Below are 54,464 nucleotides of genomic sequence, written 5' to 3'. Positions count from 1 at the left end.
CTGGCGCTGGTACGGCCCGGTGGACAGGTTGCAGGAGGCGGCCTCTGCCGTTCCGCCTCCCGCGACCACCGCCCACGGCAGCGCCAGCGCCGCCGCCCCGCCCCACACCGCCGTGCGCCGTCCTGCCCGTCCGCGCGCCTTCCGCGTCCCCATCCGGTCCTCCCCTGCTCACCGCACTTCGTCCTCCGTGTTGAATGCCCGGAAAACGAGCAGGGGTTGCCTCCGGTGGAAGCGAAGTTCCCGTCAGCGCGCGCCTGCGGCGGAAGCCGGTATGCGCCGCTGCGCGCGGGCCGCGTGCGTCCCGTACAGGGTGATCGAGACGACGCCGAGCACCGCGAGCAGCGCGATGCCGACCGTGGCCGCCCAGCCGGCGTCGTGGTAGGCGAGGGCGCCGAGGGTGCCGCCCGCGCTGGAACCGAGGTAGTACGCCGACTGGTAGAGCGCGGAGGCCTGCGCGCGGCCCGTCTTCGCGGTCCGGCTCACCGCGGCCGAGGCCACCGCGTGCCCGGCGAAGAAGCCCGCCGTGATCAGGACCAGCCCCAGCACGACCGTCACCAGGGAGTCCGACAGCGACAGCAGCAGCCCCAGCGCCGTGGTGGTCACGGCCAGGTACAGCGCGCCGCGCCGCCCCGTACGGGCCACCAGCTTGCCGGCCGCGGCGGAGGACACCGTACCGACCAGGTAGATCAGGAAGATCGACCCGATCACGCCCTGGCCGAGCGAGAACGGCTCGTCCACCAGGCGGTAGCCGATCACCGTGTAGACCGCGCCGAAGACCGTCATGAACAGCGCGCCGATCCCGTACAGCCGCAGCAGCAGCGGATCGCGCAGGTGACCGGCGACGGTACGGCCCACCGCGCGCGGGTTCAGCGACGCCGGGCGGAAGAACCGCGCCCGCGGCAGCATCACCAGGAAGACCACGGCGCAGGCCAGCGCCATCACGGCGACGGCGGCCAGACCCGCCCGCCAGCCCCCCAGCTGCGCCGCCCAGCCCGTGACGAGGCGGCCGCTCATGCCGCCGATGGAGTTGCCCGCCACGAACAGGCCGATCGCGGCCACCAGCGCCCTGGGTTGGACCTCCTCCGCCAGGTACGCCATCGCGGAGGCCGGAATGCCGGCGATCGCCGCACCCTGCACGGCGCGCAGCACCACCAGCCACTCCAGGTTCGGCGCGAAGGGGATGAGGAGCGCGACGCCGACGGCGATCGCCATCGACCAGGTCATCACCCGGGTGCGGCCGAACCGCTCGGAGAGCGCGCTGAGCGGGAGCACGAACAGCGCGAGGGCGCCGGTGGCCGCGGACACCGTCCAGCTGGCCTGACCCGCCGTCACCCCGAGGTCGTCGGAGATCGCGGGCAGCAGCGCCTGGGTGGAGTAGAGGAGGGCGAAGGTCGCCAGTCCGGCGGCGAAGAGCGCGAAGCTCATCCGGCGGTAGCCGGGGCGGCCGGGGGAGTGGGGTGCCGGTGCGGGGGACGACGCGGTGGAGGCACCCGTGATGACGGGTGCCCCGGTATGAACGGGAGGCATGCCTTCGACGGTAGGCCTCTGCTTTTCATGCGTCCAATGCACAGAATCGCGATAATCGATCCACTGCTGCATCAGTAGAGGTCAGGAGCGTGGATGTCGACGAACCGTTACGTAGAAGACATGGCAGTGACAACCTCGCTGGCGCCCCGGCTGGCGTATTTCGTCGCGGTCGCCCGGCACGAGCACGTCACCCGCGCCGCCCAGGAGCTGGGCGTACCGCAGTCCACCCTGTCCCGGGCCATCGTCCGCCTCGAACAGGACCTGGGCGTCTCCCTGTTCGCCCGCAAGGGCCGCACCGTCGCCCTGACCACGGCGGGCCGCACCTTCCTCGCCTCCGCCGAACAGGCCCTGGACGGCATCGCCCACGCCGCCGAGTCCGTCCAGCAGGACGCCGACGCGGCCTACGGCAAGGTCGCCTTCGGCTTCCTGCACACCCTCGGCCCCGAGACCGTACCCGGCCTCATCCGCGCCTTCCGCGCCGACCACCCGCGCGTGCGCTTCTCCCTGGTCCAGAACTACGGCGAGGCCATGCTGGAGAAGCTGCGCTCCGGAGAACTCGACCTCTGCCTCACCTCGCCGCTCCCGGACGCCCCCGACCTCGTCGCCCGCCGCCTCGACGAACAGCGGCTGCGCCTGGTCGTCCCCGACGACCACCGCCTCGCGGGCCGCAAGCGCATCCGCCTCGCCGAGGCCGCGGAGGAAACCTTCGTCACCCTGGAGGCCGGCTACGGCCTGCGCCGCATCACCGACGACCTGTGCGCGGAAGCCGGGTTCACCCCCCGCGTCGCCTTCGAGGGCGAGGAGGCCGAGACCCTGCGCGGCCTGGTCGCCGCCGGCCTCGGCGTGGCCCTGTTGCCGCCTCCCGCCGTGGCCCGCCCCGGGGTGGTCGAGCTGAACGTGACCGCCCCGCGCGCCGTCCGCGAGATCGGCGTCGCCTGGCTGGACGGCCACCCCGACACCCCGCCGGTCGCCGCGTTCAAGCGCTTCCTCCTCTCCCGCCGAGGCCGCCTCATCCCGGAACTGGAACCGCTCGCGCCGCAGGAGGGCCACCAGAGCGAAAACTGATGGCCGCCGCCCGGAGCCGCGCGCGTACTACGACCGGCACAGCGGACCGGGGCCCTACTGGGCCGTGCCGCCCCCGCCGCCCGGGCCGGGGACGGTGGGGGCGGTGTGCGAGGACAGCAAGTAGCCCGCCTGGAAGCGGGACTTGGCGCCCACCGCCCGCATGATCTCCGCGATGTGGCGCTGGCACGTCCGCTCCGACATGCCGAGGCGGCGCGCGATCACCTTGTCCTCCAGCCCCTCCGACAGCAGCCGCACGATCGTCTGCCGCAGCTCGTCCGAGATCGACCGCGCCGCCTCCGGGCTCACCGACGTGGGGAAGGGCTCCGCCCCCAGCCACGACCGCTCGAAGGCCGAGGTCATGAAGTGCACGACACTCGGCTCCCGCACCACCAGCGCCGCCCCGCTGCGCTCCGGCACCGCCATCAGCCCCGTCCGCCCGTCGAACACGAGCATCCGCATCAGCCCGTCGCCCAGCGTCCGCACCTGCGCGCCCAGCGCCGTCACCCGCTCCACGTACGCGGCCGTGGGCCGCGAGTAGCGGGCCGTGTGCTGGTAGATCGTGCGCATCCGGACCCCGCGCGCCAGCAGCGACTCGTCCCGTCCGATCGACTCCTCCAGGGTCTCCAGCGGACGGCCGCCGCCCGGCTGCGAGGTCAGCAGCTCCTGCTCGCACGCCGCGGCCAGCTCCGCGATCAGCCCCCGTACGGCGCCGAGGTCCGTGACCAGCTCCAGGTGCCCCGCCCCGCTCAGGTCCCGGTGCGCGGTCCCCGCCTCGTACGCGGGCACGAGCGCCTCCAGGCGCCCGCGCAGCCGGTCCATCTCGTCGTGGGTCTCCCGTACGAGCAGGGCCAGCGGGGCCAGAGCCCGGGCCGCCGCCGCCCGCGGTGCCACGGCGCTCCACCGGTCCGCCCCGCCGCCGGGCGCCCGCTGGAGCAGGTGCGCGGCGGCCAGCTCGGTGATCGCGGCGGCCGCGCGCACGCCGAGGGCCCGCGTGGCCTCGTCCGCGTCAAAGGCGTGCCGCTCGACGGCGTACGCGTACAGGCGCCGGGCGGCGGGGGTCAGCTCCCCGGACGCACCGGCTGCCCCGGCCGTCGCCCCGGACGCTCCGGTTCCCTCGGCTGGCATGTGCGTATTCGTCCCGGTGTGGACCTGTTCGTAAACCCCTCGTGTTCCCGCAAGGCGGCAAGACGACGCCTGAGAAGACCCATTCGGCATATGCCGAAGCGGCACAGTGGTCACACGGCGTGAAGGGGGAACGCGATCGCGCCGGTCCATCCGTGCCATCCGACCGAGAGGGGGCGGAACGGCGGGTACGGACGGACCGGCGCGAAACGACCGGCCGCGGCCGCGGCCGCGGCCGGGCCCGGCCCGGCCCCGGCGCCGCGGGCCGTCAGGCGGAGGGCTTCGCGTAGTCGGAGAAGCCGGTCCAGTCCAGCGTCACGCAGGGCTCGTCGCCCACCACCCAGGCGTTGTGCCCGGGGTGCACCCGCATGTAGTCGCCGGGACCGAACTCGGCGCTCTCCCCGCCGTCCATGACGACCTTCATGCGGCCGCTCACGACGTACCCGGTGTGGTCGGCCCGGCAGCTGTCCGTCCCGGCCAGCGGCTGGACGTGCTCCGACCACTTCCAGCCCGGCAGGAACACGGCCCGCCCGACCGCCCCGTCCCCGGTGTCCACCAGGTCCAGCCTGCCCATGCCGCCGACGAACGGCCTGGTCTCGTCCGGCTGGTCGAAGTTCCTGCAGTCGATTGCGGTCATCGCCGATCGCCTCCGGGAGAGGAGCGAGCACCCCGAGTCCACTTCTCACGGTACGCCGGGGAGCCCGTTTCGCCGTCCGCGTCCCGGCCGGGCCCTCACCCCCGCAGCGACCTCCCGAAGCCTGAGGCCAGCGGCATCCTCAGGCCCAGCGGCGGCGGCGCGGCCAGGGCGTCCGTGACGGGGCGCGAGTACCGCCCCGAGAAGACCGCGCCCAGGACGAAGTCCACGCCCAGCGCCACCACTTCCGCCTGGTGCTCGCGCAGCCCGTGCCCGTCCGAGTGCACCTCGAACCGGCACGTCGAGCGGTTCGCCTTCTTCGCCCGCTCCGCCAGCCGGAAGGAGATCTCCGGATCGCTGCGCGCGTCGTTGGTGCCGTGCACGATCAACACTTGCCGCCCCGACAGCTGTTTCACCGGTTCTGGGGAGTCGGCGGGCACCCCCTCCGCCAAACAGGGGGCGAGTGCCAGAACCGAGTTGACGGCCCCGTGCCCCGCCGCCCGCAGCGCGGCCAGACCGCCCGCGTCGTAGCCGGCCAGGCACACCGGAACGTCCCCGTAGCGCCGCACCACCTCGTCCGCCGCCCACCGCGCCTGCTCCTCCCGCGCGGACTCCCCGCCGTGGATGACGGCGTGTGCGACCAGACCGTCCGTACCGCCCGCCCGGGCCAGCGCCCGCGCGAGCGGACGCAGGGGGCCGGGGGAGAATCTGGAAGCTCCGGGAAGCAGGAGCACCACCCCGTTGACCGGGCTTTCCGTCGGACCCGAGCCGGTTCTCGCGCCGGCCGCCCGCCCCAGGCGGGCCCCGCGCGCCGGCGGCGCATGCTGTGCCATGGCGGAACAGTCTCAGACCTTCGGGTGTACGCCATCCGTCCGCGCGGTCTCTGTTACATATCGACGCCTGCCGGGGACAAGACGCTCTACGCGCGTAGGAGTAGAGTGCGCAGATGACGAGCGAGACCCCCAACCTGCCGACCCCGGATCAGATCCGTCGTTCCCCGAAGGTGCTCCTGCACGATCACCTCGACGGTGGACTGCGTCCCGGGACCATCATCGAGCTGGCCCGCGAGGTCGGCTACGAGAACCTCCCCGAGACCGACGCCGACAAGCTCGGCATCTGGTTCCGCGAGGCCGCCGACTCCGGCTCCCTGCCGCGCTACCTGGAGACCTTCGCGCACACCTGCGCGGTCATGCAGACGAAGGCGGCCCTCTTCCGCGTCGCCGCCGAGTGCGCCGAGGACCTGGCCGAGGACGGCGTCGTGTACGCCGAGATCCGCTACGCCCCCGAGCAGCACCTGGAAGCCGGCCTGACCCTCGAAGAGGTCGTCGAGGCAGTGAACGACGGCTTCCGCGAGGGCGAGCGCCGCGCCAAGGCCAACGGCCACCGCATCCGCGTCGGCGCCCTGCTGACCGCGATGCGCCACGCGGCCCGCGCGCTGGAGATCGCGGAGCTGGCCAACCGCTACCGCGACAACGGCGTGGTCGGCTTCGACATCGCCGGTGCCGAGGCCGGGTTCCCTCCCACCCGTCACCTCGACGCCTTCGAGTACCTCAAGCGCGAGAACAACCACTTCACGATCCACGCGGGTGAGGCCTTCGGCCTGCCGTCGATCTGGCAGGCCCTGCAGTGGTGCGGCGCCGACCGCCTCGGGCACGGCGTGAAGATCATCGACGACATCGAGGTCGCCGAGGACGGCTCGGTCAAGCTGGGCCGCCTGGCCAGCTACGTCCGGGACAAGCGCATCCCCCTGGAGATGTGCCCGACCTCGAACCTGCAGACGGCCGCGGCCGCCTCGTACGCCGAGCACCCGATCGGCCTGCTGCGGAAGCTGCACTTCAGGCTCACGGTCAACACCGACAACCGCCTGATGAGCGGCACCAGCATGAGCCGCGAGTTCGAGCACCTCGTGGACACCTTCGGCTACACGCTGGACGACATGCAGTGGTTCACCGTCAATGCGATGAAGTCCGCGTTCATTCCTTTCGATGAACGACTGGCCATGATCAATGAGGTCATCAAGCCGGGTTACGCGGAGCTGAAGTCGGAGTGGCTGTTCCGTCAGACCGCCTCCACCAGCGGTTCTGTCTCGGCCTAGGCCATGGCATGACGTACTGAAAGCGCCCGGGAGAGGCAATTTCCGGGCGCTTTCTCGTATTAGCGGATGTTTGCGGGCGGGGGTTTGAAGTGACTAGTTTGCGGAGCCGCTCAATTCCCCGTCGCAAGGAATACCTTTCATGAAGCAGTCAGCTGCCAAGTTCCTCGGTGCCGCCGCCGTCGGTGCCGCCCTCGCCGCCGTCGCCGCCGGTACCGCCTCCGCCGCCGTTCCCGCCATCGGCATCACCGACGCGCTCGGCACCGCCACCGGCGCGCTCGAGGGTGTTACCAGCCAGCAGCAGATGAAGGCCGAAGAGGGACAGCCGAGCGACCCCACCGCCGCGGTCACCGGCCTGCTGGGCCCGGTCACCGGCGCCCTCAACGGCTGACGCCGACGCGAGACGGACGAACGCACGCACGGCGGTCGCACGCCTCTTCGACGAGGTGTGTGTGCCGCCGTGCGGTGTGCCACGATCACCACCAACTGCCCGCCGACGCACTGGGTATGAGGTTCTCGGTCATGCGCATGAAGGCACGAGCGACGCTGGTCGCACTGGTACCCGCCCTGCTGTTCGCCGCGGTGGGGTGCAGCAGTACGGACGCCCCCGCGACGGGAAGGTCCCCCGACCCCAAGGGGTCCGAGGGCAGCGCCGGCGGCGCGCCCGGCGCCCCCGCGGCGAGCCCGGACCCGGCCGGATCGGCCCCGCCGAAGGCCGGGGGCACCACGTTGGAACGGTCCGCGCTCGCCCAGGGCGACCTGCCCGGCTACCAGGTCTCCGCCCAGGGCAAGAACCCGGGCGCCCCGGACGGCCAGCCGCAGGCCGACAAGAAGGCCTGCCAGCCGCTCGCCGACATCATGGGCGACAAGCCGGACCCCGCCGCGCGCGAGACCGTCAACCGGGGCATCGGATCCCAGAAGCAGACGGGGCTCGCTGTCTCCGCCTCCGTCAGCTCCTACTCCGAGAGCGAAGCGAAGGCGCTGCTCGCCCGGCTCAAGGCCGCCGTCGCCGCCTGCGGCACGGGCTTCTCCGCCACGGTCGACAAGCAGACCGGCAGCTACCGCGAGGTCCGCACCGCCGACTACCGCACGAGCGGCGACGAGAGTGTCAGCTGGACCACGACCGCGGCCGGCCAGGGCGTCTCGGCGCCGGTCCACCTGGTCGTCGTACGCGAGGGCGACACCGTCGTGCGGCTGATGGCACTCAACGTGGCGGGCGGCCGGCAGAAGGTCCTGGTGCCGCAGGAAGTGACCGACAAGCAGCTGGAGAAGGTCCGGAAGGCCGGCTGAGCGGCCCCGCTACCAGGCGGTCGACGTGGACTTCTCGTTCGGCAGCAGCACCCACAGCGCGATGTAGATCAGGAACTGCGGGCCGGGCAGCAGGCACGAGACGGCGAATATGGCGCGCATCGCGTTCGCGGAAATTCCGAAACGCCGTGCGAGTCCGGCGCAGACTCCGCCGATCCAACGGCCGTCACGGGGGCGGACCAGGGCGCTCATGGGGTTCTCCTTCGTCGGGATCGCTTTCTTGCGATGACTCAATACTCCCGCTGGACCGCCGACAGAACGTCGGTCCAGGGGCCGAGCCCGACCCTGGAAATCTTCGGGGTGTCCCCCTGATAAACGGCATGTGAGCGGCGCATCCGTGCCCGCAGTGCCGGTACGACGGCCGCGTGCGCCAGCAGCACGCCGAGGGTGTTCAGCAGCACCGAGTCCACGTCGACGACCCGGCCCGGGACCCCGCTCTGGAGCATCTCGATGCTGAGCGAGACCAGCGCGCCCGCGGCGGTGGTCCGCACCAGGGAGGACCACTCGGCCAGCCTCGACAGCCAGAGCCGCCCGCTGACGAGCGGAATCAGCACCCCGAGCGGGGCCAGCAGCGCGATTCCCTCCCCGATCCGCCGGGTGGCCTCCAGCGGCCCGAGGGTGAGGTCGGCCCTGATCCCCTCCAGCGGGGTCAGATTGCCGGCGGCGGCCCAGGGGACGTCGAGGGGGCGCAGGGTCAGCCAGCCGACGACCAGGAGATGGGCGGCGAGAAGGACCCCGGACAGGAGTCGGAGACGGAGGGGGATCGCGGTGGCGCCGGCGGGAGCGCCGTCGGCCTCAATACGCTGCACACCTGCGAGGACGCATCACCTGGTAGCCCTGGTTCCGCCTCGGGGGTGTGGTGGCGCGCACGGTCCGTGCCGGCCGTCGGCCGCCGGCCCCGGTCAGCGGGTGGCGACCAGGACGATCAGCAGCAGCGCGCCGGCCACGGCGGGCGCGATGATCTCGTACGACCAGTGCACGCGCACGCCGCCCTGGGCGCCGGGCCGCTCGGCCCCGCGCTCGGCCAGCCTCTGGAGCTCGTCGACGATCCGGTCCGCACTGGCCCGCATCGGCTCGGCGGGGGCCCGGACCTTCCCGCCCGGCGACCGGTCCTCCCGGTCGCGGAGGCCCTCGTGGCGCAGGCGCTGGCGGTTGGCCTTCTTCCGCTCGCGCAGCGAGACGGGCACGGACCACAGCTGGTACTTCGACCCCTCGGCCAGCACCTCCGCCGAGTAGCCGGAGCGCACGGCGTCCACGGCGGCCCAGGGCAGCTCGATGATCCGGAAGGGGTTCCGTACGCGCATCCGGTCGTCGTTGGCGAAGACGGCCGGGCGGATCGTGAACGCCACGATCAGGGGTACCGCGCACAGCGCAGCCGCCAGCGCGATCCACGGGGTGTTCCCCGAGCCGCGCACCACGGCGTCCCCGCAGAGCCATGCCGTCAGCGCGAGCAGCAGCACCCCCGAGACGACGCCCATGGAGGAGCGGTAGACCCGGTCGTCGTAGACCGGCTCATCGGTCGGCTGCTGGCTGCTCATGGGGTCGATTCTGCCCCACGCCATCTCAGCCGACGAGATCGGCGTACACGGACCAGCCGATCTCGGCCCGTCGCGGGTAAGGCTCCGGCGTACGCGGTGGGCCGCGGGAACGGGGCCGGAGGGCGTGGGGCGTGTCAGCGCCGGGGGCGGGCGGCGCGGCGGCGAGTGAGGAAGGACGCGCCGAGGCCGGCGACGATGGCGGCGAGGCCGGCGCCCGCGTAGGCGGTCGTGGAGTCGTCGGCGTCCGCGGCGGCGGCTCCGTCGACCTCAGTGAGCCCGGTGTCCTCCGCGCCGGCGGCGACGCCGCCCTCTCGGACGACGGCCGTCCGGCCCGCGGTCTGCGCCTTCGGGCCCGCCGCGGCGGTGGCGGGCGACGGCTTCGCGGCCGGCGCGTTGGAGGGGGCGGTGGAGGCTCCGGCGGACGGCGTGCCCTCCGGCTCCGGGGCGGGGGCCTCGTCCTCGAAGGGGTAGGTGAACGCGCAGCCCGCGGGCAGCTCCGGGAAGCGCGCCGTCCCGAAGGGGTGCTCCCCGCCGGGGGTCTCGTACTCGAAGGAGGGCAGGGCCGCGCCCGGGTTCACGATGCGGGCGACGGTCAGGTCGCCCTTCGCCAGGGCGGGGCCGGTGCGCGTCAGCTTCTTGTAGGGCTCCTTGGTGATCCCGTCCACCAACTGCACCTGCGGCCCCTCGGGGGTCGTCGTCAGGTCGGCGACCAGCGTCCCGTGCAGGCCGAGCCGCTGCGTGGCGGAGACGCACCGGGCGCCGTGGGTCCGGCCCGCCTCGGACAGCGGCAGCGGGAAGGACCTGGTGGCGCCGGCCTTCGCGACGGTGAGGACGGGGGCGGCCGAGTTCACCTTGGTGATCTCCAGGTCCAGGCCGTTGACGGTGTCGCCGGGGTTCGCGCGGTCCAGCACGGTCAGCACGCGGAACATGTAGTTGTCGCCGGGCTTCCAGTCCGGTCCGACGGCGCGGATCCAGGCCTCCGGGCCCTCCGCCTCGTGGCGCAGCACCGCGACCAGGCCCTCGCCGATGTGGACCGGGATGCCCGAGAACCGGTCGGCGCCGCTCTGCGAGGTGACCGCGGCAGCCTGCCGGACGGTGGTGGCGGCGTGCGCGGCGCCCGCGGCGGGGGCGAGGAGCGCGCCGGTGAGGACGGCGGTGGCGAGGGAGGCACGGAGGGCGGTACGCATAACGACTCCCTGAAGCGTTGCCTGGGGAAGTGGAGGAGAGCCGCATGCCGCGTTCTTCTCTGCGGGTTTTCGTCCGGTGAGGTCTGGCGGGCTGCTGGGAAGAATCTATTGATCTTGTGCGTGTGGACGATCGCCCTCCTGTCATGGCCGGGTAACAGGAGGCGGAGGTGTCGATTCCGTAGCGGATCGCCCGGAATCGGGGGAGGGGGGTGACAGGTCGCTACGCGCGTAGATATGCTCATCTGGTGACCATGCCCACCACCCTCACCGCATTCGCTGACGTGACGACGTCCGACAGTGCGCTGCGCCGCTTCCTGCACGGGCTGCCCGGCGTCGACGCTGTCGGTCTGGAGGCCCGCGCGGCCTCCCTCGGCACCCGTTCGATCAAGACGACGGCCAAGGCGTACGCCATCGACCTGGCCATCTCGATGATCGACCTGACGACGCTGGAAGGCGCGGACACCCCGGGCAAGGTCCGGGCGCTCTCCGCCAAGGCCGTCAATCCCGATCCGACCGACCGTACGACCCCGATGACGGCCGCCGTCTGCGTCTACCCCGACATGGTGGCGACCGCCAAGGCCGCGCTGAACGGAGCCGACGTCAAGGTCGCCTCCGTCGCCACCGCCTTCCCGGCGGGCCGCGCCGCGCTGCCCGTCAAGCTCGCGGACACCCGTGACGCCGTCGCCGCCGGCGCCGACGAGATCGACATGGTCATCGACCGTGGCGCCTTCCTCGCCGGCCGCTACCTGGAGACGTACGAGCTGATCAAGGCCGTCAAGGAGGCCTGCGTCCGTCCCGACGGCAGCGCCGCCCGCCTGAAGGTCATCTTCGAGACCGGCGAGCTGTCGACCTACGACAACATCCGCCGCGCCTCCTGGATCGGCATGCTCGCGGGCGCCGACTTCATCAAGACGTCGACCGGCAAGGTGGGCGTCAACGCCACCCCCGCGAACACCCTGCTCATGCTCGAAGCCGTCCGCGACTTCAAGGCGCAGACTGGAATCCAGATCGGCGTGAAGCCGGCCGGCGGCATCCGCACCACCAAGGACGCGATCAAGTTCCTGGTCCTGGTCAACGAGACCGTGGGCGAGGACTGGCTGAGCAACACCTGGTTCCGCTTCGGCGCCTCCAGCCTGCTCAACGACCTGCTGATGCAGCGCCAGAAGCTGAGCACCGGCCGTTACTCCGGTCCCGACTACGTGACGGTGGACTGATCACCATGGCATCCCTCTTCGAGTACGCACCGGCTCCCGAATCCCGCTCGGTCGTCGACATCGCCCCCTCCTACGGGCTCTTCATCGACGGTGAGTTCACCGACGCCGCCGACGGCAAGGTCTTCAAGACCGTCTCGCCCAGCAGCGAGGAGGTCCTCTCCGAGGTCGCCCAGGCCGGCGCCGCCGACGTGGACCGTGCCGTGAAGGCCGCCCGCAAGGCCTTCGAGAAGTGGTCCGCGCTGCCCGGCTCCGAGCGCGCCAAGTACCTCTTCCGCATCGCCCGGATCATCCAGGAGCGCAGCCGCGAGCTCGCCGTCCTGGAGACCCTGGACAACGGCAAGCCGATCAAGGAGACCCGCGACGCGGACCTCCCGCTGGTCGCCGCGCACTTCTTCTACTACGCGGGCTGGGCCGACAAGCTCGACCACGCGGGCTACGGCGCGAACCCGCGCCCGCTCGGCGTCGCCGGCCAGGTCATCCCGTGGAACTTCCCGCTGCTCATGCTCGCGTGGAAGATCGCCCCGGCGCTCGCCACCGGCAACACGGTCGTCCTGAAGCCCGCCGAGACCACCCCGCTCTCCGCGCTCTTCTTCGCGGACATCTGCCGCCAGGCGGGCCTGCCCAAGGGTGTCGTCAACATCCTCACCGGGTACGGCGACGCGGGCGCGGCCCTCGTCGAGCACCCGGACGTCAACAAGGTCGCCTTCACCGGCTCGACCGCGGTCGGCAAGGCCATCGCCCGCTCGATCGCCGGCACCGACAAGAAGGTCACCCTGGAGCTGGGCGGCAAGGGCGCCAACATCGTCTTCGACGACGCCCCCATCGACCAGGCCGTCGAGGGCATCGTCAACGGCATCTTCTTCAACCAGGGCCAGGTCTGCTGCGCGGGCTCCCGCCTCCTGGTCCAGGAGTCGATCCACGACGAGCTGCTGGACAGCCTCAAGCGCCGCCTCTCCACGCTGCGCCTGGGCGACCCGCTCGACAAGAACACCGACATCGGCGCGATCAACTCCGCCGAGCAGCTCGCCCGGATCACCGCACTCGCGGACACCGGCGAGGCCGAGGGCGCCGAGCGCTGGTCCCCGGCGTGCGAGCTGCCGTCCGCCGGCTACTGGTTCGCCCCGACGCTCTTCAGCAACGTCACCCAGGCGCACACCGTCGCCCGCGACGAGATCTTCGGCCCGGTGCTGTCCGTGCTGACCTTCCGCACGCCCGACGAGGCCGTCGCCAAGGCCAACAACAGCCAGTACGGCCTGTCCGCCGGCATCTGGACGGAGAAGGGCTCGCGCATCCTCGCGGTCGCGGGCCACCTCCGTGCCGGTGTGGTGTGGGCCAACACGTTCAACAAGTTCGACCCGACCTCGCCCTTCGGCGGCTACAAGGAGTCGGGCTTCGGCCGCGAAGGCGGCCGCCACGGTCTGGAGGCCTACCTCGATGTCTGAGTCCTCTGTGCGTCTGAACGTCTTCAAGACCTACAAGCTGTACGTCGGGGGCAAGTTCCCCCGCTCCGAGAGCGGCCGGGTGTACGAGGTGACGGCGAAAACATCGTCGGGTGGCACGGGCAAGTGGCTGGCCAACGCCCCCCTGTCCTCCCGCAAGGACGCGCGTGACGCCGTCGTCGCCGCGCGCAAGGCCTTCGGCGGCTGGGCGGGCGCGACCGCCTACAACCGCGGCCAGATCCTCTACCGCATCGCCGAGATGCTGGAGGGCCGCCGCGAGCAGTTCGTCCGCGAGGTCGGCGAGGCCGAGGGCCTGTCCAAGTCGAAGGCCGCCGCCGTCGTCGACGCGGCCATCGACCGCTGGGTCTGGTACGCGGGCTGGACCGACAAGATCGGCCAGATCGTGGGCGGGGCCAACCCGGTCGCGGGCCCGTTCTTCAACCTCTCCACCCCGGAGCCGACCGGTGTCGTCACCGTCGTCGCCCCGCAGGACTCCTCGTTCCTGGGCCTGGTCTCCGTGATCGCCCCGGTCATCGCGACGGGCAACACCGTCGTCGTGATCGCCTCCGAGAAGTCCCCGCTGCCCGCTCTGTCGCTGGGCGAGGTGCTCGCCACCTCCGACCTGCCCGGCGGCGTGGTCAACATCCTGTCCGGCAAGGCCGGCGAGATGGGCCCGCACCTGGCGTCCCACCAGGACGTCAACGCGATCGACCTGGCCGGCGCCGACGCGGCGCTCGCCAAGGAGCTGGAGATCGCGGCGGCCGACAACCTCAAGCGCGTCCTGCGTCCACAGCCTGTGGGCGACTGGAGCGCGGACCCGGGCACCTCCCGCATGACGGCGTTCCTGGAGACCAAGACCGTCTGGCACCCCACCGGGTCGCTGGGCGCGGGCGGCTCGTCCTACTAGGACCGGCCCCCTACGAGACCGGCCCCGGCAGCGTCCCCCGCGCTGCCGGGGCCTCCTTCGTTTTCGGGCTCGGTTCGCCTCCGGCGGCGCTGTTGTCGGCTCCAGGCGTGCGTGCGTCCTCGAAGCCGCTCGCGCCTCGCGGCTACTCCGGGCGCTCGCCCGCCTTCGCCGACGCGCCGCCTTCGGCTCACTCGCCGGGGGCGGCGGGGGGTCAGCGGGGGGCCAGGGGGCCCAGGAGGGACGAGACCGCCGCAGCGGGGAGTTCACCCACCGACGGGCCCTGGGTGAGGATCCCCGTGACCGCCGTGGTGCCCACCGCGGGGAAGTCCGCGACCTTGGTGGCGACCCCGTTGTCCAGCGGGTCCACACCGGTGTGGGCCAGCGGGTTCACCTTGAGGTTCGCGATGGGGTCCGTGACCCCGGCAACGGCCGCCGGAACGTCCAGCTCACCGGCCTGCGCACCGCCCGCGGCCATCGCCAGTGCGGCGCCGGCCATCGAGAGGGTCAGGCCCGCGCTGCGGAGCCGGTTCGGTGCCGAAGGGGCTGCGTGACGTGCCATGGGGATCCCGCCTGTGGTCGTAGTCGCGTGCGCACGCAGCGTAGTGGAGGTGTGTTCCTGGACACCAACCGGTCACCGGGAGGATCCCCTACCCGGGGGAATGGTTCAGACTGGTGTCCCGTGAGCTCTTCCTCTCCTTCGCCGACCCGAGTCGTCCTGCTGACCGGTCCGTCGGGCTCCGGAAAATCTTCGTTGGCCGCCCGCTCCGGGCTGCCCGTGCTGCGTCTCGACGACTTCTACAAGGAAGCCGACGACCCCACCCTTCCGCTGGTGGAGGGCAGCTCCGACATCGACTGGGACTCCCCGCTCTCGTGGGACGCCGACACCGCCGTCGCCGCGATCGCCGAGCTGTGCGCGTCGGGACGCACGGACGTGCCGGTCTACGACATCGCCACCAGTTCCCGCACCGGCTGGGACACCCTCGACATCGCCCGCACCCCGCTGTTCATAGCGGAGGGCATCTTCGCCGCGGACGTGGCCGCCCGCTGCCAGGAACTCGGCCTCCTCGCGGACGCCATCTGCCTGCGCGGACGCCCCTCGACGACCTTCCGCCGCCGGCTCGCCCGCGATCTGCGCGAGGGCCGCAAGTCCGTGCCGTTCCTGCTCCGCAGGGGCCTGCGGCTGATGCGCGCCGAACGGGGCATCGTGGCCCGCCACGTCGCACTGGGCGCGCACGCCTGCGCCGGCGACGAGGCCCTCGGCCGCCTGGCCGCGGCCGCGGCGGGCCGCCACCGCACGACGACCCCGGCGTAGCCGACGCGAAGTGCGGTGTGCGGCCCCGGCCTCGGGGGCCGCTGGACCCGTACACACGAAAAGGCGGGATCAGGCGGACCCCCGGCCGCTCGATCCCGCCTTTTCCCCCCGCGGCCCCCGTCCCACCCCCGTAGGACGGTCCCCCTGGCCCGATGGTCTGTGTGCGCCGCGCCGCGTTACGCGACCAGCTCCTCGAAGGACTCCGCCTCGTCGCGGCCGAAGCTCAGCGACTCGTCCTCCCGCAGGCGCCGCAGCGAGCGCCAGATGCTCGACTTCACCGTGCCGACGCTGATCCCGAGGATCTCCGCGATCTCCGGGTCCGTACGGCCCTCGTAGTAGCGCAGCACCAGCATCGTGCGCTGCGGCTCCGGGATCCGGGTCAGCGCCTGCCACAGCACCGCGCGCAGCTCCGTACCGCGCATCGCGTCCGTGTCGGAGGCCGTCTCCGGCAGCTCCTCGGTCGGGTACTCGTTCAGCTTGCGCCGACGCCACGCGCTGATGTGCAGGTTCGTCATCGTGCGGCGCAGGTACCCGCCGACCGCGGCCTTGTCGCTGATCCGGTCCCAGGCGCGGTACGTGGAGAACAGCGCGCTCTGCAGCAGGTCCTCGGCCTCGTAACGGTCACCGGTGAGGTGGAAGGCCGTCGCGTACAGCGCGGCGCGCCGCTCCTGGACGTAGGCGGTGAACTCCGCCTCGGACGTCGAGGACGGGGTCGGCTGCTGGGCGGGAACCGCCTGGTACTGGTTTGCGTCAATGGCTACGACGTGGGCCGGCCGGGGCCGGGCGACCGCCACCGAACGGACACCCGCCCGGCGGTTCACATCGTGCAGCCGCGTGACAACCGCGCTGGTGCTGGTGCTGTGCAGCGTGTTCATCTCGCGCCCCCCGTCGTGGAGTGTCTCTGCTTCGGATCGCTGTGCGTTGAGTAGAAGATTGCCCGGCCGACTTAACCGGGGTGTCCGTCGACTGTCACAGCACTGTCACAGCGACCGTCGGAAGGACCCCGGCGGACTCACGCAGGATCTCGTCCCCCTGACGGTCGAACTCCCGACTGCCCATGAGACAGAATGAGCCCGTGCCTTTCCTGTTGCTGATCGAGGACGACGACGCCATCCGCACGGCCCTCGAACTCTCCCTGTCACGCCAGGGCCACCGTGTGGCCACCGCGGCGACGGGCGAGGACGGCCTGAAACTGCTGCGCGAGCAGCGGCCGGATCTGATCGTGCTGGACGTGATGCTGCCGGGGATCGACGGCTTCGAGGTGTGCCGGCGGATCCGCCGCACCGACCAGCTGCCGATCATCCTGCTCACCGCGCGCAGCGACGACATCGACGTGGTCGTCGGCCTGGAGTCCGGAGCCGACGACTACGTGGTCAAGCCCGTCCAGGGGCGGGTCCTCGACGCCCGCATCCGGGCCGTACTGCGCCGCGGCGAACGCGAGTCGAGCGACTCGGCGAGCTTCGGCTCCCTCGTCATCGACCGCGCCGCCATGACCGTGACGAAGAACGGCGAGGACCTCCAGCTCACGCCGACCGAGCTGCGACTCCTCCTCGAACTGAGCCGCCGGCCCGGCCAGGCGCTCTCCCGCCAGCAGCTGCTGCGCCTGGTGTGGGAGCACGACTACCTCGGCGACTCGCGGCTCGTCGACGCCTGCGTCCAGCGGCTGCGCGCCAAGGTCGAGGACGTGCCCTCCTCGCCCACCCTGATCCGTACGGTCCGGGGCGTCGGCTACCGCCTGGACTCCCCGCAGTGATCCGGTCGTTGCTCGCGGGCCGGCGCTGGACCAGCCTGCGGCTGCGGCTCCTCGTCGTCTTCGCACTGGTCGCCCTGACGGCCGCCGTGTCCGCGTCCGGGATCGCCTACTGGCTCAACCGCGAGGCCGTGCTCACCCGCGTCCAGGAGGCCGCCCTCGGCGACTTCCGGCAGGAGATGCAGAACCGTGCCGCCGCGCTGCCCGCCGACCCGACGCCCGAGGAGCTGCAGCGCACCGCCGAGCTGATGGCGGGCAGCAGCCCCGGCTACAGCGTGCTGCTCGTGCAGGAGGGCAAGGACAACCGCCAGATGTACGGCGCGGCCGGGCCCGACAACTTCCGGCTGACCGACGTCCCGAAGTCCCTGCAGAACGCGGTGAACGACCGTCAGAAGACGACGGCGGCCAACGACGCCGAGTACCACGTGTACTGGCAGCGCACGAAGCCGCGCGGCAACCCGTACCTGGTCGGCGGCACGCGGATCGTGGGCGGCGGGCCGACCGGCTACATGTACAAGTCCCTCGCCCAGGAGCGGGACGACCTCAACGCGCTCGCCTGGTCGCTGACCATCGCGACCATCCTCGCCCTGCTCGGCTCCGCGCTGCTCGCGCAGGCCGCGGCCCGCACCGTGCTCAAGCCCGTACAGCGGCTGGGAGACGCGGCGCGGCGGCTCGGCGAGGGCGAACTGGACCACCGCCTCGACGTGTCGGGCACCGACGAACTCGCCGACCTGTCGCGCACCTTCAACAAGACGGCCGAGGCGCTGGAGAAGAAGGTCGCCGACATGAGCGCGCGAGAGGAGTCGAGCCGGCGCTTCGTCGCGGACATGTCGCACGAACTGCGGACGCCGCTGACGGCGTTGACCGCGGTGGCCGAGGTGCTGGAGGAGGAGGTCGACGACCTCGATCCGATGATCGCACCGGCGGTGACCCTGGTCGTCAGCGAGACCCGGCGCCTGAACGACCTGGTGGAGAACCTGATGGAGGTCACCCGCTTCGACGCGGGTACGGCGAGGCTGGTGCTGGACGACGTCAACGTCGCCGACCAGGTCACGGCCTGCATCGACGCCCGGGCCTGGCTCGACGCGGTCGAACTCGACGCCGGGCGCGACATCGTGGCGCGCCTCGACCCGCGCCGCCTCGACGTCATCCTGGCCAACCTGATCGGCAACGCGCTCAAGCACGGCGGCTCGCCGGTGCGGGTGTCGGTGACCGTGGAGGGGGACTGGCTGGTGATCGCGGTCCAGGACAACGGGCCGGGCATCCCCGAGGAGGTCCTGCCGCACGTCTTCGACCGCTTCTACAAGGCGAGCGCGTCGCGGCCGAAGTCGGACGGGAGCGGGCTCGGACTGTCGATCGCCGTGGAGAACGCGCACATCCACGGCGGCGACATCACCGCGGCCAACGTGCCGGGCGGCGGGGCGCTGTTCACCCTGCGGCTGCCGGTGGACGTGGGAAAGGCGATCACTGGTGATTTGGATGCGTAGGGCCCTGCCGGCGGTGCCGGCCGTACTGGTCCCGCTCGTCGGGATCGCGCTGCTCGCGACCGCGGGCTGCGGGATCCGGGCGACGACCGTGCCCGTGGACGTGGGCGCGGCGCCGTCGCGCGTCTCGTGCGACACCCCGGCGCAGCCGGGCGGGCAGAGCGGGGGGCCGGGTTTCCAGGCCACGGTGGAACTGGTCTGCGGATCGCAGCTGGTGGGCGTGGAGCGGGTCGTTCCGATGGCGGAGAAGGGCACCGTACGGGATCCCGTCGCGCAGGCCGCGCAGGCGCTGCTGGAGGCGCTGGAGCGGACGCCGAGCGCGGAGGAGCGGGACGCCGGCTTCTCGACCGGGGTGCCGGCCGGGCTGACGGCGGGCGCGCCGAAGCCGGGCGACCCGGCGGGCACGGTGCGGCTCAGCCGCAAGCCGGAGGACCTGCCGCCGGTGGCGTTGTCGCAGATCGTGTGCACGCTGGCGGGCAGCGAGACGGTGTCGGCCGGCCCGGGGCCGGTGGTCCTGGGCGGACCGGACGCCGATCCGCCGCGGGCGTGGGAGTGCACGGACGCGGTCCGCTCCCGCCCGGAGTCTGTCCCCACCCTGGGCGAAATCGTCCGCCCGACGGCGTCCGCGTCTCCGTCCCCGGGCGCCTGACCGCACGGACGGGCGCGCCGCCGCTGGGGGCGGAGCCCGGGAAACGTCGACGGCCCCCTGAGCCGGGACTCAAGGGGCCATCGTGGCCGGGCTCGCCGGACGGGACGAGGCAGGCCGGTTCATGCCGAAGGGCTACAGGCCCATCGCCGCCGCGAGGTCCTTCTTGATCGCGTCCAGGACTTCCTGGCCGGTCGCGCGGGCCGACGTCAGGTCGGAGGCCTCGGCCACCGGGACGACGACCTCCAGGTAGCACTTCAGCTTGGGCTCCGTGCCCGACGGGCGGCAGATGACCCGGGCCTTGTACGCGCCGTCCAGGTAGTAGCGCAGGCCGTCCGTGGGCGGCAGCGACTCCGTGCCCTTGGTCAGGTCCTCCGCCGAGACGACCCGCAGGCCCGCGAGCGAGACCGGGGGCTCGGCGCGCAGCGCGGCCATCGCCGAGGCGATCACCGACAGGTCCGAGACGCGGACCGAAAGCTGGTCGGTGGCGTGCAGTCCGTGGGCCATCGCCAGGTCGTCCAGCAGGTCGGTCAGGGTGCGGCCCTGCTCCTTGAGCTCCGAGGCCAGTTCGGCGACCAGCAGGGCGGCGGTCACGCCGTCCTTGTCGCGGACGCCCTCGGGGTCCACGCAGTAGCCGAGCGCCTCCTCGTAGCCGTAGCGCAGGCCCTCGACGCGGGCGATCCACTTGAAGCCCGTCAGGGTCTCCTCGTAGCCGACGCCCGCCGCCTCCGCGATCCGGCCCAGCAGGCTGGAGGAGACGATGGACTCGGCGAAGACGCCGGTCGCGCCCTTGTGGACCAGGTGCGCCGCGAGCAGCGCGCCGACCTCGTCGCCGCGCAGCATCCGCCAGCCGTCCGCGGTGGGGACGGCCACCGCGCAGCGGTCCGCGTCGGGGTCGTTCGCGATCACGATGTCCGGCTGGACCTCGGCGGCCCTGGCGAAGGCCAGGTCCATCGCGCCCGGCTCCTCCGGGTTGGGGAACGCCACGGTGGGGAAGGCCGGGTCCGGTTCGGCCTGCTCGGCGACCAGGACCGGCTCCGGGAAGCCGTGCCGGGCGAAGGCCGCCATCACGACGTCCTTGCCGACGCCGTGCATGGCCGTGTAGACGGTCCGCACGCCGCGCGGGCCGCCGGGGGTCAGCACGGCGTCCGTACGGGCCAGGTAGGCCTCCAGGACCTCGTCGCCGAGGTCCTCCCAGCCGGATTCCGGGCGGGGGACCGAGGCGAGCGTGTCGATGCGGGCGATCTCCGCCGCGATCTCCGTGTCGGCCGGGGAGACGATCTGCGAGCCGTCGCCGAGGTAGACCTTGTAGCCGTTGTCCCGTGGCGGGTTGTGGCTCGCGGTCACCTCGACGCCGGCCACGGCGCCCAGGTGCCTTGTGGCGTACGCGAGGACGGGCGTGGGCAGCGGGCGGGGCAGGACGGCCGCGCGCAGCCCGGCGCCGGTCATGACGGCCGCGGTGTCGCGGGCGAAGTCCGCCGACTTGTAGCGGGCGTCGTAGCCGACGACGACCAGGCCGCCGGCGTGGCCCTGGGCCTTCAGGTAGGCCGCGAGGCCCGCCGCGGCCCGGATGACCACGCTGCGGTTCATCCGCATCGGGCCCGCGCCGATCTCACCGCGCAGTCCGGCGGTGCCGAACTGGAGGGTGCCGGAGAAACGGTCGGTCAGTTCCGCCGTGTCGCCCGCCCCGATGAGGGCGTCGAGCTCGGCCGCCGTCTCCGGGTCGGGGTCCTCCGCCAGCCAGGCCTGCGCCCGGGTGATCAGGTCGTCCTGTTCCTGCACTACTTCCGCCTTACCTCTCGTACGGTCCCGGGGCCTCAGATGCGGGCGAGGACCTGGGTCAGCAGCTTGCCCATGCGCGCGGCCGAGTCGCGGCCGGCCTGGAGGACCTCTTCGTGGTTCAGCGGCTCGCCGGAGATGCCCGCCGCCAGGTTGGTGACCAGGGAGATGCCGAGCACCTCGGCGCCGGCCTCACGGGCGGCGATGGCCTCCAGCACGGTGGACATGCCGACCAGGTCGGCGCCCATGACGCGGATCATGTTGATCTCGGCCGGGGTCTCGTAGTGCGGGCCGGGGAACTGGACGTAGACGCCCTCCTCCAGGGAGGGGTCGATCTCCTTGCACAGCGCGCGCAGCTGGGGCGAGTACAGGTTCGTCAGGTCCACGAAGTTCGCGCCGATGATCGGCGAGGTGGCCGTCATGTTGATGTGGTCGCTGATCAGGACCGGCTGGCCGGGCTGCATGCCCTCGCGCAGACCGCCGCAGCCGTTGGTCAGCACGACGGTCTTGCAGCCGGCGGCGACGGCGGTGCGGACACCGTGGGCGACGGCGGCGACGCCGCGGCCCTCGTAGTAGTGGGTGCGGCCCAGGAAGACCAGCGCGCGCTTGTCGCCGATCTTGTACGAGCGGACCTTGCCGCCGTGTCCTTCGACGGCGGCCGGGGGGAACCCGGGCAGCTCGGTGACGAGGAACTCGGCCTCGGGGGCGCCCAGGGCCTCGGCGGCGGGCGCCCAGCCGGAGCCCATGACGAGGGCGACATCGTGGGTCTCGGCGCCGGTGAGCTCCCGCAGGCGGGCGGCTGCGGCGTCGGCGGCGGCGGTGGGATCGGTAACAGATGCGTTCACGCAGACGAGCGTAGCCGCTCATTGCCTACGCGCGTAGATGGCACAGCTCACCATGCTCGGATCGTTGTCTTGTCGTTTCCGACCAAATGTCCGCGGCCACCCGCCGTGACCTGCGATGACCTTGGGTGACCGCCCTGGGCGGCCCGCCCCGGGCGGCCCCGCCGCGGGATCAGCAGGGGCGCTTGCGCAGCTCCATCACGTAGTCGTGCGGGGCGCCCGCGGACTCGGCCGCGTCGGCGATCTCGCCCAGGTAGCGCGCGGAGGGCAGACCGCCCTCGTAGCCGTTGAGCACGTAGCACCAGGCGGCGTCCTCGCCGTCCAGCGTGTGCACCCGGATCCGCATGCGCCGGTAGATGTCGAGCCCGACGCCCTCCCAGCGGTCCATGGAGTCCTCGTCGAGCGGGGCGATGTCATAGAGGGCGACGAAGACCTGGTGGCGGGGCGCCTCGACGATCGTGGCGAGGGAGCCCTCCCAGCCCATCTGCTCGCCGCCGAAGGTCAGCCGCCAGTCGTTGATCCAGCCCGTGCCGCGCAGCGGCGAATGGGGAGCGCGGCGCGTCATCAGCCGCGGGTCGAGGTTGCCGGCGTACGCGGCGTAGAGCGACATGAGGTCGAGGGTACGGGAGGGGTGGCCGTGGAGGCGTGCCCGGCCGGGCGTACCCCCGGACGGAGTCCTGCGGCGGGACCGGGCGCGAAGCACCTTGAAGCGTGCGGGACAATGGAGCACGGAATGCATCCCCCGGGGAGAACCCCCGGAACACCGGCCGGGGCGGCAGCCGGCCGGGTAGACGTGAGGCGGACTTTTCGTGACCCGGATCGTGATCATCGGCGGCGGACCCGGCGGGTATGAGGCGGCCCTCGTAGGGGCCCAGCTCGGCGCGGAGGTGACCGTCGTGGACTGCGACGGTCTGGGAGGGGCCTCGGTCCTGACCGACTGCGTACCTTCCAAGACTCTGATCGCGACCGCAGAGGTGATGACCACCTTCGACTCCTCCTACGAGGAGCTGGGGATCATCGTCGCGGACGACACACCGCACATCGAGCAGGCCGCGCGCGTCGTGGGCGTGGACCTCGGCAAGGTGAACCGGCGCGTCAAGCGCCTCGCGCTCGCCCAGTCGCACGACATCACCGCCTCCGTCACCCGCGCCGGCGCCAAGGTCATGCGCGGCCGCGGCAAGCTGGGCGGCCCGCAGGGCATCGACGGCACCCGGGACGTCATCGTCACCGCCGCGGACGGCACCGAGACGATCCTGACGGCGGACGCCGTCCTCATCGCCACCGGCGGCACCCCGCGCGAGATCCCGGACGCCCAGCCCGACGGCGAGCGCATCCTGAACTGGACCCAGGTCTACGACCTGGACGAGCTCCCCGAAGAGCTCATCGTGGTCGGTTCCGGTGTGACCGGCGCCGAGTTCGCCGGCGCGTACCAGGCGCTCGGCTCCCGGGTCACCCTGGTGTCCTCCCGCGACCGCGTGCTGCCGGGCGAGGACCCCGACGCGGCGGCCGTCCTGGAGGACGTCTTCCGGCGCCGCGGCATGAACGTCGTCGGGCGCTCGCGCGCCGAGTCCGCCAAGCGGGTCGGCGACCGGGTCGAGGTCACCCTCTCCGACGGCCGGGTGCTGACCGGCAGCCACTGCCTGATGGCGGTCGGCGCGATCCCGAACACCGCGAACATGAACCTGGAGGAGTCCGGCGTCCGGCTCAAGGACTCCGGGCACATCTGGACCGACAAGGTCTCGCGCACCTCCGCGCCGGGCGTGTACGCCGCCGGTGACGTCACGGGCGTCTTCGCGCTCGCGTCCGTCGCCGCCATGCAGGGGCGCATCGCGATGTACCACTTCCTCGGCGACGCGGTGGCCCCGCTGAACCTGAAGACGGTGTCCTCGAACGTCTTCACCGACCCGGAGATCGCCACCGTCGGCTACACGCAGGCGGACGTGGACGCCGGCAAGATCGACGCCCGTGTGGTGAAGCTGCCGCTGCTGCGCAACCCGCGCGCCAAGATGCAGGGCATCAGGGACGGCTTCGTGAAGATGTTCTGCCGCCCGGGCACCGGCATCGTGGTCGGCGGTGTGGTCGTCTCCCCGCGCGCGAGCGAGCTCATCCACCCGATCTCGATCGCCGTCGACAACAATCTGACGGTCGAGCAGATCGCAAACGCGTTCACCGTGTACCCCTCGCTGTCGGGGTCGATCGCCGAGGTGGCGCGCCAGCTGCACACGCGGAAGGCCGCCGGGGAGGCGTGACCGGCCCCAACCGCCCCACACCCCAAGGGTGTTGGGGCGGTGCGGCGCCGCGTGGCCGTACGTTCACCCAGACCTCGGGCCGCGTATACCACTAGTCGCCCTGCCATATGGACAACTTCGGTATTCCGGCGCAAAGAGCTGAAAGCAGACGGTCGCTGGGGTTACTGTCAGTTTCGTGTTCGCTGCAGAACGTCGCCAATTGATCCTCGAAATGGTGCGGGCCAACGGAGCGGTTTCGCTCCGGGAGCTCGCCCGCGTCGTCCAGACCTCCGAAGTGACCGTACGGCGGGACGTGCGGGCACTGGAGGCCGAAGGACTCCTCGACCGCCGACACGGCGGTGCGGTCTTGCCGGGCGGTTTCACGCGGGAGTCCGGCTTTCCGCAAAAGTCCCATCTCGCGACGGCGGAGAAGACCGCCATCGCCGATGTCGCGGCCGGCCTCGTCGAAGAGGGCGAGGCCGTCGTCGTCGGCGCGGGCACCACGACGCAGGAGCTGGCCCGCCGGCTCGCCCGCGTGCCCGGCCTGACCGTCGTCACCAACTCCCTCCTGGTCGCCCAGGCGCTGGCCCACGCCAACCGGGTCGAAGTCGTCATGACGGGCGGCACCCTGCGCGGGTCCAACTACGCCCTCGTCGGCAGCGGAGCCGAACAGTCCCTCCAGGGGCTCCGGGTCTCCCGCGCCTTCCTTTCGGGCAGCGGCCTGACGGCGGAGCGGGGACTGTCCACGTCCAACATGCTCAGCGCGAGCGTGGACCGCGCCCTCGTACAGGCCGCGGCGGAGGTGGTCGTCCTCGCGGACCACACGAAGCTCGGCACCGACACCATGTTCCAGACGGTGCCGACGGACGTCATGACCCGCCTGGTCACGGACGAGCCGCCGCCGCACGACGACCGGGCGGCCACCGAGCTCCAGGCGCTGGCGGACCAGGGTGTCCAGATCACCGTGGCCGGCGGCCCCGTCGCCTCCGGCGGCGTGGACGGCATGGGCACCCGCCGCCCCCGCCGGGAGTCCCCCCTCCCGGTGCAGCGCCGCGGCGGCCCGACGGGCCAGCTGCGCAGTGCACCCGGCGGGATGCTGGAGCAGCAGGCGGAGCGGGCACGGGTCGCCGACATGCGGCGTCGCTAGGTCCTGTCGGGCCGTCTTCCCGGAGGTGCGGCCCCGTTCGGACACAACACGCGAAGGCCCCGCCCGGTCGAACCGGGCGGGGCCTTCGCGTGTGGCCGAGGACGAGGACGTCAGTCCTTGATCTCGCAGATCGTGGCGCCGGAGGTGACCGAGGCGCCGACCTCGGCGGTGAGGCCGACGATGGTGCCGGAGCGGTGCGCGTTGAGCGGCTGCTCCATCTTCATCGCTTCCAGTACGACGATCAGCTCGCCCTCGGTGACCTGCTGGCCCTCCTCGACCGCGACCTTGACGATCGTGCCCTGCATCGGGGAGGCGAGCGTGTCGCCGGAGGCGGCCGGGCCGGACTTCTTGGCCGCGCGGCGCTTCGGCTTCGCGCCGCCCGCGGCGGCCGTGCGGGCCAGGGTCATGCCGAGGGAGGACGGCAGCGAGACCTCGAGGCGCTTGCCGCCGACCTCGACGACGACCGTCTCGCGGCCCGGCTCGTCCTCGGTCTCCTCGGCGGCGGGAGCCGTGAACGCCGGGATCTCGTTGACGAACTCGGTCTCGATCCAGCGCGTGTAGACGGTGAAGGGGCTGCCGTCGGTGGGGGCGAACGCCGGGTCGACGACGACCGCGCGGTGGAAGGGGATGGCCGTGGCCATGCCCTCGACCTCGAACTCGGCGAGTGCGCGGGCGGCGCGCTGCAGCGCCTGCTCGCGGGTGGCGCCGGTGACGATCAGCTTGGCCAGCAGGGAGTCCCAGGCCGGGCCGATGACGGAGCCGGACTCGACGCCCGCGTCGAGGCGGACGCCCGGGCCCGTGGGCGCGACGAACTTCGTCACCGTGCCGGGCGCCGGGAGGAAGCCGCGGCCCGGGTCCTCGCCGTTGATGCGGAACTCGATGGAGTGACCGCGCAGGACCGGGTCGCCGTAGCCGAGCTCCTCGCCGTCGGCGATGCGGAACATCTCGCGGACCAGGTCGATGCCGGAGACCTCTTCGGTGACCGGGTGCTCGACCTGGAGGCGGGTGTTGACCTCCAGGAAGGAGATCAGGCCGTCGGCGGAGACCAGGAACTCGACGGTGCCGGCGCCGACGTAGCCGGCCTCCTTCAGGATGGCCTTGGACGCGGCGTACAGCTCCGCGTTCTGAGCCTCGGTCAGGAACGGCGCGGGGGCCTCCTCCACCAGCTTCTGGTGGCGGCGCTGCAGGGAGCAGTCGCGGGTCGAGACGACGACGACGTTGCCGTGCGAGTCGGCCAGGCACTGGGTCTCGACGTGGCGCGGCTTGTCGAGGTAGCGCTCGACGAAGCACTCGCCGCGGCCGAAGGCGGCGACGGCCTCGCGGACGGCGGATTCGTAGAGCTCCGGCACCTCTTCGAGGGTGCGGGCGACCTTCAGGCCGCGGCCGCCGCCGCCGAAGGCCGCCTTGATGGCGATCGGCAGGCCGTGCTCCTTGGCGAAGGCGACGACCTCGTCGGCCCCGGAGACCGGGTCCGGCGTACCGGCGACCAGCGGCGCACCGGCGCGCTGGGCGATGTGGCGGGCGGCCACCTTGTCGCCGAGGTCGCGGATGGCCTGCGGCGGCGGGCCGATCCAGGTCAGGCCGGCGTCGAGCACGGCCTGGGCGAAGTCGGCGTTCTCGGACAGGAAGCCGTATCCGGGGTGGATGGCGTCCGCACCCGAGTCGGCGGCGGCCTGGAGGACCTTGGAGATGTCCAGGTAGCTGGTGGCCGGGGTGTCACCGCCCAACGCGAAAGCTTCGTCGGCCGCGCGGACGTGCAGAGCGTCCCGGTCCGGATCGGCGTAGACGGCTACGCTCGCGATCCCGGCGTCCCGGCAGGCCCGAGCAACGCGGACAGCGATTTCGCCACGGTTGGCGATGAGCACCTTGCGCACGATGGCTCCCTCCTTGAAACAAGCTGAGTTTAGGGACAGCCCACACGGCCTTTCGACCCTTCCCCGGTGGTGACCTTGCCCACACAGAGTGTGATGCGAGGCCCGCTCCGCCGGGGAACCCTTGTGGCGCCCCAGGTCAGGGGGATCCCCGACTGCACAGTAACCCCGTCATGTAGCCAAGGTCTCTGTCTCCCCGGTCAGCGGCCCCGGGTGATTCTTTGTCGAGTCCCTACGAACGGCCCACATTTTCTTTGCCGGCGAGCGAGGAGTTGTCCCCTTGTTTACTGATTGGTAGCTCCGTCGTCCCGCAGGGCGAACCGGGACAACACCGTACCCACAGCGAGGCGGCCGACCGTGGTCCCTACGGGCCGCAGCGCGCCGGGCGTGTACTCCGGACGGGCGATGCGGACGCATCTCTTGCCCGCGGGGCTACCCGTTAGTAGCCTCCAGGCGTCGAACGGGCGTATGGCGCTTGGGGGGTGGGTGCACGTGGTGCGAAGACTCGTGGCCGGACTGGCCGCGATCGTGCTGGTAGCGGAAGCCGCCGTGCTGGTGCTCGTCCACATCGTGCTGGGCCGGACCACGGCCAACCAGTCGATGTCCATCGCCGGCAGCGATCCGGACGTCATGTCCAAGGCCACCTACGCCATGGGCGCGGGCATGGGCGCCTTCCTCCTGCTGTGCGCCGCGCTCGCCGCCCTCGCCGCGCTGCGCGACCGCTCCCCGGGCCGCTTCGGGCGCGTCGTGCTCGTCAGCGCCGCCGTCACCCACGCGGTGCTCGGCATGCTCGCCGTCGGCCTGGTCGGCTGGGCGGCCTTCGCGGCGCTGATGCTGATCCTGTGCCTGCTCGTACTGATCCTGACGCTCTACCCCGCCGCCGCCCGGCAGGGTGACGGCGGCGGCCCGGTCGAGGACGCCCCGCCACCGCCGCCGTTCGGGGAGCTCAAGCCCACAAGTCCGTGATGGACACGTCCAGTTCGCCCAGCAGGGAGCGCAGCAGCGGCATGGACAGGCCGATCACGTTGCCGTGATCCCCGTCGATGCCGTCGATGAACGGCGCCGACAGCCCGTCGAGGGTGAACGCCCCCGCCACGTGCAGCGGCTCGCCGCTCGCCACGTACGCCGCCACCTCCGCGTCCGTCGGCTCGCCGAAGCGGACCGTCGTCGACGCCGTGGCCGAGACCTGCCGCCCGGTCGTCGTGTCGATCACGCAGTGCCCGGTGCGCAGCACGCCGGCGCGGCCGCGCATCGCCTTCCAGCGCGCGGTGGCCTCCTCGGCGTCCGCGGGCTTGCCCAGCGCCTCGCCGTCCAGCTCCAGCACCGAGTCGCAGCCGATCACCAGGGCGCCCGAGGCCTCGTCCAGGGCCGCCACGACGGCCGCCTTCGCCTCGGCCAGCGCCAGGGCCAGCTCCGCCGGCTCGTCGTGGTCCAGGGTGTCCTCGTCGAAGCCGCTGACGATCACGTGCGGGGCGAGACCGGCCTGCCGCAGCAGGTTCAGCCGGGCGGGGGAGGCGGAGGCGAGGACGAGCTTGCGCACGCTCGCGGGCTGGGATGTGGCAGTCATGCCCGCCATCGTAGGTGCGCCCGGGTACGGCTCAGAAGTGGCTCACACCGAGGACGTAGACCACCACGAGCATGGCGAGGGCGAGCACCACGGTGAGCCGCCGGATCATCGCCTGCGCGTCGCGCATGTCCTTGGGCGGCTCGTTCTTCGGGTCGGACCAGAGCATGTTCCGATCCTGGCCCCGGGAACGGGTGCGGCGCCTGAGTACGGGTACTCAGCCGCCGCCCCGCGTTCACGTCATCCCGGCTGCAGCCGGGGCCGGTCCCGACACCCGGGTCGGCCCGGCCATCCGGGTGGGCCCGCTAGCCGGGCCAGTACGTCCGGCCCCAGGCCCGCGGCCCCGGCTGCGGAAACCGCCGCCGGGCCACCCGGGCCGGCGTCGACCACTCGTCCGAGACCTGCGGGGGGCCCGACGGCGCCGACGAGGCCAGCAGCGCCGCGCGCGCCTGGACCACCGCCAGTGCGGCGGCCAGCTCCTCCGGGGTCGGATTGCCCTTGACGACCTTGATCACCACGGTGACCTCCTGGAGGGACTAGAGGGGGATGTTGCCGTGCTTCTTCGGCGGCAGGGACTCCCGCTTGGTGCGCAGCTGCCGCAGCCCCTTCACCACGTGCGCACGGGTCTCGGACGGCATGGTCACCGCGTCGATGTAGCCGCGCTCGGCCGCCGTGTACGGATTGAGCAGCGCGTCCTCGTACTCGGCGATGAGCCGGGTCCGGGTCTCCTCCACCTCCTCGGGAGCGGTCTCGGCGAGGGTGCGGCGGTGCAGGATGTTCACCGCGCCCTGCGCGCCCATGACGGCGATCTGCGCGGTCGGCCAGGCCAGGTTCAGGTCCGCGCCGAGGTGCTTGGAGCCCATGACGTCGTAGGCGCCGCCGAAGGCCTTGCGGGTGATGACGGTGATCAGGGGGACGGTGGCCTCGGCGTACGCGTAGATCAGTTTGGCGCCGCGCCGGATGATTCCGTTGTACTCCTGGTCGGTGCCCGGGAGGAAGCCCGGCACGTCCACGAACGTCAGCACCGGGATGTTGAAGGCGTCGCAGGTCCGCACGAAGCGGGCCGCCTTCTCGGAGGCGTCGATGTCCAGACAGCCCGCGAACTGCATCGGCTGGTTGGCGACGACGCCCACCGGGTGGCCCTCGACCCGGCCGAAACCGGTCAGGATGTTCGGCGCGAAGAGCGACTGCGTCTCCAGGAACTCCGCGTCGTCCAGCACGTGCTCGATCACGGTGTGCATGTCGTACGGCTGGTTCGCGCTGTCCGGGATCAGCACGTCGAGCTCGCGGTCGCTGTCGGAGACCTCGGTGTCGGCCTCCTCGGGGAAGGCGGGCGGCTCGGAGAGGTTGTTCGACGGCAGGTACGAAAGGAGCGACTTCACGTACTCGATGGCGTCCTTCTCGTCACCCGCCATGTGGTGCGCGACGCCGGACGTGCTGTTGTGCGTACGCGCACCGCCCAGCTCCTCGAAGCCGACGTCCTCGCCGGTGACCGTCTTGATGACGTCCGGGCCGGTGATGAACATGTGCGAGGTCTGGTCCACCATCACCGTGAAGTCGGTGATCGCGGGCGAGTACACGGCGCCGCCGGCGCAGGGCCCGACGACCAGGCTGATCTGCGGGATCACGCCCGAGGCGTGGACGTTGCGGCGGAAGATCTCGCCGTACATGCCCAGCGCGCTGACACCCTCCTGGATGCGGGCGCCGCCGGAGTCGTTGATGCCGACGAGCGGGCAGCCGGTCTTCAGCGCGAAGTCCATGACCTTCATGATCTTCTGGCCGAAGGTCTCGCCGAGGGCCCCGCCGAAGACGGTGAAGTCCTGCGAGAACACGGCGACGGGGCGCCCGTCGACCGTGCCGTAGCCGGTGACGACGCCGTCGCCGTAGGGGCGGGTCTTCTCCAGCCCGAAGTTGGTGGAACGGTGCCGGGCGAACTCGTCCAGCTCGACGAAGGATCCCTCGTCCAGCAGTAGGGCAACCCGCTCACGCGCCGTCAGCTTGCCCTTGGCGTGCTGCTTCTCCACGGCGCGGGCGGAACCGGCGTGGGTGGCTTCGTCGATGCGGCGCTGCAGATCCGCGATCTTGCCCGCGGTGGTGTGCATGTCGATCGGCTCTGACGGATGTGACATCGGGGTCGCGGCTCCCTGCATGGTGTCAACTGCCTGGTCAATTGATTGACTACTGCTGGCTACTGGTGCGTAGCGTATCGGCGGGCATGGCGCTCGGCAGTGCGGCGTTTGACACACCTACATTGGGTTGCATGACGCCATCAGATGCATCAGCCGGAGCCTCCGCAGGTCGTTGGTCGAGCCTGGACCGGCCGCCGCTCAATGCCGCCGCGCTGCGGCGGGCCCTCGTCACCGGGGACGGGCTGTGGACCTCGCTGGAGGTGGTCGCCTCCACCGGGTCCACCAATACCGACCTTGCCACGCGGGCGGCGGAGCTGCCCGAGGGGGCCGTGATCGTCGCCGAGGAGCAGAGCGCCGGACGCGGCCGGCTCGACCGGAGCTGGGTCGCTCCCGCCCGGTCCGGGCTGTTCTTCTCCGTGCTGTTCAAGCCGGGCGACGCGGTGCCGCAGGAGCAGTGGGGGTGGCTGACCCTCCTGGCCGGCGTGGCCACCGCGACCGGGCTCTCCCGGGCCGCCGGCGTGGACACCGCCCTCAAGTGGCCCAACGACCTGCTGGTCAGTGTGGAGGGGGAGGAACGCAAGACCGGCGGCATCCTCGCCGAGCGGGTCGAGGACGGCGTGATCGTCGGCATCGGGCTCAACGTCACCCTGACCGAGGAGGAGCTCCCGGTTCCGGCCGCCGGGTCGCTGCTGCTGGCCAAGGCCACGGTGACCGACCGCGAGCCCCTGCTGAAGGCCGTGCTGCGGTCCCTGGAGGAGTGGTACGGGAACTGGCGCGCCGCCGGCGGCGACCCGGCGGCCAGCGGGCTCCAGGAGACCTACGCGGCGGGCTGCGCCACCCTCGGCCGGCACGTGCGCGCGGAACTCCCCGGCGGGCGCACCCTCACCGGAACGGCCGAAGCCGTCGACACCGATGGCCGCCTGGTGATCCGTACGGCCGAAGGCACCCACGAGGCGGTGGGGGCCGGCGACGTCGTCCACCTGCGGTCCGTGCACTGACGGGGGTGGGGCCGGGCGTGCCGCGAAATGCGCGAAATGCTGCGTTTCGGGCGTGTACGGCCTCATGTGCCGCCGTGCGGGGCCCGGGGTCGGTCCCGGATCGAAGCCGGGGAGGGGGAGTGAGCTACGGCACACCTGCCGTATGGTTTAGGCGATCCCGCTGCTCGTGGTGATCAACCGGTTCGGCAGGGCAGTGCGCACGGAATGGACAGGAGGCGGCCCTTGACCGTCGACGACTCTGCCTCCGGCGCGTCCGCCCCCGGGCCCAGTGGCCCGGGCACGCCGATCGGGCGCGACCAGCACACTCCCCACCACGAGGTCGACCACACCGTGCAGCCGACGGCGGATCCCCTCGCGATCCGCCTGGAGCAGCTGATCCTGGGCGCCGAGCGCCGGTACACGCCCTTCCAGGCCGCCCGCAGCGCCGGGGTGTCGATGGAGCTCGCCTCCCGCTTCTGGCGGGCCATGGGCTTCGCCGACATCGGCCAGGCCCGGGCGCTGACGGAGGCGGACGTGCTGGCCCTGCGCCGGCTCGCCGGCCTCGTGGAGGCCGGGCTGCTGTCCGAGCCGATGGCGGTGCAGGTGGCCCGGTCCACCGGGCAGACCACGGCGCGGCTGGCGGAGTGGCAGATCGACTCCTTCCTGGAGGGGCTCACGGAGCCGCCGGAGCCGGGGATGACCCGTACGGAGGTCACGTACCCCCTGGTCGAGCTGCTCCTGCCCGAGCTGGAGGAGTTCCTCGTCTACGTGTGGCGCCGCCAGCTGGCGGCGGCCACCGGACGCGTGGTGCAGGTCGCGGACGACGAGGAGATGGTCGACCGGCGGCTCGCGGTGGGCTTCGCCGACCTGGTCGGCTTCACCCGCCTGACGCGCCGGCTGGAGGAGGAGGAGCTCGGCGAGCTGGTCGAGTCCTTCGAGACGACCGCGGCGGACCTGGTGGCCGCGTACGGCGGCAGGCTGATCAAGACGCTCGGTGACGAGGTGCTGTACTGCGCCGACGACGCGGCGACGGCCGCGGAGATCGCGCTGCGGCTCATCGAGACGATGGAGGCCGACGCGCAGATGCCCGAGCTGCGGGTCGGGATCGCCTTCGGCACGGTGACGACCCGGATGGGCGACGTCTTCGGGACCACGGTGAACCTCGCGAGCCGCCTGACGTCGATAGCCCCCAAGGACGCGGTGCTGGTGGACGGGGCCATGGCCGAGGAGCTCTCCCGGACCGGCGCCGCGCCGGTGTCGGAGAAGGAGGCGGAGACGGAGCCCGACGAGGGCGCGGCCTACCGGTTCGCCCTCCAGCCGATGTGGCAGCGGCCGGTGCGCGGTCTGGGCGTCGTGGAGCCCTGGTCGCTGACGCGCCGCAAGCGCCGCTGACACCCGCCCGCCCGCTCCGGCTGCCGCCGACTCCGCGCCGGCGCGCCCCGGGCGCCGCGTGCGCCCGCGCCGAGCCGCGGCACCGGCGCCGGGCGCAGCCGGCCCCGCCCGGGCCGAGCCCCCGTCACTCCCGCCCGAGGCGTCTTCGGCGTCTGCGGGCGGTCGGACGGAAGCCGCGACCCCACTGGGATGCGCCACGGCCCCTACCGATCGACAGGAGACCGCCTACTATCCCGACGTAACGTTCGTTAACAGGGAGGGTCCTATGGCGTCCGAGTACGAGTCGGAGTTCGTGGCGGTACGCCGCCACGAGGGCGGGGTCGCGGAGCTGGTCCTGGACCGCCCCAAGGCCATGAACGCGGTCTCGACCGACATGGCCCGCGCCATCGGCGCGGCCTGCGCCGCGCTGGCCGCGGACCGTTCCGTGCGGGTGGTCGTGCTCTCCTCCACCGCGGAGCGGGCCTTCTGCGTGGGGGCCGACCTCAAGGAGCGCAACTCGCTCTCCGACGCCGAGCTGGTGCGGCAGCGGCCGACCACGCGCGGGGCCTACGGCGGCGTGCTGGAGCTGCCGATGCCGACGGTCGCGGCGGTGCACGGCTTCGCGCTGGGCGGCGGCTTCGAGCTGGCCCTGGCCTGCGACGTGATCGTCGCCGACGAGACCGCGGTGGTCGGCCTGCCCGAGGTCTCCGTGGGTGTGATCCCGGGCGGCGGCGGTACGCAGCTGCTGCCGCGCCGCGTGGGCGCGGCGCGGGCCGCCGAGCTGATCTTCACCGCGCGCCGGGTGGAGGCCGCCGAGGCGCTCTCCCTGGGGCTGGTGGACTCCGTGGTGCCGGCGGGCCGGGACACGGCCGAGGCGCTGGCCCTGGCGTCGCGGATGGCCGCGAACTCGCCGGTGGGCCTGCGGGCCGCCAAGCGCGCGCTGCGGCTGGGCCACGGGATGGACCTGGCGGCCGGCCTGGAGATCGAGGACGCCGCCTGGCGGACGGTCGCCTTCTCCGGCGACCGGGTGGAGGGCGTGGCGGCCTTCAACGAGAAGCGCAAGCCGAACTGGCCGGGCGAGTAGGCCCCGCACCGGAAGCCGGACCCGGCCGGAAGTCGGACCTGATGCCCGGCCGGAGGCCCGGCCGGGCATCAGGGGCCACCTCAGGTGATCTTGGTGGCGTCGAAAGTCGCGCCAATTGTCTCAAAATCTGACAAAACTCCCTAACCTGGGGTGATGGGAGCTGACGGGCGGCTGCGAGCCGTGGTGGGCCTCGCCCAGGCGATGGCCGCGGCGAGCACGCCGCGCGACAGTGTGCGTGCGGCCGCGCGGGGCGCGCGCCTGGCGATGGACGGCTCGTTCGCCGCGATCTCCGCGTGGGAGCGGGAGCGCGGGTGCCTGCGCGTGCTCGTCAACGAGGGCGAGCGGCGCGCGGGCGAGGAGGAGTTCCCCGAGGACGAGTCCTATCCGGTGCACGACTTCCCCGAGATCACCGAGTTCCTGCACGAGCGGTGGGTGGGCGGCGGCGGCCCGCACGCCTGGGTCGAGAGCGCCGTCGGCGACCGGCCGGGGCGGCGCGGCGAGGCCCTGCGCCGCCGCGGCCGCGGTACGTGCGTGGTCGCGCCCGTCGTGCTCAGCGGGCGGGCCTGGGGCGAGCTGTACGTCGCCCGGGACGAGGGGCTGCCCGACTTCGACGAGGACGACGCGGAGTTCGCCACCGTGCTCGCCGCCGTGGTCGCGGCCGGCCTCGCGCAGAACGAGCGCCTGGAGGAGGCGCGGCGGCTCGCCTTCACCGATCCGCTGACCGGGCTCGCCAACCGCCGGGCCGTCGACATGCGCCTCGACGAGGCCCTGGAGGAGCACCGGCGGACCGGGGTCGTCGTCAGTCTCGTCGTCTGCGACCTGAACGGGCTGAAGAAGGTCAACGACACCCTCGGGCACGCCATGGGCGACCGGCTGCTGGAGCGGTTCGGCTCGGTCCTGAGCCTGTGCGGGGCCATACTGCCGGGCGCGCTGGTCGCGCGTCTGGGCGGCGACGAGTTCTGCCTGGTCGGGGTCGGCCCGCCGGCGGACGAGGTCGTCCGGGTCGCCGAGGAGCTGTGCACCCGCGCGGCCGGGCTGGAGCTGGGCGAGGGTGTGGCCTGCGGGGTGGCCTCGACCGGAGACCCGATCGGGCCGGTGAAGTCCTCCCGGCGGCTGTTCCGCCTCGCGGACGCCGCCCAGTACAAGGCGAAGGCGGCGCGTTCGGCCGGGCCGGTGGTGGCGGGCCGGGACACCGCGGTGGTGCGGCTGGCGGACGCCGCCGCCCAGGAGGCGCCCGGTGAGCGGCGCCGCTTCCGCGGCCGCCAGTGACCGCGGGCCGGATGCCGGGCGCGTCATCGCGTAAGGGGTCCAGCGGCTGCGCGATCGTGACAGTTCCAGCTAGTGACATGTAGCGATTCAATCCGTAGGGTGCTGAATATGGATATGCACACTGTCGTGGTGGGGACGTCCGGTACCACCGCCGAGGACGTCATCGCCGTTGCCCGCGGCAACGCACGGGTCGAGCTGTCCGGCGAGGCGCTCGACGCACTCGCCCGCGCCCGCGAGATCGTCGACGCGCTGGCCGCCAAGCCCGAACCCGTCTACGGGGTGTCCACCGGGTTCGGCGCCCTCGCCTCCCGGCACATCAGTCCCGAGCTGCGCGCCCAGCTCCAGCGCAACATCGTGCGCTCGCACGCCGCCGGCATGGGCCCGCGCGTCGAGCGCGAGGTGGTCCGCGCGCTGATGTTCCTCCGGCTCAAGACCGTCGCCTCCGGCCACACCGGGGTGCGCCCCTCCGTGGCGCAGGCCATGGCCGACGTGCTCAACGCCGGGATCACCCCCGTCGTCCACGAGTACGGCTCCCTCGGCTGCTCCGGCGACCTCGCCCCGCTGTCCCACTGCGCGCTCGCGCTCATGGGCGAGGGCGATGCCGAGGGCCCCGACGGCACCGTCCGCCCCGCAGGCGAGCTGCTCGCCGAGCACGGCATCGAGCCGGTCGAGCTCCGCGAGAAGGAGGGCCTGGCCCTCCTCAACGGCACCGACGGCATGCTCGGCATGCTGGTCATGGCCCTCGCCGACCTCGACAAGCTCTACAAGTCGGCCGACATCACCGCCGCCCTCACCCTGGAGGCGCTGCTCGGCACCGACAAGGTCCTCCAGCCCGAGCTGCACGCCATCCGCCCGCACCCCGGCCAGGGCGCCTCCGCCGCCAACATGGCCGCCGTGCTGAAGGGTTCCGGGCTGACCGGGCACTTCCAGGAGGAGTCCGCGCCCCGCGTGCAGGACGCGTACTCCGTGCGCTGCGCCCCGCAGGTGGCCGGCGCGGGCCGCGACACCATGGCGCACGCCGCCCTGGTCGCCTCGCGCGAGCTGGCCTCCGCCGTCGACAACCCGGTGGTGCTGCCCGACGGCCGCGTGGAGTCCAACGGCAACTTCCACGGCGCCCCGGTCGCCTACGTACTGGACTTCCTCGCCATCGCCGCCGCCGACCTCGGCTCCATCGCCGAGCGGCGCACCGACCGGCTGCTCGACAAGAACCGCTCCCACGGCCTGCCGCCGTTCCTCGCGGACGACGCCGGCGTGGACTCCGGTCTGATGATCGCCCAGTACACGCAGGCCGCCCTGGTCAGCGAGATGAAGCGGCTCGCGGTGCCGGCCTCGGCCGACTCGATCCCCTCCTCCGCCATGCAGGAGGACCACGTCTCCATGGGCTGGTCGGCCGCGCGCAAGCTGCGGACCGCCGTCGACAACCTGACGCGGATCATCGCCATCGAGCTGTACGCGGCCACCCGCGCCATCGAGCTGCGCCACGGGCTGACGGCCGCCCCGGCCAGCCTGGCCGCGATCGCCGCCGCCCGCGCGGCGGGCGTGCAGGGTCCCGGGCCGGACCGTTTCCTCGCCCCCGACCTGGCCGCAGCCGACGAGTTCGTCCGTACCGGCGGGCTCCTCGCCGCGGTGGAGCCGGTGACGGGTCCGCTCGCCTGACGGTCGGCGCCTGCGCAACGCACGGCGGAAGGGCCGCCCCGGGAACCCCCGGGGCGGCCCTTCCGCCGTCGTGCGCGTTCGGCGAGGTGGTGCGGGGCCCGCTTCTACGACCCGGGGGAGCGGCGCACCGAGAAGGCCACGAAGGCCGCGCCGACGCCGAGGCAGAAGGTACCGCCCAGGAGGTAGGGGGCGGTGTCGACGGAACCGGTGTCGGCGAGCGAGAGGGACTGGGGCCGCGCGCCCGAAGCGGAAGGCGCCGAGCCCGTGATCGTCCCGGTGGCCGCCGTCCCGCCGACCGCCTCCGCGGTGTTCCCGCCCGCGGGTACGGCGGAGGCGCTCTCCGCCGCTTCGGGTGCGGTCGCGCCCGCCGAGGGCACGAACCACAGGGCGGCGAGGAGGGTGGTCGCTCCGAGAGCGGTGAGCAGCGGTCGGCGTGCGGACACGGTGCGATCCCCCTTGTGGCAGCAGCGAATTGGCCGTGTGCGCCGATGCTACGGAAAGGGGCGGGTCGTGGGAAAGTCAGGGCTTCCGCGGGCTTACTCTCCGTCGTATGAACCCTTCTGAGACATCACGATATGTACGACTTCGGGTGGATCTGGTGCTCGAAGTGCCGGACGCCCAGGCGCTCACGGGGGCCGCGCTCGCCCACATCAAGGCCGACGAGTTCATGCCGGACGAGGAACGCAGCCATGCGGAAGCCGCCGTCCGGGAAGACGAATCGGAAGCCCTCGCCTACCTCGTCGACCCCACTGACCTGGTGCTGGACATTCCCGGGGTGGAACTCGCGCAGGCCTCCTGGAGCAGCGAGCCCGTCGAATACGACCCCGAGTCGATGGAGTGGGACCTCGACGAGGAAGATGGGGACTTCGACGAAGAACCCGACAACGCCTGACCGTGCGGTTGCCCACATCCCAACGGAATGTGGAACCGGCCGGCGCCGTTAACGCGTTGTCAGGACCGGGCAGGGGGGTGCGCCCCCTGCCGGGCCAACCCCGGGACGGCGGTCTCGGGGTTACCGGCAACGATGGAGTGGCGTGTGAGGACGGACAGCAAGCGACGGAGAAGGTCCCTGGCGGCCATATCCGTCGTGCTCGGCGGCGTACTGGTGCTCTCGGCGTGCAGCGACGGGGGCGACAAGGGCGGGGACCCGAAGAGCAACGGTGAGGCCAGCAAGTCCCAGGCGGACGTGGACGCGGCAGCGGCCAAGGACACCTCCAAGGCCAAGATCACCATCGCACCGAAGGACGGCGCGACCAACGTCGGCCTCAACGACGCGGCGAACGTGACCGTCACCGACGGCACGCTCACCCAGGTCGAGCTCAAGACGAGCGAGGGCACGGCCGTAGCCGGCGACATAGCCGCCGACGGCAAGAGCTGGAAGCCCAAGGGCGCGCTCAAGCGCTCCACCAAGTACGCCCTGTCGGCGACGGCCAAGGACGCGGACGGCAAGGAGGCGCACGAGAACGCCTCCTTCACGACCGTCTCCCCGGAGAACAGCTTCGTGGCCTCCTTCGTGCCGGAGGAGGGCCAGACCGTCGGCGTCGGCATGCCGGTCTCGATCACCTTCAACAAGGCGATCAAGGACAAGAAGGCCGTCCAGGCGGGCATCTCGGTCTCCTCCAGCAGCGGCCAGGAGGTCGTCGGCCACTGGTTCAGCGCCCAGCGCCTGGACTTCCGCCCCGAGCAGTACTGGCAGGCGGGCTCCACCGTCACGCTGAAGCTGGCGCTGGAAGGCGTCCAGGGCGCTCCCGGCGTCCAGGGCGTCCAGAGCAAGACCGTCACCTTCAAGATCGGCCGCAGCCAGGTCTCCACGGTCGACGCGAAGACGAAGAAGATGACGGTCACCCGGGACGGCGCGGTCATCAAGACCATCCCGATCTCCGCGGGCGCCCCGGCCAACCCGACCTACAACGGTCAGATGGTGATCTCCGAGAAGTTCAAGGAGACCCGGATGAACGGTGCCACCGTCGGCTTCACGGACGCCGACGGCAAGGGCGAGTACGACATCAAGGACGTGCCGCACGCGATGCGCCTGTCGAACTCCGGGACCTTCCTCCACGGCAACTACTGGGGCGCGGACTCGATCTTCGGCACCGCCAACACCAGCCACGGCTGCGTGGGCCTGAACGACGTCAAGGGCGCGGGCGACCCGAACCAGCCGGCCGCCTGGTTCTACGACAACTCGCTGATCGGCGACGTCGTCACCGTGGTCAACTCCCCGGACAAGACGATCAAGCCGGACAACGGCCTCAACGGCTGGAACATGAACTGGGCCGACTGGAAGGCCGGCTCCGCCGCCTGACACCGGGCGCGGACCGCCGCACGAACGCCGAACGGCGGGGAACCCCACGGGTTCCCCGCCGTTCGGCGTTCCGGGGGCCGGGGGCCGGGGGCCGGGGGCCGTTCCCCGGGGGCGCGGTGGTGGCGGACACGGTGACCGAAAACTCCCGGGCGGCGCGTCCGGGCGCGCTCTAGGGTCGGGCCCATGATGATCCGCTCTCTCGCCCTGCCCCCGTCCGACGCCGAGGTGGACGCCTGGCTGGGGGTCCTGACCTCCGCCGCGGCCGTCGACCTGCCGCAGCTGCCGGCGCCCTCCCGGGTGGAGGTCGCCGGGCGGCTGTGCGTGACGCCGGCGCGCGGCCGGCCCGTGCTCTGGACGGCCGGCGCGGGGCAGGGCGCGGGGGAGAGCGGCGGCGAGGGCAGGGGCGAGGGCGTGGCCGCCCTGCTCCTGTTCACCGAGAAGGGCAACACGCACACCGCGTTCCTGGACGTGCTGACCGTGCGTCCCGAGGCGCGCCGCCGGGGTGTGGGCACCGCCCTGTGGGAGCGGGTCCGCCAGGAGCTGCTCGCGGACGGCCGGACCTCGGTCGCGGCCATGCTGGACCTCGGCGGTCCCGGCCAGGCCTTCGCGGAGGCGCTGGGCTTCGAGAACGTCCTGCCGATGGCCTGGTACGTCCAGGACGTACCGGCCGGTGGCGCGCCGCCGGCGGGTGCCACGGCGGACGGGGCCGCGCAGCCCCCCGCCACACCCGGCTACGAGCTCCTGACCTGGTACGGCCTCGTCCCCGACGCATGGGCGCCGGCCGCGGCCGCAGCCCACGCGGCCATGGAGGACGCGCCGACCGGCGACATGGACGAGCGGATCCAGACCTGGACGCCCGAGCGGCTGCACACCCTCCAGCAGCTGATCCTCGACCGGGGCGGAGACATGATCACCGTCGCGGCGGTGACCCCCGACGGCGAGGTGGCGGCGTACACGGAGATCGTCCTGCCGGATCCCGAGGGCACGAGCGCCCTCCAGTACGACACGGTGGTCGTCCCCGCCCACCGCGGCCACGGCCTCGGACGCGCAGTGAAACGTCACATGGCCGCGCAGGCCGCCGCCCGCCACCCGCAGCTGCGCCGCATCGCCACCACGGTGGCGGACGAGAACGGCCCCATGCGAGCGGTCAACGAGGCGCTCGGCTACCGGCGCGAGCGCGGCGTCGGCATCTACCAGATCAAGCTGTAGCCGGCTCCGGGACGCAGGCCGCCGCCTCAGGTCACACGGCCTGCACGGGGGCCGGCTCAGCGGCCTTCCCGGCGGTCCGCTGCGCGTCCCAGGACGCCAGCAGGCGCAACGCGTCCTCGGAGGCCGAACCCGGCTCCGCATGGAAGGTCACCAGGGCCTGCGTCGGATCGTCGGGGAGCGTCAGCGTCTCGAAGGACAGGCGCATCTCACCCACCAGCGGGTGCCGCAGCAGCTTCACCCCGTGCGTCTTGTCCGCCACCGTGTGCGCCGCCCACAGCCGCCGGAACTCCTCGTTCTTCACGGACAACTCCCCGACCAGCGCCGACAGCTGCTCGTCGTCCGGGTGCTGGCCCGCGTACAACCGCAGGTTGCTGACGACCCAGCACGCCTGGCACTCCCACTCCCCGTACAGCTCCGCGGTCGCCGGGTCCAGGAACATCAGCCGGACCAGGTTCCGTTCCGCCGCGGGCAGCGCCCCGAAGTCCCCGAAGACCGCGGCCCCCAGCCTGTTCCAGCCGATGACGTCCTGACGGTGCCCCACCAGGTAGGCCGGTACGCCCTCCATCGCGTCCATCAGCGTGCGCAGCGCCGGACGCACCTGCTGCGGCCGCCTGCTCTGGCGGCGCCTGCGCGCCTTCGGCCGCGCCAGGTCCATCAGGTGCGCCCGCTCGGTCCCGTCCAGGCGCAGGGCCCGTGCGATGGCGTCCAGCACCTCCGCCGACACGTTGTGCCCGTCGCGCTGCTCCAGCCGCGTGTAGTACGCGACCGACACCCCCGCCAGCTGCGCCAGTTCCTCACGGCGCAGCCCCGGCACGCGCCGCCGGCGACCGTAGTCCGTCATGCCCACGTCCTCCGGGCGCAGCCGTGCGCGGCGGGAGCGGAGGAACTCGCCCAGGCATGCTCGCTGATCAAGCTGGTCCATGCCGCCCAGTATCACCGGGCGGCCCACCGCCCGGAGGGCGTCAGCCTGACCCCACCAGTAGTAGGTTCGCCAGTCGTAGGAAGCGCAGGGGTCTGGGTGCCGGCGGGACGGACCGGCACCGTGGTGCGCACCGCAGACACCACCGCTTCGAGGAGCACCCCCATGTCCGTCACCACCCGCGCGACCACCCGGGTCGCCGCGTACGCCGCCCCCGCCCCCGGCGTCCCGCTGGAGCGCACCACGGTCCCGCGCCGCCCCGTCGGCCCGCACGACGTCCTCATCGACATCAAGTACGCGGGAATCTGCCACTCCGACATCCACCAGGTGCGCGACGGCTGGGGCGAGGGCATCTACCCCATGGTCCCCGGTCACGAGATCGCCGGGGTCGTCGCCGAAGTCGGCGCGGAGGTCACCCGGTTCGCCGTCGGGGACCGCGTGGGCGTCGGCTGCATGGTCGACTCCTGCCGCGTGTGCGAGCACTGCCGCAGCGGTCAGGAACAGCACTGCGTGCAGGGCATGACCGGCACCTACAACGCCGTCGGCCGGGACGGCGAGCCCACGTACGGCGGTTACTCGACCCACCTCGTCGTCGACGAGAACTACACCGTCCGCATCCCCGAGGGCCTCGCCCTGGACGTGGCCGCCCCGCTGCTGTGCGCGGGCATCACCCTCTACTCGCCGCTGAGGCACTGGAAGGCGGGCCCGGGCAAGAAGGTCGCGGTCGTCGGCCTCGGGGGCCTCGGCCACATGGGCGTGAAGATGGCGCACGCACTGGGCGCGGAGGTCACCGTGCTGTCGCAGACCCTCCGCAAGGAGGCCGACGGCCGGCGACTGGGCGCCACCCACTTCCACGCCACCGGCGACGAGAGCACCTTCGAGAAGCTCGCCGGGACCTTCGACCTGATCCTGTCCACCGTCTCGGCCCCGCTGGCCCTGGACGCCTACCTGGGCCTGCTGAAGGTCGACGGCGCGCTGGTGAACGTGGGCGCCCCGGAGGAGCCGGTCTCCCTCAACCTCTTCTCCGTCATCGGCGGCCGCAAGACCCTCGCCGGATCGATGATCGGCGGCATCGCCGAGACCCAGGAGATGCTGGACTTCTGCGCGGAGCACGGCCTGGGCTCGGAGATCGAACTGATCGACGCCGACCACATCAACGAGGCCTACGCCCGCGTCCTGTCGAGCGACGTCCGCTACCGCTTCGTGATCGACACCTCGACGATCTGACCCGGCTCCCTCCGGCGGAGGGCCCGAACGCCGAGCGGCCGGCCCCGGCCGGCATCGAGGATGCGCCGGGGCACAAGGGGCGGCTACAACGGCAGCATGACCGTGTTCCTGTGCAAGAAGTGCGGCGGCACCCTCACGCCGGACCTGAGACCGCTGCCCACCGTTCCCCCGGCGCCCGACGACGAACGCGACACGAGCAGCGGGCGGGCGCCGGCCACGATGCCGCACGGGCACTACGCGATCGAGCCCGAACCCTGGGGCGCCCCGTACGTGCCGCACCCGGACCAGGAGTACGACGGACCCACGCAGCCGCGCGGGCTCGGCCTGAGCGACGCAGGGGTGGCCATGATCTCAGCCGGGCCGCGCCACAACATCGTGATCCATCCCGAGGACGCGCCCGGTCTCCGGCCGCTGCCGAACGGCGAGAACGGCGTCGGATGCTGCGGACCGTCAGGAGGAAGCGGACTCAACCGTGCCTGTCCTTGCGGCGCCCGAGTGGCCACGCTCGCCGCAGACTGCATGGGCCCCTACGAACTCCACCTGGACGCGAAGCGGGTCCACGGCCACGACCCGTCCTGAATCAGTACCCCGACGGATGCGCGGACAGCCAGGCGGAGTGCTGCTCGCGCAGGCGGTCCCGTTCCCCGCGGGTGGGCAGGATGACATCCGCGCCGCCGTCGTACGGGTGGTGGATACGGGTGAGCCCGGGGTCCGTCACGAAGATGCCGGGCAACGCGTCGTCCGCGACGGCCCGCAGGAGTGGGTCGAGGCAGCCGCGCTCCCAGGGACGGCGGTCGGCGTAGAAGTACCAGCGCGTGTGGAAGGCCGGATCCGGGTCGTCGGTGTCGTCCAGGGTCGTCCACAGCGTGCCCTCCGGGTGGAGGGCGGCGCGGCGGGCCGAGTAGTTCGTCGGTTCGGACGGGTCGGCCCAGTCAGTGGTCACCACGTACGCCTCGCCGCCCGCGAAGAGCTCGTCGAGGACGGTGTTGTACCGGTCGAGGAGGATCGCGTACTCGGCTTCGTCCTCCGCGTAGCGCTTCGATTCCGGCAGGCTGTGGAAGCGCACCCACCGGTGGGCGTGCGCCCTCTTCAGTTCGTGCGGGAGCAGCGGGCCGGGGGGCCTGTGGGACTGCCAGAGCCGGGTCAGACGTTCGTGCGCCGGGTCCGGGTCCGGGATCGGGGGGCCGCTCACTCTGCGGGGGCCGCGGTCACGCCGATCGGGCAGGAGACGCCCGTGCCGCCGATGCCGCAGTAGCCGTCCGGGTTCTTGTCCAAGTACTGCTGGTGGTAAGCCTCCGCGGGCCAGAAGGGGCGGTCCGCCGCCGGGAGGACGGCCGTGGTGATGCGGCCGTGGCCCGAGGAGACCAGGACCTGCTGGTAGGCCTCGCGGGAGGCCTCCGCCGCCGCCTGCTGGGCGGGGGAGTGCGTGTAGAGCGACGAGCGGTACTGGGTGCCCACGTCGTTGCCCTGGCGGAAGCCCTGGGTGGGGTCGTGGGACTCCCAGAAGAGCTTCAGGAGCGTCGTGTAGGAGACCTGCGCGGGGTCGAAGACCACGCGGACGACCTCCGTGTGGCCCGTCAGGCCCGAGCACACCTCCTCGTACGTCGGATTCTCGGTGAAGCCGCCCTGGTAGCCGGCCAGCGTCGTCCACACCCCCGGCGTCTGCCAGAACTTCCGCTCCGCGCCCCAGAAACAGCCCAACCCGAAGTCGGCGACCTCCAGGTGCGCCGGATACGGGCCGGCCAGCGGGTTGCCCAGCACGGTGTGCTTCTCCGGAAGGTCGAACAGCGGCTCCGCGCGGCCCGTCAGGGCCTCCTCGCGGGTGGGGAGCTCGGGCGTGCGGCGGTACGAGAACATCGATTGCCTCCTTGTGGGAGGCACAACAGAAGCGGGCGGGCCGGGATTCCCCGGCCCGCCCGCTCCCGCGCCTCACAGGTCCGGCGTGACCTCGCGCACCGCCCAGTCCCGGGCGTACACGTAGCGCGACGGCGACCAGTAGTACCAGGGCATCGCCCCGATGTACCCGTCGATGTGGCGGAACTGCTCGACCGCCTCCGCGTCCCGGTCCTGCCAGAACAGGAACCACGCGAGCAGGTGCCGCAGCCGGATCGACCGCCAGTCCTCCGGATCGGCCGCCGCCAGGTCGGCCAGGGCGCTGTCCACCGCCGCGAGGACCTCCGGCTCCTTGAAGAAGGTCTCCGGCTTCAGGTCCGACTCGTGCAGTTCCTGCTCGATGTAGGCGATGAGCGGCAGCACGGACAGCAGCTCGCCCGGCTCGGCCTCGGCGGCGCACTCGCGTGCGAAGGCGAGCGCCAGCTCGTGCGAGCCGCGCCACTTCTGGCTCCAGTACTGCATGGCGCTCGTGTGGGCCGACAGGTTCTTCGGGTCGCGCTTCGTGATCTGCGACCACAGCTCCCGGTACTCCTCGTGCGCGTAGCCCAGGCCCTGGCTGATGGACTGCTCCACCATGTACGGAACCGGGTCCGCGGGGTCCGCCAGCCGCTGGGCCTCGCGCGCCTGCTCCTGAGCCTTGAGCAGCAGCTCGCGGAAGATCCGGAACTGCTCCTGGGTGGTGTGGCTGGCGCGCGCGGAGCCCCGCACGTTCCACGCCACCAGGACGCCCGTGTCCGCGTTCACCAGCGCCGCGGACGGGTCCGAGGGCCTGGCCGCGCGCCAGGCCAGCAGCCAGGCGTCGTCCTCGGCGGCGAGCTCGGACAGCGGGCGCATCCGCTGCCAGCGCTCTTCCCAGTCCTGCCCGGCCGCGTCGAGGTAGGCCGCGGCCGCTTCCCAGTCGCCGGCCCTGACCGCCGCGACGGCGGCGGTCTGCTCGGGCGACACGGGCCGTGCGTTCTCCGTGTCGAGCTCGGCCTCCGGTACGAAGCCCAGCGCGACGACCGCCGCGGCCTGCTGCGCCTTCCGCTCCGCCTTGACGGCGGCCGTCTCGGCGTTCGTGGCCTCGGTCCGGCCCTCGATGACGGCGATCTCCGCCTCCAGCCGCTTCGCCTTGCGGAGGTAGTAGACGCCGCGCAGGAGCTTGAAGGCGCCGAAGAGCAGCATGGCGCCCAGGATGTACAGGCCGATCACGGGGCAAGCACCAGCTTTCGCAGGGGTTCGGTGTCGGGCAGGTCGGCGACGACCGCGTCGAGGGCCAGGCGCAGCTGCTCCTCGAAGCCGTCGGCCGGGTAGCGCAGGGCGGCCGAGTCGGACCAGGACAGCTGCCAGCGGGCGGCGCCGCGGCCCGTCAGCTCCACGGTGACCAGCTGGTTCAGGGCGCGCCGGACGACCGGGCGGGCGAACTCGCGGGCCGTGCGGCCCGTGGCGGCCGCGGCCTCCTCCGACTTCGGGAAGCGGTCGGCGATGCGCCAGCGCACGGCCGGGTCGGCGTCGATCGCGTCGAGCAGGGCGGGCAGTCCGGGGCCGGCGCCCTCGGCGGCGAAGGTTTCGCGGATCTCCTCCGCGCCCTGGCCGACGTACTGCGTCATCGACTCGTGGACGAGGTCCTCCCAGTCCACCCGCTTGAGGGCGAGGGCCTCGGGGGTGAGGACGACCTGCTCCAGCGCGGCCAGCGCGGCGCCCGCGTCGGACAGCAGCGCCAGGGCGGGACGGGCGCTCTGCCCGCCGCGGCCGTCGTCGGGCAGGGCCTCGATACGGGCGACGCGCTCGGCGAGCGGAGGGTGGGAGTCGTACGGGGAGGCGGGCTCGGTCGACAGCTCCCGGCGCAGGTCGTCCAGGTCCTCAGAGCGGGCGTCGAGCAGCTTGCGCAGGCCGCCGAAGACCTCGCCGGGGCGGGGCAGCAGGCCGGCGCCGACGCCGAGGGTGGCGTACGAGCTCATGTAGAAGTCGTGCGCGGAGTCCAGGGCGTTGATCTCGCGCAGGGCGGAGGCGGCGGAGTCCCGTCCGGCGACGCGCACCGAGGCGAGGTCGGCGGCGAGCTCCTGGCGGCGGCCGGCGGTGCGGGTCGCACGCATGTAGAAGTTGCCGTACGCCATGTAGATCTTGGCCATGGCGCGGTACGTCGCGCCCTGGCCGGAGGTGTCGACGCCCTTGGCGCCCTTGCCCTTGGCGACCCGCTTCTCGTCCCGCTTCTCCTGGCGGGCCCGCTCCTTGGCGACCTTGTTGTCGGCGCGCTCGTGGAAGTGGCCGATCGTACGGATCAGCTGGGCGCGGCCGCGGGCGATCAGCGGGGTGAGGCGGGTGTCGAAGTTGGCGTAGTGGCCCATCTCGTGGGCGAGCACGGCGCGCAGCTGCATCTCGTCCAGGCCCGTCATCAGGGGCAGGCCGAGGTAGAGGCGGCGGGTTCCGGGCCGCAGGCCCAGCAGCCGGGCGTCCTCGGCGACGGCCGCGTTCACCTCGTCGATCAGCACGATCTCGTCGGGGGCGCGGGTGCCGACCTGCTGCGCGATGTCGCGCACGGTCTGCCACAGGAGGGGCTCCTGCGCCTCGGTGACGGTGATGCCGGCCGGCGGCTCGCCCTTGGGGGTGCGGAGCATGAACAGGCCGCGGACGATCGGAACGGCGAGGACGACCGATACGATTATGATCTTGAAGGCGACCGGGCCGTGCAGCCAGGTGACGACGGCGAAGTCGACGCCGACGAGGGCGGCGAGCAGGAAGACGCCGAGCAGATAGAAGCCTGCGAGCAGGACGAGCGCGCGCACGGCGCGCAAAGAAGCGCCCATATGGACAGATCCCCCCACGGGATGAAAGCGGTGCTGAGGTGCGTGGCGAGGGTCGATGGCCGCCACGCCGCATCATGCGGCTCAGAGAATGTTGACGGCAACCTTATTCACCGCTCGTCGCCGCTGGTCGTGGGGGGTACCCGTGGGTAGGTGACGGCGACGGCCCTAGTGGGGGAGCGTCGCCGGGGAGCCGCCGTTGGCCTCGTAGCCCGCCACCGCCAGGGCCCGGAACAGCGCGTACTGCGCCGCCGGGTCCTCCGCCGCCGACCACGGCAGCGCGCCCACGTACCCGTCCACGTGCCGGACCTGCTCCATCGCCTCGGCCCACCGCTCCATGTGCACCAGGAACAGCAGCAGCAGGTGCCGTACGTGCGCCAGCATCGGGTCGTCCTGCCGGGCCGTGTGCACTGCGTACAGCGCGCCCTCCACCGCCCGCGTCACGGCCTCACCGCGGTAGAAACCGCTGCTCAGGATCACGTCCGGCAGGTTCTCGTACAGGGCGAACAGCGGCAGCGCCGCCAGCAGCGAGCCCTGCGGGGCGCGCGCCGCGGCCGCGTGGGCGAAGGCGTCGGACTTCTCCCGCGAGCCGTGCCACTTCGCGCACCAGTAGTGCAGCGCCGCCAGGTGCGCGCCCATGTGCTCCGGAGCCCGGTCGATGACCTTCGCCCACAGCTCGTCGAACTCCGCCTCCGGGTACGCCAGACCCCGGGCGATCGCCAGCTCCGTGATGTACGGGACCGGGTCCCCCGGCGCCAGCAGTGCGGCCTTGCGGCACGCGTCCCGGGCCTCCTCCAGGATGATCCGGTGGTCGTCGGACCCGACGCCGCCCGAGTGCCGCCACGCCTGCTGCACCAGCAGCTCCGCGTGCACCTGCGCACCGCCCGCGTCCTTGTCCGCCTCCAGCCGCCACGCCTTCAGCCACTGCGCGCCCACACCCGGCTGCGCCACCAGCTCCAGTGCCGCCGCGCCGCCGAACGCCTGTACGCGCTGCCAGCGCCGCTCGCCCTCCCGCGGGGTCCCGGCCAGCAACTGCGACGCCGCCTGCCACTGCCCGGTGCGCCGCACGTTGTCGAGGGCGTCCATCAGGTCCTGGTCGGGCCCGGGGATGCGGATGTCGAGGTCTTCCTGCCGGTCGAATCCGTAGTTCGCCGGGTCGGCGGCGTCAGGGCTGCCGGGCGCGACCAGACGGATGCCGCCGCGCCGGCGCCGGACGAACGGGCCGACGATGAACAGGATCATGAGCACGGCGAACAGGAACCACAGAATCTCCATGCCTCCAGCGAACCAGACCGAGGGGGCGGCAGGCGAATAGGGGGGTGCACACCGGGCCTGGGCATAGCATCTGACCATGAGCGACGACAGCCACGAGCACCAGAGCTTCGAGACCCGCGCGATCCACGCGGGCAACACCGCCGACCCGCAGACCGGCGCGGTCGTGCCGCCGATCTACCAGGTCTCCACCTACAAGCAGGACGGCGTCGGCGGCCTGCGCGGCGGTTACGAATACAGCCGCAGCGCCAACCCGACCCGCACCGCGCTGGAGGAGAACCTCGCGGCGCTGGAGGGCGGCCGCCGAGGCCTCGCCTTCGCGTCCGGACTGGCCGCCGAGGACTGCCTGCTGCGTACGCTGCTCTCCCCGGGCGACCACGTGGTCATCCCGAACGACGCCTATGGCGGAACCTTCCGCCTCTTCGCGAAGGTCGTCTCCCGCTGGGGCGTGGAGTGGTCGGTGGCCGACACCTCCGACGCCGATTCCGTACGTGCCGCCCTCACCCCGAAGACGAAGGTCATCTGGGTCGAGACCCCCTCCAACCCGCTGCTCGGCATCACCGACATCGCCGTCGTCGCCGACATCGCGCGGACCGCCGGCGCCAAGCTGGTCGTGGACAACACCTTCGCGTCGCCGTACCTCCAGCAGCCCCTGGCGCTGGGCGCGGACGTGGTCGTTCACTCGCTGACCAAGTACATGGGCGGGCACTCCGACGTGGTCGGCGGCGCGCTCGTCACCGCCGACGAGGCGCTGGGCGAGGAACTGGCCTACCACCAGAACGCGATGGGCGCCGTGGCCGGGCCCTTCGACTCGTGGGTCGTGCTGCGGGGCATCAAGACCCTGGCCGTGCGCATGGACCGGCACGCGGAGAACGCGGCCAAGATCGTCGAGGTGCTCAAGCGGCACCCGAAGGTCACCAAGGTCCTCTACCCGGGCCTGCCCGAGCACCCGGGCCACGAGGTCGCCGCCAAGCAGATGCGCAACTTCGGCGGCATGGTGTCCTTCCAGGTCGCCGGCGGCGAGGAAGAGGCCGTCGCGGTCTGCGGCCGCACCAAGATCTTCACGCTGGCCGAGTCCCTGGGCGGCGTCGAGTCCCTCATCGAGCACCCGGGCCGCATGACGCACGCGTCGGTGGCAGGCTCGGCCCTCGAGGTCCCGGCGGACCTGATCCGCGTCTCGGTGGGCATCGAGAACGCCGACGACCTGATCGCGGACCTGACCCAGGCGCTGGGCTAGCCGCCCCGGACCCCGCCCGGGCCCCACCGGGCCCGGCGGGGTCACGCCGCGCCATGCGGCCCGCCGCAGCCGGGAGGGCGGGGCTACCAGCCCTCCAGGGGTGGGGAGACGCCGGACGGCGGGCCCGCCCAGGGGCGGGTCAGGGAGGCCCAGACCGTGAAGGCCACCGCGGCGGCGAACAGCACCGCCCAGCCGAACCTGCGCAACGCCCGCCGCCGGCGCAGGAGTCGGTCCCCGCGGGCCGCCGCGCCCGCGGCCAGGCCCGTCGGCACCACCGGGTACGGGCCTTCCAGGAGCTGTTTGACCTGGGCTTCCTTCCGGTCCGGAATCCCGCTCACGCCGCCTCCCGGGCCCGCAGCAGTGACACGGCCCGGTTGCACAGCACGCGGACCCGCTCCACCGGCATCCCGAGCTGCGCCGCCGTGACCTCCTCCGCGAGCCCCTCGTAGAGCCGCAGCACGAGCACGAGCCGTTCCGGCGGGCTCAGCCGCGCCAGCACCCCGCTCCCGCCGTGGTGGCGCCAGCCGGTCCGGGCGAAGGCCGCGCACAGCTCGTGGCGGGTGAAGTCGTACGGGTCGTCGGCGCGCAGGCGCCGCCAGTTCGCGTACGTACGGGCCAGCGCGCCCGCGAGCAGCCGGCGGGCCGACTCCGGTTCGCCGGTCAGCAGCACCGCGACATGCAGGAGCCGCCCCGCCGCCCCCGCGACGAAAGCCTCGAACTCCCCGTAGGGGCCAACCTGTTGATCAACCGCCCGCATATTCACATAGTGCGGCCGGTGGGACCGGTCAGGTCAATAGGACGGACGGACTCCGCTCAGGAGGCCGGACCGGCTTCGGCCACGGCCGCCATCAGCTCCGACAGCGACAGGTTGAAGCGCGTCAGCAGCCCCGTGAAGGACTCGCGCTCGTCCTCGCTCCAGCCCTCCGTCACGCGCGCCATGAGCTCGCGCCGCGAGGAGCGCACCTCCTCCAGCCGCGCCAGCCCCCGCGGGGACAGCGCGAGGACCACGGCCCGCCCGTCCTCCGGGTGCGAGGTCCGCTTGACCAGACCGCCGTCGACCAGCGGCGCGACCTGCCGGGTCACCGTCGAGGAGTCGATCCCCATGCCTCCGGCGAGCGCCTTGACGCCCATCGGGCCTTCCAGGTCGAGCCGGTTGAGCAACAGGTAGGCCGCGCGGTCCATCGAGTTGCGGGCCTGGCCCACGCCGCCCAGACGGGTCTGCTCGGCGCGCCGGGCGAAGACCGCCACCTGGTGCTGGAGCGCGTCGAGGAGACCGGCTCCGGCGGGCGCTTCGGCCTGCACGGGCAGATCGGAATTGGCCGGGGAGGAAGGCATGGCCGTGGGCTCTCTTCGCGTGGGTCCGACAAGGATGGGGGACAGAGTACGCGGCCCTGCCGCGGCTCGTACGCCTCGTACGAGAACTGGTACGGCCCGCCGGGACGCCCGTCCCGCCGGTGTCCCGCATGGCGAGATTTCGACCCTGCCCCGACTCTGCCCCGACCCTGCCCCGACATCCGCTCCGGGGCCCGCCCAGACCCTCCCGCAGCCCCTGCGGACGCTCCGCGCCGGGCCGCGCCCGGGCTGCAAGACTGACGGCATGAACTACCGCGTGCCCCAGCCCGTTCCCCAGGTCATCCTCGACGACGTCCGGGGGGCCCAGAAGATGCTCTCCGGCGTCTCCCGGGTCACGCCGATGGAAGGCAGCAGGCACCTCTCCGCGCTCACCGGCTCGCCCGTCCACTTCAAGTGCGAGAACCTCCAGCGCACCGGATCCTTCAAGCTCCGCGGAGCCTACGTGCGCATCGCGGGCCTGCGCCCCGAGCAGCGCGCCGCCGGCGTCGTGGCCGCCAGCGCCGGCAACCACGCCCAGGGCGTGGCACTGGCCTCCTCGCTCCTCGGCGTCCGCTCCACCGTGTTCATGCCGGTCGGGGCGCCGCTGCCGAAGGTCGCCGCGACCCAGGAGTACGGGGCCGACGTACGCATGCACGGCCAGGTCGTCGACGAGACCCTCGCCGCGGCCCAGGAGTACGCCGACCGCACGGGCGCGGTGTTCATCCACCCCTTCGACCACCGCGACATCATCGCCGGCCAGGGCACGGTGGGCCTGGAGATCCTGGAGCAGTGCCCGGAGGTGCGCACCATCCTCGTCGGCATCGGCGGCGGCGGGCTCGCCGCCGGGGTGGCCGTCGCCGTGAAGGCGCTGCGGCCCGACGTGCGGGTCGTCGGGGTGCAGGCGGCGGGCGCGGCCGCGTACCCGCCCTCCCTCAAGGCCGGCCACCCGGTCTCGATCGACGACCCGAACACGATGGCCGACGGCATCAAGGTGGGCCGCCCCGGCGACGTTCCCTTCAGGATCATCGGCGAGCTCCTCGACGACGTGCGCACCGTGTCCGAGGACGCCCTCTCCAGCGCCCTGCTGCTGTGCCTGGAACGGGCGAAACTCGTCGTCGAGCCGGCCGGGTGCAGTACGGTGGCGGCCCTGCTGAGCGAGCCCGAGCTGTACGGCGCGGGCCCGGTCGTGGCCGTGCTGTCCGGCGGCAACGTCGACCCGCTCCTGCTCCAGCGGATCCTGCGGCACGGCATGGCGGCGGCGGGCCGGTACCTGTCCCTGCGGCTGCGCGTGGCGGACCGGCCCGGGGCGCTGGCCGGGCTCCTGGGGGTGTTGTCAGTGGTCGATGCGAACGTGTTGGACGTGAGCCACGTACGGACCGACCCGCGGCTGGGGCTCACGGAGGTGGAGGTGGAACTGCACCTGGAGACCAAGGGGCCGGAGCACTGCGCGGAGGTCGCGCGGACGCTGCACGGCGCGGGATACAAGGTGATGGGCTAGCGGATCGGCGGACCAGCCCCCCAGCCCCCGCACCACCCGTTCGGCCGAGCGGGGCCTGCCCTGCCCCCATAGGATTTGCGCAGAAATGTCCTGAATCGCTCGACCCCACTGGCCCGATTCGCATGGGGAGAATCCATATGCCAGGTGCCATCCAGGCCGAGGGTCTGGTCAAGACCTTCGGCGACGTACGGGCTCTGGACGGTGTCGACCTCGACGTCCCCGAAGGCACCGTCCTGGGTCTGCTCGGCCCGAACGGCGCGGGCAAGACCACGACCGTACGCGTCCTGACCACCCTCCTGTGCCCCGACAGCGGCAAGGCCGTCGTCGCCGGCATCGAGTCCCGGACGCCTGGCCCATGCAGCACCCGGTCACGGCGTCCGTCCTCTGGTCACTACTGATCATCGTGGTCTTCCGGACCCTCTCGGTCCGCAAGTACCGCTCGGCGAGCGCGTAGGCCCCTGCCCGACCGTACGGGCCCCGCACGCGTGGCGCCCGTACGCGTGATGCCCCGTACGCGTGATGCCCCGTACGCGTGATGCCCCGTACGCGTGATGCCCCGGCCGGAGAACCGGCCGGGGCATCACAGGTGAACCAAGGGTGATCGGGGGTGATCAGCCGGTGAAGGGCTTGACGTCCAGGATCTTGACCGAGGCCTTCTTGCCGTTCGGCAGCTCGTACTCGGCGTCCTCGCCGATCGACTTGCCCAGCACTCCGGTGCCCAGCGGGGACTGCGGGGAGTACGTCTCGAAGTCCGCGGACGCGTACTCGCGCGACGCCAGCAGGAACTCCATCGTGTCGTCCTCGTCGCCGTCGAAGGCGATCTTCACGAGGGTGCCCGGCGCCACCACACCGTCGGACGCGGGCGCGGTCCCGACCTTGGCGTTCTCCAGGAGCTGCGTGAGCTGGCGGACCCGGAGCTCCTGCTTGCCCTGCTCCTCCTTGGCCGCGTGGTACCCGCCGTTCTCGCGCAGGTCGCCCTCCTCGCGGGCGGCTGCGATCTTCGCTGCGATCTCCGTGCGGGCGGGACCAGAGAGGTAGTCCAGCTCCGCCTTCAGCTGGTCGTACGCCGCCTGGGTCAGCCAGGTGACGCTCTCGCTCGTCTGGGTCACGGGTGCTCCTCGTCGGTACAGGGGACTACAAGGCCGCCAGCGGCGGACGAAACCACGAGCCTAACAATTCGGGAAGAAAAGGGGGAGGACCCCAGAGGGCCATTGCCCCGCGGGCCGCATTCCAAGCCTCGGCGGAACGCCTTGCCAGAGTGCCTCCGCGGAGCGCCTCGGCCGGGCGTCTCAGCCGGCGGACCCCGCGGGCTGGCAGCCGACCAGCTCGATCATGGTGGCCCGGCCGGTGGTCTTCACCGACACGACCTCGTCGACCCGCGACCGGGGTTGGGCGAAGGTGAAATCGGCGCGGCCCACCTCGGCGTGCTGCTCGTCCTGCGAGACCATGGTGCACACACCGGTGACCGACGCGTCCTTGCGGACCTCAAGGTGCACCTTCACCTCGGTGTCCGAAATCACCTGGAACTTGATCACCTCGGCGCTCACGCTCCGGCCCGCGACGTAGTCCCAGCCGATCCAGCCGATCACGCCCAGCAGCACGGCACCCATCGCCGCCCCGATGATCTTGAGCTTCCGGTCCGCACGCTCG

At 72.4% G+C, this 54,464-nt stretch carries 57 protein-coding genes and 2 pseudogenes (2 of these 59 cut by a window edge); 28 read left to right on the top strand and 31 right to left on the bottom strand.

What is annotated here, in order from left to right:
• Both OHA91_RS14995 and OHA91_RS14990 read right to left on the bottom strand, forming a co-directional pair.
• Positions 1 to 153: the 5' end (the start) of a L,D-transpeptidase family protein gene (locus OHA91_RS14995; protein ID WP_328739377.1), read on the bottom strand. 561 nt of this gene lie to the left of the window's left edge; 153 of the gene's 714 nt are visible here — the first part of the coding sequence; its start codon is at positions 151 to 153; its stop codon lies off the left edge, out of view.
• Between the two features lie 90 nt (positions 154 to 243).
• Positions 244 to 1,527: an MFS transporter gene (locus tag OHA91_RS14990; RefSeq protein WP_328739374.1), complete on the bottom strand. Its 1,284-nt coding sequence runs from the start codon at positions 1,525 to 1,527 to the stop codon at positions 244 to 246.
• A gap of 120 nt (positions 1,528 to 1,647) precedes the next feature.
• Here OHA91_RS14990 and OHA91_RS14985 point away from each other — a divergent pair, with 120 nt between their 5' ends.
• Entirely contained in the window at positions 1,648 to 2,592 is a 945-nt protein-coding gene (locus OHA91_RS14985; RefSeq protein WP_408059171.1) for a LysR family transcriptional regulator, read from the top strand.
• Between the two features lie 54 nt (positions 2,593 to 2,646).
• On the opposite strand, the gene OHA91_RS14980 is transcribed toward OHA91_RS14985, so the two are convergent.
• The 3 genes from OHA91_RS14980 to OHA91_RS14970 all read right to left on the bottom strand — a co-directional run bounded on the left by OHA91_RS14980 (position 2,647) and on the right by OHA91_RS14970 (position 5,181).
• Positions 2,647 to 3,717, bottom strand: a complete 1,071-nt coding sequence (locus OHA91_RS14980) for a helix-turn-helix transcriptional regulator (protein WP_245240076.1) — start codon at positions 3,715 to 3,717, stop codon at positions 2,647 to 2,649.
• Positions 3,718 to 3,982: 265 nt separating this feature from the next.
• Positions 3,983 to 4,351: a cupin domain-containing protein gene (locus tag OHA91_RS14975; RefSeq protein ID WP_031149710.1), complete on the bottom strand. Its 369-nt coding sequence runs from the start codon at positions 4,349 to 4,351 to the stop codon at positions 3,983 to 3,985.
• A gap of 95 nt (positions 4,352 to 4,446) precedes the next feature.
• Positions 4,447 to 5,181 carry an alpha/beta hydrolase gene (locus OHA91_RS14970; protein WP_078959231.1) on the bottom strand — a complete coding sequence of 245 codons (735 nt, stop codon included), beginning with the start codon at positions 5,179 to 5,181 and terminating at the stop codon, positions 4,447 to 4,449.
• A 113-nt stretch (positions 5,182 to 5,294) separates the two neighbouring features.
• Here OHA91_RS14970 and OHA91_RS14965 point away from each other — a divergent pair, with 113 nt between their 5' ends.
• The 3 genes from OHA91_RS14965 to OHA91_RS14955 all read left to right on the top strand — a co-directional run bounded on the left by OHA91_RS14965 (position 5,295) and on the right by OHA91_RS14955 (position 7,730).
• Positions 5,295 to 6,443, top strand: a complete 1,149-nt coding sequence (locus OHA91_RS14965) for an adenosine deaminase (protein ID WP_031149714.1) — start codon at positions 5,295 to 5,297, stop codon at positions 6,441 to 6,443.
• Between the two features lie 139 nt (positions 6,444 to 6,582).
• Positions 6,583 to 6,831: a hypothetical protein gene (locus OHA91_RS14960; RefSeq protein ID WP_030964396.1), complete on the top strand. Its 249-nt coding sequence runs from the start codon at positions 6,583 to 6,585 to the stop codon at positions 6,829 to 6,831.
• Positions 6,832 to 6,962: 131 nt separating this feature from the next.
• Positions 6,963 to 7,730, top strand: a complete 768-nt coding sequence (locus tag OHA91_RS14955; protein WP_266498270.1) for a hypothetical protein — start codon at positions 6,963 to 6,965, stop codon at positions 7,728 to 7,730.
• A gap of 9 nt (positions 7,731 to 7,739) precedes the next feature.
• Here OHA91_RS14955 and OHA91_RS14950 read toward each other — a convergent pair whose 3' ends face one another.
• The 4 genes from OHA91_RS14950 to OHA91_RS14935 form a co-directional block, all read right to left on the bottom strand.
• The gene (locus tag OHA91_RS14950) at positions 7,740 to 7,940 is read right to left on the bottom strand and encodes a PspC domain-containing protein (protein WP_031149719.1); all 201 of its coding nucleotides are present in this window, start codon (positions 7,938 to 7,940) and stop codon (positions 7,740 to 7,742) included.
• 38 nt (positions 7,941 to 7,978) lie between these two features.
• On the bottom strand, positions 7,979 to 8,548 hold the full coding sequence (locus tag OHA91_RS14945; RefSeq protein WP_037632170.1) for a VanZ family protein: 570 nt from the start codon (positions 8,546 to 8,548) through the stop codon (positions 7,979 to 7,981).
• A 102-nt stretch (positions 8,549 to 8,650) separates the two neighbouring features.
• A complete protein-coding gene (locus OHA91_RS14940) occupies positions 8,651 to 9,286 on the bottom strand; it encodes a PH domain-containing protein (protein ID WP_266498266.1) in 636 nt (211 codons plus the stop codon).
• Between the two features lie 134 nt (positions 9,287 to 9,420).
• Positions 9,421 to 10,473, bottom strand: coding sequence for a hypothetical protein (locus OHA91_RS14935; protein WP_328739366.1), 1,053 nt, complete (start codon positions 10,471 to 10,473; stop codon positions 9,421 to 9,423).
• Positions 10,474 to 10,724: 251 nt separating this feature from the next.
• Between OHA91_RS14935 and deoC the strand changes: the two genes are divergently transcribed.
• From deoC to OHA91_RS14920, 3 genes are read left to right on the top strand one after another with little or no spacing between them, the layout of a single operon-like run.
• Positions 10,725 to 11,687 (top strand): deoxyribose-phosphate aldolase, encoded by a 963-nt coding sequence (deoC, locus tag OHA91_RS14930; RefSeq protein WP_030896165.1) that lies wholly within the window; start codon positions 10,725 to 10,727, stop codon positions 11,685 to 11,687.
• Between the two features lie 5 nt (positions 11,688 to 11,692).
• A complete protein-coding gene (locus tag OHA91_RS14925; protein ID WP_031149729.1) occupies positions 11,693 to 13,129 on the top strand; it encodes an aldehyde dehydrogenase family protein in 1,437 nt (478 codons plus the stop codon).
• Entirely contained in the window at positions 13,122 to 14,033 is a 912-nt protein-coding gene (locus tag OHA91_RS14920) for an aldehyde dehydrogenase family protein (RefSeq protein ID WP_328739365.1), read from the top strand. Before OHA91_RS14925 ends, OHA91_RS14920 begins: the two co-directional genes overlap by 8 nt.
• Positions 14,034 to 14,244: 211 nt before the next feature.
• Here the strand turns inward: OHA91_RS14920 and OHA91_RS14915 are convergent, their stop codons facing one another.
• Positions 14,245 to 14,592, bottom strand: a complete 348-nt coding sequence (locus OHA91_RS14915; RefSeq protein ID WP_030851191.1) for a hypothetical protein — start codon at positions 14,590 to 14,592, stop codon at positions 14,245 to 14,247.
• Positions 14,593 to 14,643: 51 nt separating this feature from the next.
• On the opposite strand from OHA91_RS14915, the gene OHA91_RS14910 reads away from it, so the two are divergent.
• Complete coding sequence (locus OHA91_RS14910; RefSeq protein ID WP_078959232.1) at positions 14,644 to 15,345, top strand: uridine kinase family protein; 702 nt, start codon at positions 14,644 to 14,646, stop codon at positions 15,343 to 15,345.
• A 176-nt stretch (positions 15,346 to 15,521) separates the two neighbouring features.
• On the opposite strand, the gene OHA91_RS14905 is transcribed toward OHA91_RS14910, so the two are convergent.
• Positions 15,522 to 16,220: a SigE family RNA polymerase sigma factor gene (locus OHA91_RS14905; protein WP_031149737.1), complete on the bottom strand. Its 699-nt coding sequence runs from the start codon at positions 16,218 to 16,220 to the stop codon at positions 15,522 to 15,524.
• Between the two features lie 200 nt (positions 16,221 to 16,420).
• Between OHA91_RS14905 and afsQ1 the strand changes: the two genes are divergently transcribed.
• From afsQ1 to OHA91_RS14890, 3 genes are read left to right on the top strand one after another with little or no spacing between them, the layout of a single operon-like run.
• On the top strand, positions 16,421 to 17,098 hold the full coding sequence (gene afsQ1, locus OHA91_RS14900; RefSeq protein WP_063754818.1) for a two-component system response regulator AfsQ1: 678 nt from the start codon (positions 16,421 to 16,423) through the stop codon (positions 17,096 to 17,098).
• Positions 16,996 to 18,582 (top strand): sensor histidine kinase, encoded by a 1,587-nt coding sequence (locus OHA91_RS14895; protein ID WP_276566278.1) that lies wholly within the window; start codon positions 16,996 to 16,998, stop codon positions 18,580 to 18,582. Before afsQ1 ends, OHA91_RS14895 begins: the two co-directional genes overlap by 103 nt.
• Positions 18,575 to 19,228, top strand: coding sequence for a hypothetical protein (locus OHA91_RS14890; protein WP_051893084.1), 654 nt, complete (start codon positions 18,575 to 18,577; stop codon positions 19,226 to 19,228). Before OHA91_RS14895 ends, OHA91_RS14890 begins: the two co-directional genes overlap by 8 nt.
• Positions 19,229 to 19,360: 132 nt before the next feature.
• On the opposite strand, the gene OHA91_RS14885 is transcribed toward OHA91_RS14890, so the two are convergent.
• From OHA91_RS14885 to OHA91_RS14875, 3 genes are all read right to left on the bottom strand, one after another.
• The gene (locus OHA91_RS14885) at positions 19,361 to 21,007 is read right to left on the bottom strand and encodes a phospho-sugar mutase (protein WP_328739360.1); all 1,647 of its coding nucleotides are present in this window, start codon (positions 21,005 to 21,007) and stop codon (positions 19,361 to 19,363) included.
• Between the two features lie 35 nt (positions 21,008 to 21,042).
• The gene (locus OHA91_RS14880) at positions 21,043 to 21,849 is read right to left on the bottom strand and encodes a purine-nucleoside phosphorylase (RefSeq protein WP_030764436.1); all 807 of its coding nucleotides are present in this window, start codon (positions 21,847 to 21,849) and stop codon (positions 21,043 to 21,045) included.
• 169 nt (positions 21,850 to 22,018) lie between these two features.
• Positions 22,019 to 22,456: a gamma-glutamylcyclotransferase gene (locus OHA91_RS14875; RefSeq protein ID WP_031149742.1), complete on the bottom strand. Its 438-nt coding sequence runs from the start codon at positions 22,454 to 22,456 to the stop codon at positions 22,019 to 22,021.
• Positions 22,457 to 22,655: 199 nt separating this feature from the next.
• Between OHA91_RS14875 and OHA91_RS14870 the strand changes: the two genes are divergently transcribed.
• Together OHA91_RS14870 and OHA91_RS14865 are read left to right on the top strand one after the other, a co-directional pair.
• Positions 22,656 to 24,095: an NAD(P)H-quinone dehydrogenase gene (locus OHA91_RS14870; protein ID WP_031149743.1), complete on the top strand. Its 1,440-nt coding sequence runs from the start codon at positions 22,656 to 22,658 to the stop codon at positions 24,093 to 24,095.
• A gap of 175 nt (positions 24,096 to 24,270) precedes the next feature.
• A complete protein-coding gene (locus tag OHA91_RS14865) occupies positions 24,271 to 25,221 on the top strand; it encodes a DeoR/GlpR family DNA-binding transcription regulator (protein ID WP_078959233.1) in 951 nt (316 codons plus the stop codon).
• Positions 25,222 to 25,331: 110 nt separating this feature from the next.
• Here OHA91_RS14865 and OHA91_RS14860 read toward each other — a convergent pair whose 3' ends face one another.
• Positions 25,332 to 27,095, bottom strand: a complete 1,764-nt coding sequence (locus OHA91_RS14860) for an acetyl/propionyl/methylcrotonyl-CoA carboxylase subunit alpha (RefSeq protein WP_031149745.1) — start codon at positions 27,093 to 27,095, stop codon at positions 25,332 to 25,334.
• A gap of 489 nt (positions 27,096 to 27,584) precedes the next feature.
• On the opposite strand from OHA91_RS14860, the gene OHA91_RS14855 reads away from it, so the two are divergent.
• A complete protein-coding gene (locus OHA91_RS14855; protein WP_245240078.1) occupies positions 27,585 to 28,058 on the top strand; it encodes a hypothetical protein in 474 nt (157 codons plus the stop codon).
• On the opposite strand, the gene OHA91_RS14850 is transcribed toward OHA91_RS14855, so the two are convergent.
• The 4 genes from OHA91_RS14850 to OHA91_RS14835 form a co-directional block, all read right to left on the bottom strand.
• Positions 28,039 to 28,668, bottom strand: a complete 630-nt coding sequence (locus OHA91_RS14850) for a Maf family protein (RefSeq protein ID WP_408059170.1) — start codon at positions 28,666 to 28,668, stop codon at positions 28,039 to 28,041. The genes OHA91_RS14855 and OHA91_RS14850 overlap by 20 nt on opposite strands.
• 22 nt (positions 28,669 to 28,690) lie before the next feature.
• Positions 28,691 to 28,825, bottom strand: a complete 135-nt coding sequence (gene mmpB / locus OHA91_RS14845; RefSeq protein WP_257856429.1) for a morphogenic membrane protein MmpB — start codon at positions 28,823 to 28,825, stop codon at positions 28,691 to 28,693.
• A 136-nt stretch (positions 28,826 to 28,961) separates the two neighbouring features.
• On the bottom strand, positions 28,962 to 29,174 hold the full coding sequence (locus OHA91_RS14840; RefSeq protein WP_031149748.1) for an acyl-CoA carboxylase epsilon subunit: 213 nt from the start codon (positions 29,172 to 29,174) through the stop codon (positions 28,962 to 28,964).
• Positions 29,175 to 29,192: 18 nt separating this feature from the next.
• The gene (locus tag OHA91_RS14835) at positions 29,193 to 30,785 is read right to left on the bottom strand and encodes an acyl-CoA carboxylase subunit beta (protein ID WP_031149749.1); all 1,593 of its coding nucleotides are present in this window, start codon (positions 30,783 to 30,785) and stop codon (positions 29,193 to 29,195) included.
• 131 nt (positions 30,786 to 30,916) lie between these two features.
• Between OHA91_RS14835 and OHA91_RS14830 the strand changes: the two genes are divergently transcribed.
• From OHA91_RS14830 to hutH, 5 genes are all read left to right on the top strand, one after another.
• Complete coding sequence (locus OHA91_RS14830; protein WP_031149750.1) at positions 30,917 to 31,783, top strand: biotin--[acetyl-CoA-carboxylase] ligase; 867 nt, start codon at positions 30,917 to 30,919, stop codon at positions 31,781 to 31,783.
• Positions 31,784 to 32,005: 222 nt separating this feature from the next.
• Positions 32,006 to 33,154 carry an adenylate/guanylate cyclase domain-containing protein gene (locus OHA91_RS14825; RefSeq protein WP_031149751.1) on the top strand — a complete coding sequence of 383 codons (1,149 nt, stop codon included), beginning with the start codon at positions 32,006 to 32,008 and terminating at the stop codon, positions 33,152 to 33,154.
• Positions 33,155 to 33,419: 265 nt separating this feature from the next.
• Complete coding sequence (locus OHA91_RS14820; protein ID WP_266498248.1) at positions 33,420 to 34,217, top strand: enoyl-CoA hydratase/isomerase family protein; 798 nt, start codon at positions 33,420 to 33,422, stop codon at positions 34,215 to 34,217.
• Positions 34,218 to 34,370: 153 nt separating this feature from the next.
• Entirely contained in the window at positions 34,371 to 35,486 is a 1,116-nt protein-coding gene (locus tag OHA91_RS14815; RefSeq protein WP_031149755.1) for a GGDEF domain-containing protein, read from the top strand.
• A gap of 114 nt (positions 35,487 to 35,600) precedes the next feature.
• The gene (hutH, locus tag OHA91_RS14810) at positions 35,601 to 37,142 is read left to right on the top strand and encodes a histidine ammonia-lyase (RefSeq protein ID WP_031149757.1); all 1,542 of its coding nucleotides are present in this window, start codon (positions 35,601 to 35,603) and stop codon (positions 37,140 to 37,142) included.
• A 104-nt stretch (positions 37,143 to 37,246) separates the two neighbouring features.
• Here the strand turns inward: hutH and OHA91_RS14805 are convergent, their stop codons facing one another.
• Positions 37,247 to 37,585 carry a hypothetical protein gene (locus OHA91_RS14805; protein ID WP_031149759.1) on the bottom strand — a complete coding sequence of 113 codons (339 nt, stop codon included), beginning with the start codon at positions 37,583 to 37,585 and terminating at the stop codon, positions 37,247 to 37,249.
• A 155-nt stretch (positions 37,586 to 37,740) separates the two neighbouring features.
• Between OHA91_RS14805 and OHA91_RS14800 the strand changes: the two genes are divergently transcribed.
• The 3 genes from OHA91_RS14800 to OHA91_RS14790 all read left to right on the top strand — a co-directional run bounded on the left by OHA91_RS14800 (position 37,741) and on the right by OHA91_RS14790 (position 40,653).
• Positions 37,741 to 38,034 (top strand): hypothetical protein, encoded by a 294-nt coding sequence (locus OHA91_RS14800; protein WP_031149761.1) that lies wholly within the window; start codon positions 37,741 to 37,743, stop codon positions 38,032 to 38,034.
• A 132-nt stretch (positions 38,035 to 38,166) separates the two neighbouring features.
• Positions 38,167 to 39,444, top strand: coding sequence for a L,D-transpeptidase (locus OHA91_RS14795; protein ID WP_031149763.1), 1,278 nt, complete (start codon positions 38,167 to 38,169; stop codon positions 39,442 to 39,444).
• Positions 39,445 to 39,627: 183 nt separating this feature from the next.
• Complete coding sequence (locus OHA91_RS14790; RefSeq protein ID WP_328739353.1) at positions 39,628 to 40,653, top strand: GNAT family N-acetyltransferase; 1,026 nt, start codon at positions 39,628 to 39,630, stop codon at positions 40,651 to 40,653.
• A gap of 31 nt (positions 40,654 to 40,684) precedes the next feature.
• On the opposite strand, the gene OHA91_RS14785 is transcribed toward OHA91_RS14790, so the two are convergent.
• Positions 40,685 to 41,575, bottom strand: a complete 891-nt coding sequence (locus OHA91_RS14785; protein WP_328739352.1) for a helix-turn-helix transcriptional regulator — start codon at positions 41,573 to 41,575, stop codon at positions 40,685 to 40,687.
• A gap of 162 nt (positions 41,576 to 41,737) precedes the next feature.
• Between OHA91_RS14785 and OHA91_RS14780 the strand changes: the two genes are divergently transcribed.
• Positions 41,738 to 42,799, top strand: coding sequence for an NAD(P)-dependent alcohol dehydrogenase (locus tag OHA91_RS14780; RefSeq protein WP_328739351.1), 1,062 nt, complete (start codon positions 41,738 to 41,740; stop codon positions 42,797 to 42,799).
• A 96-nt stretch (positions 42,800 to 42,895) separates the two neighbouring features.
• Positions 42,896 to 43,378, top strand: coding sequence for a hypothetical protein (locus OHA91_RS14775; protein ID WP_031149771.1), 483 nt, complete (start codon positions 42,896 to 42,898; stop codon positions 43,376 to 43,378).
• Position 43,379: 1 nt separating this feature from the next.
• Here the strand turns inward: OHA91_RS14775 and OHA91_RS14770 are convergent, their stop codons facing one another.
• From OHA91_RS14770 to OHA91_RS14750, 5 genes are all read right to left on the bottom strand, one after another.
• Positions 43,380 to 43,991: a DUF3885 domain-containing protein gene (locus OHA91_RS14770; protein WP_328739350.1), complete on the bottom strand. Its 612-nt coding sequence runs from the start codon at positions 43,989 to 43,991 to the stop codon at positions 43,380 to 43,382.
• The gene (gene msrA, locus OHA91_RS14765) at positions 43,988 to 44,656 is read right to left on the bottom strand and encodes a peptide-methionine (S)-S-oxide reductase MsrA (protein ID WP_328739349.1); all 669 of its coding nucleotides are present in this window, start codon (positions 44,654 to 44,656) and stop codon (positions 43,988 to 43,990) included. Before msrA ends, OHA91_RS14770 begins: the two co-directional genes overlap by 4 nt.
• A 72-nt stretch (positions 44,657 to 44,728) precedes the next feature.
• The gene (locus OHA91_RS14760) at positions 44,729 to 45,883 is read right to left on the bottom strand and encodes a hypothetical protein (RefSeq protein WP_328739347.1); all 1,155 of its coding nucleotides are present in this window, start codon (positions 45,881 to 45,883) and stop codon (positions 44,729 to 44,731) included.
• A complete protein-coding gene (locus OHA91_RS14755; RefSeq protein WP_031149780.1) occupies positions 45,880 to 47,478 on the bottom strand; it encodes a M48 family metallopeptidase in 1,599 nt (532 codons plus the stop codon). Before OHA91_RS14755 ends, OHA91_RS14760 begins: the two co-directional genes overlap by 4 nt.
• A 165-nt stretch (positions 47,479 to 47,643) precedes the next feature.
• Positions 47,644 to 48,750, bottom strand: a complete 1,107-nt coding sequence (locus OHA91_RS14750; RefSeq protein WP_031149782.1) for a hypothetical protein — start codon at positions 48,748 to 48,750, stop codon at positions 47,644 to 47,646.
• Positions 48,751 to 48,826: 76 nt separating this feature from the next.
• On the opposite strand from OHA91_RS14750, the gene OHA91_RS14745 reads away from it, so the two are divergent.
• Complete coding sequence (locus OHA91_RS14745; RefSeq protein ID WP_328739346.1) at positions 48,827 to 49,984, top strand: cystathionine gamma-synthase; 1,158 nt, start codon at positions 48,827 to 48,829, stop codon at positions 49,982 to 49,984.
• Positions 49,985 to 50,067: 83 nt separating this feature from the next.
• On the opposite strand, the gene OHA91_RS14740 is transcribed toward OHA91_RS14745, so the two are convergent.
• The 3 genes from OHA91_RS14740 to OHA91_RS14730 are packed head-to-tail and all read right to left on the bottom strand — an operon-like array spanning position 50,068 to position 51,319.
• Positions 50,068 to 50,322: a hypothetical protein gene (locus OHA91_RS14740; protein WP_031149787.1), complete on the bottom strand. Its 255-nt coding sequence runs from the start codon at positions 50,320 to 50,322 to the stop codon at positions 50,068 to 50,070.
• A complete protein-coding gene (locus OHA91_RS14735; protein ID WP_031149788.1) occupies positions 50,319 to 50,741 on the bottom strand; it encodes a sigma factor-like helix-turn-helix DNA-binding protein in 423 nt (140 codons plus the stop codon). Before OHA91_RS14735 ends, OHA91_RS14740 begins: the two co-directional genes overlap by 4 nt.
• A gap of 56 nt (positions 50,742 to 50,797) precedes the next feature.
• A complete protein-coding gene (locus tag OHA91_RS14730) occupies positions 50,798 to 51,319 on the bottom strand; it encodes a MarR family winged helix-turn-helix transcriptional regulator (protein WP_046779115.1) in 522 nt (173 codons plus the stop codon).
• 262 nt (positions 51,320 to 51,581) lie between these two features.
• On the opposite strand from OHA91_RS14730, the gene ilvA reads away from it, so the two are divergent.
• The 3 genes and pseudogenes from ilvA to OHA91_RS14715 form a co-directional block, all read left to right on the top strand.
• Complete coding sequence (gene ilvA / locus OHA91_RS14725) at positions 51,582 to 52,814, top strand: threonine ammonia-lyase (RefSeq protein WP_031149791.1); 1,233 nt, start codon at positions 51,582 to 51,584, stop codon at positions 52,812 to 52,814.
• Between the two features lie 137 nt (positions 52,815 to 52,951).
• Positions 52,952 to 53,152, top strand: a pseudogene (locus tag OHA91_RS14720) (ATP-binding cassette domain-containing protein); the annotation flags it as partial.
• Positions 53,149 to 53,268: pseudogene (locus tag OHA91_RS14715) on the top strand (ABC transporter permease); the annotation flags it as partial. The pseudogenes OHA91_RS14720 and OHA91_RS14715, both read left to right, overlap by 4 nt.
• A 157-nt stretch (positions 53,269 to 53,425) precedes the next feature.
• Here OHA91_RS14715 and greA read toward each other — a convergent pair.
• On the bottom strand, positions 53,426 to 53,923 hold the full coding sequence (gene greA / locus OHA91_RS14710) for a transcription elongation factor GreA (RefSeq protein WP_031149793.1): 498 nt from the start codon (positions 53,921 to 53,923) through the stop codon (positions 53,426 to 53,428).
• Between the two features lie 180 nt (positions 53,924 to 54,103).
• Positions 54,104 to 54,464, bottom strand: the 3' portion of a protein-coding gene (locus tag OHA91_RS14705; protein WP_328739344.1) for a DUF4307 domain-containing protein. 53 nt of this gene lie beyond the right edge of the window; the window shows 361 of its 414 coding nt (coding positions 54-414); its start codon lies beyond the right edge, outside the window — the gene reads right to left on this strand; the stop codon is at positions 54,104 to 54,106.

It is taken from the genome of Streptomyces erythrochromogenes, assembly GCF_036170895.1.
GTDB classification, from domain to species: Bacteria; Actinomycetota; Actinomycetes; order Streptomycetales; family Streptomycetaceae; genus Streptomyces; species Streptomyces erythrochromogenes.
The sequence above is the reverse complement of the archived record's forward strand: the minus strand, read 5'-3'. Positions and strand labels throughout refer to the sequence as shown.

Bases quoted from the DNA above. Each gene is read 5' to 3' on its own strand.
- OHA91_RS14990 (WP_328739374.1), bottom strand. From the start codon at position 1,527: ATGCCTCCCGTTCATACCGGGGCACCCGTCATCACGGGTGCCTCCACC.
- OHA91_RS14985 (WP_408059171.1), top strand. From the start codon at position 1,648: ATGGCAGTGACAACCTCGCTGGCGCCCCGGCTGGCGTATTTCGTCGCG.
- OHA91_RS14980 (WP_245240076.1), bottom strand. From the start codon at position 3,717: ATGCCAGCCGAGGGAACCGGAGCGTCCGGGGCGACGGCCGGGGCAGCC.
- OHA91_RS14975 (WP_031149710.1), bottom strand. From the start codon at position 4,351: ATGACCGCAATCGACTGCAGGAACTTCGACCAGCCGGACGAGACCAGG.
- OHA91_RS14970 (WP_078959231.1), bottom strand. From the start codon at position 5,181: ATGGCACAGCATGCGCCGCCGGCGCGCGGGGCCCGCCTGGGGCGGGCG.
- OHA91_RS14965 (WP_031149714.1), top strand. From the start codon at position 5,295: ATGACGAGCGAGACCCCCAACCTGCCGACCCCGGATCAGATCCGTCGT.
- OHA91_RS14960 (WP_030964396.1), top strand. From the start codon at position 6,583: ATGAAGCAGTCAGCTGCCAAGTTCCTCGGTGCCGCCGCCGTCGGTGCC.
- OHA91_RS14955 (WP_266498270.1), top strand. From the start codon at position 6,963: ATGCGCATGAAGGCACGAGCGACGCTGGTCGCACTGGTACCCGCCCTG.
- OHA91_RS14950 (WP_031149719.1), bottom strand. From the start codon at position 7,940: ATGAGCGCCCTGGTCCGCCCCCGTGACGGCCGTTGGATCGGCGGAGTC.
- OHA91_RS14940 (WP_266498266.1), bottom strand. From the start codon at position 9,286: ATGAGCAGCCAGCAGCCGACCGATGAGCCGGTCTACGACGACCGGGTC.
- OHA91_RS14935 (WP_328739366.1), bottom strand. From the start codon at position 10,473: ATGCGTACCGCCCTCCGTGCCTCCCTCGCCACCGCCGTCCTCACCGGC.
- deoC (WP_030896165.1), top strand. From the start codon at position 10,725: ATGCCCACCACCCTCACCGCATTCGCTGACGTGACGACGTCCGACAGT.
- OHA91_RS14925 (WP_031149729.1), top strand. From the start codon at position 11,693: ATGGCATCCCTCTTCGAGTACGCACCGGCTCCCGAATCCCGCTCGGTC.
- OHA91_RS14920 (WP_328739365.1), top strand. From the start codon at position 13,122: ATGTCTGAGTCCTCTGTGCGTCTGAACGTCTTCAAGACCTACAAGCTG.
- OHA91_RS14915 (WP_030851191.1), bottom strand. From the start codon at position 14,592: ATGGCACGTCACGCAGCCCCTTCGGCACCGAACCGGCTCCGCAGCGCG.
- OHA91_RS14905 (WP_031149737.1), bottom strand. From the start codon at position 16,220: ATGAACACGCTGCACAGCACCAGCACCAGCGCGGTTGTCACGCGGCTG.
- OHA91_RS14890 (WP_051893084.1), top strand. From the start codon at position 18,575: ATGCGTAGGGCCCTGCCGGCGGTGCCGGCCGTACTGGTCCCGCTCGTC.
- OHA91_RS14875 (WP_031149742.1), bottom strand. From the start codon at position 22,456: ATGTCGCTCTACGCCGCGTACGCCGGCAACCTCGACCCGCGGCTGATG.
- OHA91_RS14850 (WP_408059170.1), bottom strand. From the start codon at position 28,668: ATGGCGGGCATGACTGCCACATCCCAGCCCGCGAGCGTGCGCAAGCTC.
- mmpB (WP_257856429.1), bottom strand. From the start codon at position 28,825: ATGCTCTGGTCCGACCCGAAGAACGAGCCGCCCAAGGACATGCGCGAC.
- OHA91_RS14835 (WP_031149749.1), bottom strand. From the start codon at position 30,785: ATGTCACATCCGTCAGAGCCGATCGACATGCACACCACCGCGGGCAAG.
- OHA91_RS14830 (WP_031149750.1), top strand. From the start codon at position 30,917: ATGACGCCATCAGATGCATCAGCCGGAGCCTCCGCAGGTCGTTGGTCG.
- OHA91_RS14820 (WP_266498248.1), top strand. From the start codon at position 33,420: ATGGCGTCCGAGTACGAGTCGGAGTTCGTGGCGGTACGCCGCCACGAG.
- OHA91_RS14815 (WP_031149755.1), top strand. From the start codon at position 34,371: ATGGGAGCTGACGGGCGGCTGCGAGCCGTGGTGGGCCTCGCCCAGGCG.
- hutH (WP_031149757.1), top strand. From the start codon at position 35,601: ATGCACACTGTCGTGGTGGGGACGTCCGGTACCACCGCCGAGGACGTC.
- OHA91_RS14795 (WP_031149763.1), top strand. From the start codon at position 38,167: ATGGAGTGGCGTGTGAGGACGGACAGCAAGCGACGGAGAAGGTCCCTG.
- OHA91_RS14790 (WP_328739353.1), top strand. From the start codon at position 39,628: ATGATGATCCGCTCTCTCGCCCTGCCCCCGTCCGACGCCGAGGTGGAC.
- OHA91_RS14785 (WP_328739352.1), bottom strand. From the start codon at position 41,575: ATGGACCAGCTTGATCAGCGAGCATGCCTGGGCGAGTTCCTCCGCTCC.
- OHA91_RS14780 (WP_328739351.1), top strand. From the start codon at position 41,738: ATGTCCGTCACCACCCGCGCGACCACCCGGGTCGCCGCGTACGCCGCC.
- OHA91_RS14775 (WP_031149771.1), top strand. From the start codon at position 42,896: ATGACCGTGTTCCTGTGCAAGAAGTGCGGCGGCACCCTCACGCCGGAC.
- msrA (WP_328739349.1), bottom strand. From the start codon at position 44,656: ATGTTCTCGTACCGCCGCACGCCCGAGCTCCCCACCCGCGAGGAGGCC.
- OHA91_RS14755 (WP_031149780.1), bottom strand. From the start codon at position 47,478: ATGGGCGCTTCTTTGCGCGCCGTGCGCGCGCTCGTCCTGCTCGCAGGC.
- OHA91_RS14750 (WP_031149782.1), bottom strand. From the start codon at position 48,750: ATGGAGATTCTGTGGTTCCTGTTCGCCGTGCTCATGATCCTGTTCATC.
- OHA91_RS14745 (WP_328739346.1), top strand. From the start codon at position 48,827: ATGAGCGACGACAGCCACGAGCACCAGAGCTTCGAGACCCGCGCGATC.
- OHA91_RS14735 (WP_031149788.1), bottom strand. From the start codon at position 50,741: ATGCGGGCGGTTGATCAACAGGTTGGCCCCTACGGGGAGTTCGAGGCT.
- OHA91_RS14730 (WP_046779115.1), bottom strand. From the start codon at position 51,319: ATGCCTTCCTCCCCGGCCAATTCCGATCTGCCCGTGCAGGCCGAAGCG.
- ilvA (WP_031149791.1), top strand. From the start codon at position 51,582: ATGAACTACCGCGTGCCCCAGCCCGTTCCCCAGGTCATCCTCGACGAC.